At 56.1% G+C, this 57,671-nt stretch carries 48 protein-coding genes (2 of these 48 running past the window's edge); 21 read left to right on the top strand and 27 right to left on the bottom strand.

Going from position 1 to position 57,671, the window contains the following annotated elements; all coding sequences use genetic code 11:
* Positions 1-286, bottom strand: the 5' portion of a protein-coding gene (locus D7I37_RS09995) for an FAD-binding oxidoreductase (RefSeq protein WP_129543642.1). It extends 1,016 nt beyond the left edge of the window; only the first 286 of its 1,302 coding nucleotides appear in the window; its start codon is at positions 284-286; its stop codon lies off the left edge, out of view.
* A 101-nt stretch (positions 287-387) separates the two neighbouring features.
* On the bottom strand, positions 388-1,143 hold the full coding sequence (locus D7I37_RS09990) for a helix-turn-helix transcriptional regulator (RefSeq protein WP_095095644.1): 756 nt from the start codon (positions 1,141-1,143) through the stop codon (positions 388-390).
* Positions 1,144-1,405: 262 nt separating this feature from the next.
* On the opposite strand from D7I37_RS09990, the gene D7I37_RS09985 reads away from it, so the two are divergent.
* Positions 1,406-2,533, top strand: coding sequence for an iron-containing alcohol dehydrogenase (locus D7I37_RS09985; RefSeq protein ID WP_095095642.1), 1,128 nt, complete (start codon positions 1,406-1,408; stop codon positions 2,531-2,533).
* A 140-nt stretch (positions 2,534-2,673) separates the two neighbouring features.
* Here D7I37_RS09985 and D7I37_RS09980 read toward each other — a convergent pair whose 3' ends face one another.
* Positions 2,674-3,423, bottom strand: a complete 750-nt coding sequence (locus D7I37_RS09980; RefSeq protein WP_129543641.1) for a metallophosphoesterase — start codon at positions 3,421-3,423, stop codon at positions 2,674-2,676.
* A 100-nt stretch (positions 3,424-3,523) separates the two neighbouring features.
* Between D7I37_RS09980 and D7I37_RS09975 the strand changes: the two genes are divergently transcribed.
* Both D7I37_RS09975 and D7I37_RS09970 read left to right on the top strand, forming a co-directional pair.
* The gene (locus tag D7I37_RS09975) at positions 3,524-4,543 is read left to right on the top strand and encodes a type IV toxin-antitoxin system AbiEi family antitoxin (protein WP_129543640.1); all 1,020 of its coding nucleotides are present in this window, start codon (positions 3,524-3,526) and stop codon (positions 4,541-4,543) included.
* Positions 4,497-5,321, top strand: coding sequence for a nucleotidyl transferase AbiEii/AbiGii toxin family protein (locus D7I37_RS09970; RefSeq protein WP_129543639.1), 825 nt, complete (start codon positions 4,497-4,499; stop codon positions 5,319-5,321). The genes D7I37_RS09975 and D7I37_RS09970 overlap by 47 nt, the downstream gene beginning before the upstream one ends.
* Before the next feature lie 4 nt (positions 5,322-5,325).
* Here D7I37_RS09970 and D7I37_RS09965 read toward each other — a convergent pair whose 3' ends face one another.
* On the bottom strand, positions 5,326-6,255 hold the full coding sequence (locus D7I37_RS09965) for a LysR family transcriptional regulator (RefSeq protein ID WP_129543638.1): 930 nt from the start codon (positions 6,253-6,255) through the stop codon (positions 5,326-5,328).
* A 135-nt stretch (positions 6,256-6,390) separates the two neighbouring features.
* On the opposite strand from D7I37_RS09965, the gene D7I37_RS09960 reads away from it, so the two are divergent.
* Together D7I37_RS09960 and D7I37_RS09955 are read left to right on the top strand one after the other, a co-directional pair.
* Complete coding sequence (locus tag D7I37_RS09960) at positions 6,391-7,731, top strand: aspartate aminotransferase family protein (RefSeq protein ID WP_129543637.1); 1,341 nt, start codon at positions 6,391-6,393, stop codon at positions 7,729-7,731.
* Positions 7,732-7,841: 110 nt separating this feature from the next.
* Entirely contained in the window at positions 7,842-8,111 is a 270-nt protein-coding gene (locus tag D7I37_RS09955; protein ID WP_242502905.1) for a P1 family peptidase, read from the top strand.
* Positions 8,112-8,148: 37 nt separating this feature from the next.
* Here the strand turns inward: D7I37_RS09955 and D7I37_RS09950 are convergent, their stop codons facing one another.
* The 10 genes from D7I37_RS09950 to D7I37_RS09905 form a co-directional block, all read right to left on the bottom strand.
* Positions 8,149-9,399: a phospholipase D-like domain-containing protein gene (locus D7I37_RS09950; protein WP_129543636.1), complete on the bottom strand. Its 1,251-nt coding sequence runs from the start codon at positions 9,397-9,399 to the stop codon at positions 8,149-8,151.
* A complete protein-coding gene (locus tag D7I37_RS09945; protein WP_061794821.1) occupies positions 9,392-10,042 on the bottom strand; it encodes a MotA/TolQ/ExbB proton channel family protein in 651 nt (216 codons plus the stop codon). Before D7I37_RS09945 ends, D7I37_RS09950 begins: the two co-directional genes overlap by 8 nt.
* Positions 10,043-10,089: 47 nt before the next feature.
* On the bottom strand, positions 10,090-12,333 hold the full coding sequence (locus D7I37_RS09940; RefSeq protein WP_061794820.1) for a TonB-dependent receptor: 2,244 nt from the start codon (positions 12,331-12,333) through the stop codon (positions 10,090-10,092).
* A gap of 39 nt (positions 12,334-12,372) precedes the next feature.
* Positions 12,373-13,107 (bottom strand): energy transducer TonB, encoded by a 735-nt coding sequence (locus D7I37_RS09935; protein ID WP_095095632.1) that lies wholly within the window; start codon positions 13,105-13,107, stop codon positions 12,373-12,375.
* 1 nt (position 13,108) lies between these two features.
* Positions 13,109-13,516, bottom strand: a complete 408-nt coding sequence (locus tag D7I37_RS09930) for a biopolymer transporter ExbD (protein WP_061794818.1) — start codon at positions 13,514-13,516, stop codon at positions 13,109-13,111.
* A gap of 244 nt (positions 13,517-13,760) precedes the next feature.
* The gene (locus D7I37_RS09925; RefSeq protein ID WP_061794817.1) at positions 13,761-14,084 is read right to left on the bottom strand and encodes a DNA-binding transcriptional regulator; all 324 of its coding nucleotides are present in this window, start codon (positions 14,082-14,084) and stop codon (positions 13,761-13,763) included.
* Positions 14,047-14,427, bottom strand: a complete 381-nt coding sequence (locus tag D7I37_RS09920) for a type II toxin-antitoxin system RelE/ParE family toxin (RefSeq protein ID WP_061794816.1) — start codon at positions 14,425-14,427, stop codon at positions 14,047-14,049. The genes D7I37_RS09925 and D7I37_RS09920 overlap by 38 nt, the downstream gene beginning before the upstream one ends.
* 253 nt (positions 14,428-14,680) lie before the next feature.
* Positions 14,681-15,601 carry a L,D-transpeptidase family protein gene (locus D7I37_RS09915; RefSeq protein WP_061794815.1) on the bottom strand — a complete coding sequence of 307 codons (921 nt, stop codon included), beginning with the start codon at positions 15,599-15,601 and terminating at the stop codon, positions 14,681-14,683.
* A 173-nt stretch (positions 15,602-15,774) separates the two neighbouring features.
* Positions 15,775-16,650 (bottom strand): helix-turn-helix domain-containing protein, encoded by an 876-nt coding sequence (locus D7I37_RS09910; RefSeq protein ID WP_061794814.1) that lies wholly within the window; start codon positions 16,648-16,650, stop codon positions 15,775-15,777.
* Between the two features lie 13 nt (positions 16,651-16,663).
* Positions 16,664-17,038 carry a hypothetical protein gene (locus D7I37_RS09905; protein WP_129543635.1) on the bottom strand — a complete coding sequence of 125 codons (375 nt, stop codon included), beginning with the start codon at positions 17,036-17,038 and terminating at the stop codon, positions 16,664-16,666.
* A 119-nt stretch (positions 17,039-17,157) separates the two neighbouring features.
* Between D7I37_RS09905 and D7I37_RS09900 the strand changes: the two genes are divergently transcribed.
* On the top strand, positions 17,158-17,979 hold the full coding sequence (locus tag D7I37_RS09900; protein WP_061794812.1) for a helix-turn-helix transcriptional regulator: 822 nt from the start codon (positions 17,158-17,160) through the stop codon (positions 17,977-17,979).
* A 33-nt stretch (positions 17,980-18,012) separates the two neighbouring features.
* Here the strand turns inward: D7I37_RS09900 and D7I37_RS09895 are convergent, their stop codons facing one another.
* Positions 18,013-19,149 (bottom strand): porin, encoded by a 1,137-nt coding sequence (locus tag D7I37_RS09895; RefSeq protein WP_129543634.1) that lies wholly within the window; start codon positions 19,147-19,149, stop codon positions 18,013-18,015.
* A gap of 337 nt (positions 19,150-19,486) precedes the next feature.
* Between D7I37_RS09895 and D7I37_RS09890 the strand changes: the two genes are divergently transcribed.
* Entirely contained in the window at positions 19,487-19,672 is a 186-nt protein-coding gene (locus tag D7I37_RS09890) for a hypothetical protein (RefSeq protein ID WP_237648766.1), read from the top strand.
* Between the two features lie 28 nt (positions 19,673-19,700).
* On the opposite strand, the gene D7I37_RS09885 is transcribed toward D7I37_RS09890, so the two are convergent.
* Positions 19,701-20,000 (bottom strand): helix-turn-helix domain-containing protein, encoded by a 300-nt coding sequence (locus D7I37_RS09885; protein WP_129543633.1) that lies wholly within the window; start codon positions 19,998-20,000, stop codon positions 19,701-19,703.
* Between the two features lie 159 nt (positions 20,001-20,159).
* Between D7I37_RS09885 and D7I37_RS09880 the strand changes: the two genes are divergently transcribed.
* The 3 genes from D7I37_RS09880 to D7I37_RS09870 all read left to right on the top strand — a co-directional run bounded on the left by D7I37_RS09880 (position 20,160) and on the right by D7I37_RS09870 (position 22,408).
* Positions 20,160-20,903, top strand: a complete 744-nt coding sequence (locus tag D7I37_RS09880; protein ID WP_129543632.1) for a metallophosphoesterase — start codon at positions 20,160-20,162, stop codon at positions 20,901-20,903.
* A gap of 105 nt (positions 20,904-21,008) precedes the next feature.
* On the top strand, positions 21,009-22,013 hold the full coding sequence (locus D7I37_RS09875) for a hypothetical protein (protein WP_129543631.1): 1,005 nt from the start codon (positions 21,009-21,011) through the stop codon (positions 22,011-22,013).
* Positions 22,010-22,408, top strand: coding sequence for a hypothetical protein (locus D7I37_RS09870; protein ID WP_371415254.1), 399 nt, complete (start codon positions 22,010-22,012; stop codon positions 22,406-22,408). Before D7I37_RS09875 ends, D7I37_RS09870 begins: the two co-directional genes overlap by 4 nt.
* 428 nt (positions 22,409-22,836) lie before the next feature.
* On the opposite strand, the gene D7I37_RS09860 is transcribed toward D7I37_RS09870, so the two are convergent.
* Positions 22,837-23,136 carry a hypothetical protein gene (locus D7I37_RS09860; RefSeq protein WP_061794800.1) on the bottom strand — a complete coding sequence of 100 codons (300 nt, stop codon included), beginning with the start codon at positions 23,134-23,136 and terminating at the stop codon, positions 22,837-22,839.
* A gap of 237 nt (positions 23,137-23,373) precedes the next feature.
* Here D7I37_RS09860 and D7I37_RS09855 point away from each other — a divergent pair, with 237 nt between their 5' ends.
* The 3 genes from D7I37_RS09855 to D7I37_RS09845 all read left to right on the top strand — a co-directional run bounded on the left by D7I37_RS09855 (position 23,374) and on the right by D7I37_RS09845 (position 25,938).
* Positions 23,374-24,744 (top strand): glutamine synthetase family protein, encoded by a 1,371-nt coding sequence (locus D7I37_RS09855; protein WP_129543630.1) that lies wholly within the window; start codon positions 23,374-23,376, stop codon positions 24,742-24,744.
* Positions 24,745-24,812: 68 nt separating this feature from the next.
* Entirely contained in the window at positions 24,813-25,223 is a 411-nt protein-coding gene (locus tag D7I37_RS09850; protein WP_061794798.1) for a GNAT family N-acetyltransferase, read from the top strand.
* A 13-nt stretch (positions 25,224-25,236) separates the two neighbouring features.
* Positions 25,237-25,938 carry a trehalose-6-phosphate synthase gene (locus tag D7I37_RS09845; protein ID WP_129543629.1) on the top strand — a complete coding sequence of 234 codons (702 nt, stop codon included), beginning with the start codon at positions 25,237-25,239 and terminating at the stop codon, positions 25,936-25,938.
* 2 nt (positions 25,939-25,940) lie between these two features.
* Here the strand turns inward: D7I37_RS09845 and sfnG are convergent, their stop codons facing one another.
* Positions 25,941-27,035 carry a dimethylsulfone monooxygenase SfnG gene (sfnG, locus tag D7I37_RS09840; RefSeq protein WP_061794796.1) on the bottom strand — a complete coding sequence of 365 codons (1,095 nt, stop codon included), beginning with the start codon at positions 27,033-27,035 and terminating at the stop codon, positions 25,941-25,943.
* Between the two features lie 426 nt (positions 27,036-27,461).
* On the opposite strand from sfnG, the gene D7I37_RS09835 reads away from it, so the two are divergent.
* The 4 genes from D7I37_RS09835 (at position 27,462) to D7I37_RS09820 (ending at position 32,004) form a co-directional block, all read left to right on the top strand.
* Complete coding sequence (locus tag D7I37_RS09835; RefSeq protein WP_129543628.1) at positions 27,462-29,642, top strand: carbon starvation CstA family protein; 2,181 nt, start codon at positions 27,462-27,464, stop codon at positions 29,640-29,642.
* Between the two features lie 198 nt (positions 29,643-29,840).
* Positions 29,841-30,044 (top strand): YbdD/YjiX family protein, encoded by a 204-nt coding sequence (locus D7I37_RS09830; protein ID WP_004953088.1) that lies wholly within the window; start codon positions 29,841-29,843, stop codon positions 30,042-30,044.
* A gap of 23 nt (positions 30,045-30,067) precedes the next feature.
* The gene (gene yjiA, locus D7I37_RS09825) at positions 30,068-31,030 is read left to right on the top strand and encodes a GTPase (RefSeq protein ID WP_061794793.1); all 963 of its coding nucleotides are present in this window, start codon (positions 30,068-30,070) and stop codon (positions 31,028-31,030) included.
* Between the two features lie 224 nt (positions 31,031-31,254).
* Positions 31,255-32,004, top strand: a complete 750-nt coding sequence (locus D7I37_RS09820) for a hypothetical protein (protein ID WP_129543627.1) — start codon at positions 31,255-31,257, stop codon at positions 32,002-32,004.
* A gap of 158 nt (positions 32,005-32,162) precedes the next feature.
* On the opposite strand, the gene D7I37_RS09815 is transcribed toward D7I37_RS09820, so the two are convergent.
* On the bottom strand, positions 32,163-33,185 hold the full coding sequence (locus D7I37_RS09815) for a LacI family DNA-binding transcriptional regulator (protein WP_129543626.1): 1,023 nt from the start codon (positions 33,183-33,185) through the stop codon (positions 32,163-32,165).
* 283 nt (positions 33,186-33,468) lie between these two features.
* On the opposite strand from D7I37_RS09815, the gene ascF reads away from it, so the two are divergent.
* Together ascF and D7I37_RS09805 are read left to right on the top strand one after the other, a co-directional pair.
* The gene (gene ascF / locus D7I37_RS09810) at positions 33,469-34,914 is read left to right on the top strand and encodes a PTS cellobiose/arbutin/salicin transporter subunit IIBC (RefSeq protein ID WP_129543625.1); all 1,446 of its coding nucleotides are present in this window, start codon (positions 33,469-33,471) and stop codon (positions 34,912-34,914) included.
* 150 nt (positions 34,915-35,064) lie between these two features.
* Positions 35,065-36,495, top strand: coding sequence for a 6-phospho-beta-glucosidase (locus D7I37_RS09805; protein ID WP_129543624.1), 1,431 nt, complete (start codon positions 35,065-35,067; stop codon positions 36,493-36,495).
* Positions 36,496-36,577: 82 nt separating this feature from the next.
* Here the strand turns inward: D7I37_RS09805 and D7I37_RS09800 are convergent, their stop codons facing one another.
* From D7I37_RS09800 to D7I37_RS09790, 3 genes are read right to left on the bottom strand one after another with little or no spacing between them, the layout of a single operon-like run.
* Positions 36,578-36,895, bottom strand: coding sequence for a contact-dependent growth inhibition system immunity protein (locus tag D7I37_RS09800; RefSeq protein ID WP_129543623.1), 318 nt, complete (start codon positions 36,893-36,895; stop codon positions 36,578-36,580).
* The gene (locus D7I37_RS09795; protein ID WP_061794786.1) at positions 36,892-37,179 is read right to left on the bottom strand and encodes a contact-dependent growth inhibition system immunity protein; all 288 of its coding nucleotides are present in this window, start codon (positions 37,177-37,179) and stop codon (positions 36,892-36,894) included. Before D7I37_RS09795 ends, D7I37_RS09800 begins: the two co-directional genes overlap by 4 nt.
* Positions 37,180-37,183: 4 nt before the next feature.
* On the bottom strand, positions 37,184-38,011 hold the full coding sequence (locus D7I37_RS09790) for an RNase A-like domain-containing protein (RefSeq protein ID WP_129543622.1): 828 nt from the start codon (positions 38,009-38,011) through the stop codon (positions 37,184-37,186).
* Positions 38,012-38,526: 515 nt separating this feature from the next.
* Between D7I37_RS09790 and D7I37_RS09785 the strand changes: the two genes are divergently transcribed.
* Both D7I37_RS09785 and D7I37_RS09780 read left to right on the top strand, forming a co-directional pair.
* Positions 38,527-38,844, top strand: a complete 318-nt coding sequence (locus D7I37_RS09785; protein WP_129543621.1) for a hypothetical protein — start codon at positions 38,527-38,529, stop codon at positions 38,842-38,844.
* A 229-nt stretch (positions 38,845-39,073) separates the two neighbouring features.
* Positions 39,074-40,192, top strand: coding sequence for an HNH endonuclease signature motif containing protein (locus D7I37_RS09780; RefSeq protein WP_129543620.1), 1,119 nt, complete (start codon positions 39,074-39,076; stop codon positions 40,190-40,192).
* 141 nt (positions 40,193-40,333) lie between these two features.
* Here the strand turns inward: D7I37_RS09780 and D7I37_RS09775 are convergent, their stop codons facing one another.
* The 5 genes in view from D7I37_RS09775 to D7I37_RS09755 are tightly spaced (at most 44 nt apart) and all read right to left on the bottom strand, a layout consistent with a single transcriptional unit that may run on beyond the window.
* Positions 40,334-42,448, bottom strand: coding sequence for an ATP-dependent helicase (locus tag D7I37_RS09775; RefSeq protein WP_129543619.1), 2,115 nt, complete (start codon positions 42,446-42,448; stop codon positions 40,334-40,336).
* Entirely contained in the window at positions 42,445-48,786 is a 6,342-nt protein-coding gene (locus tag D7I37_RS09770) for a DEAD/DEAH box helicase (RefSeq protein WP_129543618.1), read from the bottom strand. The genes D7I37_RS09775 and D7I37_RS09770 overlap by 4 nt, the downstream gene beginning before the upstream one ends.
* Complete coding sequence (locus D7I37_RS09765; protein WP_129543617.1) at positions 48,786-51,746, bottom strand: hypothetical protein; 2,961 nt, start codon at positions 51,744-51,746, stop codon at positions 48,786-48,788. Before D7I37_RS09765 ends, D7I37_RS09770 begins: the two co-directional genes overlap by 1 nt.
* 44 nt (positions 51,747-51,790) lie before the next feature.
* Positions 51,791-56,719 carry a class I SAM-dependent DNA methyltransferase gene (locus tag D7I37_RS09760; RefSeq protein WP_129543616.1) on the bottom strand — a complete coding sequence of 1,643 codons (4,929 nt, stop codon included), beginning with the start codon at positions 56,717-56,719 and terminating at the stop codon, positions 51,791-51,793.
* Positions 56,720-56,721: 2 nt separating this feature from the next.
* On the bottom strand, positions 56,722-57,671 hold the 3' end of the coding sequence (locus tag D7I37_RS09755) for a DEAD/DEAH box helicase (protein ID WP_129543615.1). It continues 1,909 nt past the right edge of the window; only the last 950 of its 2,859 coding nucleotides appear in the window; the start codon falls outside the window, past its right edge; it ends in the stop codon at positions 56,722-56,724.

Raw genomic sequence — 57,671 nt, 5'->3', positions numbered from 1 at the left:
GCCCGGCCGGGCCGACGTGGCGCTTGATCTTCTCCAGATCGTGGCCGATGCCGGCCATCACCTGCCCGCCGTTGCGGCCGGTGCCGCCGTAGCCCAGATAGCGGCCCTCCAGGATGGCGATGTTGGTGATGCCCTTCTCCGCCAGCTCCAGCGCGGTGTTGATGCCGGAGAAGCCGCCGCCGATGATCACCACGTCGACGTCCAGATCCTCTTCCAGCGTCGGGAAGCGCAGATCGTATTTTTTGGTCGCCGCGTAGTAGGTTAAGGACTCGATTTCGTTGTTCATTGCCGCACTCCCGATTGCCTATGCCATGACATCGGATTATCGGGAGCGGGAGGCGGGGTTGCCATGTCCCCTTAGGGACATTTGATACAAAAAATTAACATTCAGGCGCTGCGGCGATTGGGCGCGGCCAGCAGCAGGCTGAACAGTTCGGCCTGCGAGCCGATATTCAGCTTGCCGTAGATGTTCTTGCGGTGATTTTTTACCGTGCCCAGGCTGATGAACAGCCGTTCGGCAATGTGCTGCGAACCGCAGCCGGCGAGGATCAGATCGACGATTTCCCGCTCGCGCGGCGTCAGCGAATAGCGCGCCTGCACCCCGTCGTCGCTCACCCGCTCTGCGCGCGCCGGCGCGGCCACCACTTCCCCGTGCAGCCGCGCCACGCTTTTCACCAGCGTCAGCGCGCCGCTCAGCGTGGCCGGCTGCGGGTAGCGCACCGCCACCGCCCGGCGCGCCGAACCGAAGAACACCCCCAGCCCGCGCTGCGGCGTCAGCGGCAGCAACACCCCGGCCTCGTCATGCCAGCCGGTCTTGCGGTAAAAGTTGCGGTAATAATCGCTGTGGTAAAAGCCGCAGGGCGCCAGCTGGCGCAGCGTGAACACATCGCCCGCGCCGCCGTTCAGCGCCTGATAAAACGGATCCTGCAGGTAAGCGCCCTGCTGGTAGAGCTGATTGACCGCGTCGCTGTTTTCCCGCTCGGTTTTCATCAGGCAGCGCGGCGCCTGCCCGCGTTCGAAGGCGTAGACGATGGCGTTATCAAAGGCGAAATAGCCTTCCAGCCAGTTCAGCAGGTTGGGATAGAAACGCGGGCTGGCCACCGCGTCGATCACCGCAGACAAGCGTTCCACCTGAATATCCATACCCGCCTCGCCATTATTAATACATTAACAATCAACCGACGCCGGGCAGCCCCGGCCGCACGGCGGCCCTGGAGGTTATAAAAAGCACCCGCCGGGCTAAAATGCAAGGTTTTGATTGTTTACATGTTAAACAAATCACAGCTTTATCCGCCGCTCCCCCGACACAGGGTTAACATGTTAACGACGTGCGGAAAGCAGTGGTTCCCCCGCCAGAGCTGGCTTATGCTGTGCGTTCCGTCCGTTTCGCCGCCAAGGAGCCCTCATGACCCTCAACCAGATCATCGCCAATCGCCACACCTGGTTCGGCCAAGGCAGCATCAATCAGCTGCTTCCGTTATTGCTCGCCGATCCGCAACCGACGTTGCTGTTCAGCTGCCGCTCGTTCCTCAGCGGCCCGGTGCACGCGGCGCTGAGCGATGAATTGTCGCCGCTGCTGATCGGCACGGAAATCGTCAGCCACGAAGCGTCGCCGCAGGAGCTCGACGCCTGGGTGGCGCGCTGGCGCGGCCAGCCGCGACGGGTGGTGGCCATCGGCGGCGGCAGCGTGATCGACGCCGCCAAGGCGTTCGCCGCGCTGGTGGAGCACCCGCTGCCGACGCTGCGCTATATGGAAAAGGTCGGCGACAGCAAAATCAGCGGCGCCACCCTGCCGCTGATCGCCGTGCCGACCACCGCCGGCACCGGCAGCGAGGTGACGCAGAACGCGGTGATCACCGACACCCGGGTCAGCAAGGTGAAGGCCTCGCTGCGCCATAACGACTTCGTGCCGCACACCGCCATTCTCGACCCGCAGCTGCTGGCGGGCGCGCCGGACAAGGTGCTGGCTTACTGCGCCATCGACGCCTTCACCCACCTGTTCGAGGCCTATTTGTCGAAAACCGCCGGCGCCATGACGCGCGAAATGTCGCTGACCGGCATCCGCCACTTCCTCGACGCCTGGCCGGCGCTCAACCGCAGCGACGCGGCGCGCGAAGCGATCATGCAGGCTTCTTATCTGGGCGGGCTGACGCTGAGCGCCGCCGGGTTGGGGGTGATCCACGGCATCGCCGGCGAGATCGGCGCATTGCGCGATTATCACCACGGCCAGGTGTGCGGCCGCCTGCTGCTGCCGTTCCTCGAGCTGCTGGCCGACAGCGAGCAACCGCAGCAACGCACGCTGATGGCCGAGCTGGCCGCGCGCCTGTTCCCGGAGCAGCGCGACAGCCCGGAACGCTATCTGATCGACTTCATCACCCGCAACGCCATCGCGCCGTTCTGGCAGGATGACCTGCCGATCGGCGCCGACGAGCTGGCGATCGCCCTGGAGAAATCCAACAGCAAGAATTCGCTGATCGCCTATTCGCCGCTGCAGCGGCGGCAGATGATCGAAGGGGCTTTCCGCGTCGAATGATTATATAATCAGATCAACGCAGTAGCAGGAGGGAGCAAATGGGTATCATCAGCTGGATTTTCGCCGGCATCGCAATCGGCATTCTGATTGGCGTGCTGCTAAAAATCTTCGGCAAGAAGAAAGACCGGTAAAACGGATTTTCAGCGACAAACAGCGCCGAAATTCTGTTCGAATAGACCGTCTTTACGCAGCAGGTAACGGCGGTTTATTCCCAGTTCGAACAGGCACAGCGCGCCATGTTCGGCAATAGTAAAAGCACCATAATCCAGATTGCACATATTGCCCAATTCGCGATTGCGTTCCCCCGGCGTATGACCGCAAAGCACATAACTTATGCCTGCTATCGGTACGCAGTATTTTGCCCGATACCTTCTGCGCCCGGAAAGACAGCTTTTCTGCATCAACGGGTCTGCGGCCTGCAAACCGGCCAGGAAATCCTCAAGACGGTTCATTTCAGGCGGCAATTCCGCATGGATGACACAATAGTGATAGTGCCCTGTTCCGATCAGGATCGCCCATGGAAGCGCTACTGCATTGCGATAACATTGATGCCGTAACGAGTTATCCAGCGCGAAAAACCACTCTCCCCCTACCGCACACCATTTCCGAGCCATCTCATCTTGTTGTTCTCCTTCGCCTGCGCACATATAGTCAATCAATAGCTTTTCGTGATTCCCCAGCACCGAAAAAAACCACGGTTTTTCAATCAATCTCAGGCACTCCAAACTGTGAGTGCCGCGATCAATTAAATCTCCGACAGCAATCAAACGATCCTTCTGGCAATCGAAACGGATATGTTCAAGTAACTGATGGAGTTCGTTCAGGCAGCCATGGAGATCCCCTACGACAAAATCTCGGCCCAGAGTATTCGTGGTTAACTCGGTAATCATTACGCCTCTGGAGAGTTATCAGCCGAACGTTGCATTACCTGTGGTTTGTTCATAAACTACTTTCGTTCATGGTGCATGAACAAACAAAGGGCGTGAACAAATGTCTATACTTGATGCAGAAGAAGAACTGTTGGCATCGGTAAGAGCAAACTTACCCGCTGGCATGGACCTGACGACAACGTTGCAGCCAGACCACGGCGATGATGGCCATGTTTGTTTGTCCGTCAGCAACAATAGAACATTTACCTTTAAGATGGAGATAAAGATTATCCGTCGAAAGGAAAATCTCCTTTTGCTGCGAAAATCATGGGATGACAGAACAACGCAGGAACGCCTGCTCATTTGCTCCCCATTAACGCCAACTCAAATCAAAATCTGCGAAGCGCTGAAACTGAACTTTATCGATGCGGCCGGTAACGCGAGTATCAATACCGAGGGCCTTTTTTTACGAGTATCAGGCAGAAAAGCGCCCAAAAACACCAAAAACTTTGAGCATGGTCGCGTAAGGATAAGTGAAGGAACGCTGAAGCTGCTGTTTGTGCTGCTTACCGATACTGACGCTATTAATGCAACCTATCGCGAGCTTGCCAACATGGCTGGCATCTCCTTGGGAATGGTCAGCAAAGCCCTCGATTACCTCGAAACGCAGCGCTATTACCGCAAATCGCAAACGGGACGCCGACTGTTGGCGCCGGAGGCACTCACGGCGTTATGGCTACGTGAGTATGCGGTTATGCTACGCCCAAAACAACAAAGCATCAGCCTGACCGCCCCCACTGACTGGCAACACATTTCTCTGCACGCCAATGAGGTTTGGGGAGGTGAAGCCGCAGCAGCACTGATGACCAATGGATTCCTTAATCCTGAAAAACTCATATTATTTACGCATGAACCGCTGCAACAACGCAGAAAAGAACTCGGCCTGCGCCCTGAGCGGGAGGGGAAAATGCAACTGGCCACCGCCTTCTGGGGCCATGATTGGCGAGTAACTACCTTGGCTAAAGCCATGCTAAGCATCGGCGAATTACTTGCCAGCCAAGATGATCGTAACCTTGAAGTCGCGAGGATCGTTAATGACCAATATCTTGGACTTACAGATAGCGCTCTCTTCAGAGACTGAAAGGCTGCTCGCAAAAATCAATGACATCTGCGCAAAGCAGTCCATCGCTTTCTTCGTTGCTGGCGCTACGGCAAGAGAAGTACTGCTGCATCATGTGCACGGCCGCCCAACGGGGCGAAAAACACGGGATATCGACATCGCTATTTTTGTCGATGACTGGCAGCAATTCGATGCGCTGAAAAAAGCACTGATAGAACAGGGGGCGCAAGCTGTCACCGGCAATGCGCATCGCCTGCTGTGGCAAGACAACGAACTCGATATCATTCCTTTTGGAAAAATTGCGGTAGGAAATACCGTTGCCTGGCCACCCGATCGCGCCATCATCATGGCAGTTGACGGGTTCCAGGAAGCGTTTCAACAGGCGGTGGCGGTGCGGTTAACTCATGGCTGCGTATTACTTTTCTGTTCTTTACCGGGTCTGGCGTTACTAAAGCTATTTGCCTGGCGGGATCGGGGCAATCAAAACGGGAAAGACGCCGTCGACCTTTTCACCCTCATCAGTGCATACGGCCATATCGAAGAGGATCGAATTTACGATATTCCCCTCGACATAGAACATTTCGATTCGGATCCAGACAGACTGGGCGCCTTCCTGTTAGGCACCGACATTACCTCTCTTTTACAGCAAAGCACGGTAAGGGGTACTTCCACACCGTTGCTGCAACTCAAAACCCCAAAACTTGTCGATGCCGTTGCCCGGCAAATACCCCGGGAAACCGCAGAACGCATCGAACAATTGATAGACGATTTTTGGCAAGGCGTCGAATACCGGACATGACCGTTCAAACACCGCCATGGGCCGCCAGCAGGCACTCGTGGAACAGTTTCACCACCCGTTGCGGGATCGGCGAACGGCGCAGCACGCTGGAATACTCGCAGTGGTAGCGGAACAGCTCAGGCTTGATTGCCCGCATCATGTTCTGCGCGACAAAAAACGCCGCATAGTGGTCAGGCAAAAAGCCGACGTACTTGCCGGAAAGAATTAAGGTGGCGATAGATTCCTGGGCGAAACCCGTCGCCTTGCGGTGCAAATGCTGCTGCAGGCTCAATTCCATATTCGGCGAATGGTAGCCCAATCCGGCAAAGGCGTAATTGTGCAACAGCGCCCAATTTAATGCATCGTGATTGGCGGAAAATAATTCATGCTGCGCGCCGCAATATAAGAACATCCTCTCACTGAATAAAGAACGATAAGCTAAACTTTCCGCGCTGCGGTGCATGGGAATAATGCCGATTTGAAATTGGCCGTCAATGACTCCGCGCTCGATGGTATTAATCGGTTCGACGTACATTTGCAAAGAAACTTCCGGCGCACGCTCGCTGAATAAGGCAATCGCCCGGCCTATTTGCGCCTGCGGGTTGCTGACCGTATGGTCGAATATCGCCACGTGCAGCTGGCCGCCCATGCGCTGGTGCACCTCATCCACCCCGCGGCGGAAGGCCTCGGTGGCCGCCAGCAGGTTGACGGTTTCCTGGTAGACAAGCAACCCCTCATCGGTCACCGCAAAACCCTCGCGCCCGCGCTGGCACAGCGTCAGCCCCAGCCGTTGCTCCAGGTCCTTGATGTGCTTGCTGATGGTCGACAGGCTGATATTCAGCTCCAGCTCGGCGGCGCTCATGCCGCCGCAGTCGACCACCGCTTTGAATACCCGCAGCAAACGCAGATCCATATCCGACAATTGCCCGAGCAGCGCGCGCTTTTTTACTTGCATAAAACCTTAAGTAAGTTTCGACATATGATTATTCACATTAGAGAAGAAGCGGAACATAGTCAATTTCGCACAACATTTCATTAACACTACAGGTTATTGAATATATCGACATTATTTTCCTGCCCGGAGGAAAACATGGCTGCTGAAAAACACCCGATTAATAGACTCGATGCCGAATGGTTAGAGGCGCACTGGATGCCCTTTACCGGAAATAGAAACTTTAAAGCCAACCCGCGCATCATCAGCCGGGCTGAGGGGGTTTATTACACCAGCCAGGACGGCCGCAAAATTTTTGACGGTCTGTCCGGGCTGTGGTGCTGCGGATTGGGGCATGGCCGCCAGGAAATTACCGACGCCGCCCGGCGCCAGCTGGCGCAGCTGGATTACTCGCCGGCATTTCAGTTCGGCCACCCGCTGTCGTTCGAGTTGGCTAACCGAATCAAAGAGATGACGCCGGCCGGCCTCGACTACGTGTTTTTTACCGGCTCCGGCTCGGAGGCGGCGGACACCTCGCTGAAAATGGCGCGCGCCTACTGGCGGGCCAGGGGCCAGGCGGGCAAAACCTGCTTTATCGGCCGGGAAAAAGGCTACCACGGGGTTAACTTCGGCGGCATTTCGGTCGGCGGCATCGCCGGCAACCGCAAAGCGTTCGGCGCCGGCGCCGAAGCGGATCACCTGCCGCACACCCTGCTGGCGGGCAATGCCTTTTCGCGCGGCATGCCGCAGCAGGGCGCCGAGCTGGCCGAGGAGCTGAACCGCATTATCGCGCTGCGCGACGCCTCGACCATCGCCGCGGTGATCGTCGAACCCTTCTCCGGCTCCGCCGGGGTGATAGTGCCGCCGGTCGGCTACCTGCAGCGCATTCGCGAGATCTGCAGCCAGCACAACATCCTGCTGATTTTCGACGAGGTGATCACCGCCTTCGGCCGCTGCGGCGCACTGACCGGCGCCGCAGCGTTCGGCGTGACGCCGGACATCATGAATATCGCCAAGCAGGTGACCAACGGCGCGCAGCCGATGGGCGCGGTGGTGGCGCGGCCGGAGATTTACCAGACCTTTATGGCCACCGACGAACCCGAGTACCAGCTCGAATTCCCGCACGGTTACACCTATTCCGCCCACCCGGTCGGCTGCGCCGTCGGGCTGGCGACGCTGGAACTCATTCAGCGTGAACATATGGTGGAGCGCGTGCAGGCGCTGGCGCCCTATTTTGAACGGGCGGTGCATAGCCTGCAGGGCTGCCGGCACGTCAGCGACATCCGCAACTTCGGCCTGGCGGCGGGCATCACGCTGGCGGCGCGGCCGGGCGAACCGGCGCGCCGGCCTTATGAAGCGGCGATGCGTTGCTGGGATAAGGGGTTCTACGTGCGCTACGGCGGCGACACCCTGCAGCTGGCGCCGCCGTTTATCAGCAGCGAGGCGCAGATCGACGCGCTGATCAACGCCCTCGGCGACACCCTCAACGCCACGGAATAAGGAGAAAACGCCATGACTATCGTCCATTGGATCAACGGAGAAGCCGCCAGCGGCGGCGCCCGCAGCCAGCCGGCGTCCTTAGCTGAACTCACACCAGAAGGAGAATGACCATGGCGCAACGCGCGCAGGATCTGGGCAGCACCATTGGCCAGGGCACGCCCGCCGACTACGCCAATAAAGGCGCCTTCACCACGCCGCTGCGCATGGTGAACAACGACCATATTTCGGCGCTGTTCGCCGCGGCGGCCGAGGCGGTGGAAGAGGCGATCGTGAATGCGCTGCTGGCGGCCGACACCGTCAGCGGCAACGGCCATCGGGCGGAAGGCTTGAGCGCCGAACAGCTGGTGACGGCGCTGAAAGCGGCCGGCTGGCGCCGCTGAAAAACCCAGGGCGCGGCGGCCGACCGCGCCCTGACGATCAGGACTCGCCGCCCGGCTTCGGCGCCGGGTAGTCATAGTCCAGCCGCAGCGGTTCGGCGTAGACGCTGCCCCACAGCTGGCTATACAGCGCATCCAGCCGCCGGCTCATCGCCGCGCTGTGCAGCACCAGCTCCAGGTTGCGCGAGTTGTCCAGATAACCGCCGGTCCAGTTGCTGGTGCCGATCCAGGCAATCTCATCGTCGATGGTCATCAGCTTGCTGTGGATCACCCGAGCGAACGGAATAAAACCGCTGCTGGCCGGCGGAATGGTCACCACTTTGATCTGCACGTTCGGCACCAGCGCCAGGCTCTTCAGCCAGGCGATGTCCGGCTTTTTGGTGTTCCAGTTGGCCACCATCAGCTCGATCTGCACGCCGCGCGCCGCCGCCGCGCGCAGGGCGTTGTCGATGGTCGCATAATAAGGCCGGCTGCGCGCCGGGCCGAACGACAGCGGCGCGTAGTCCATCACCTGCACCCGCACCCGCCGCTTGGCGCCGGCCAGCAGGCGCGGCAGCTCCACCTGCGAATCAGTCACCCCGGCCGGGTTATAGGCGCGCGGGCTGGCGGCCAGATAGTTGCCCTGCGGCGTTTCCGCGGCGGGCCGATACGGCAGCGCCGGCACCGGTCGATCCTGCGCCAACAGCGCCTGCGCCCGCCAGTCCTGTTCGAAGATCGCCTGGATCTGCCCCACCACCTTGGCGTCGCTGATGCGCAGCCCGGTTTCGTGAATGTGTTCCAGCGCGCGCCAGTCGAAATTCTGGCTGCCGACAAACGCCTGTTCGCCGTCCACCAGCAGATATTTGGCGTGCAGGATGCCGCCGCTCAGCTTCTGGTAAGGAATGATGCGCAGCTCCAGATTGGGGATCGCCTTCAGCTGTTCCAGCGTCTCGGCGGTGGAAATGCGAACGCCCTTCTCTTCCATCAGGAAGCGGATTTTCACCCCGCGTTCGCCGGCCGCCTTCAGGTGCCGCAGCACGCCGTCCAGCAGTGAACCGCTCTGGTTCGCCACGTAAAACTGCCCCAGATCGATGCGGGTTTTCGCCGCATCGAACATCTGCCCCCACACCTCGGCGGTGTTGCGCAGATCGTCGGCCTGCAGCGCGGTTTCCGCCGGTGCGGTATAGACCAGCTCGTAGCCGGGAATGTCAAAACGCGCCGCGGCGCTCTGGCTCAACATCAACAAACAACTGCCCCACAATGCCTTATAAAGGCGGCCCAACGGCCACCGTGATGGATGGCCATTAGGCATAGCGCGGCGCTCCGCTGTCAACCCATTGCTCGCGGCCGTCGTTTTCCGGGCGGCTGGCCGGCGCGCCGGCGCGGATCAGCAAAACTTTCAGCAGTTCGTTGATGCGTTCCATGCGGCTCTGCAGGAAATTGTTGCCCACCAGGCACAGCAGCGCGATGGCGATGCCCAGCCCGGTGGCGTACAGCGCGGTGCCCATGCCGGCCGACACCAGGCTCGGCTCGGAAACGCCGGAAGCGGCCAGCGCCTTGAAGGTCTCGATAATCCCCATCACCGTACCCAGCAGCCCCAGCAGCGGCGCGGCGGTGACCACGGTTTCCAGCAGCCACAGGCCGCGCGCCATCAGCGGTTTGCTCAGCAGATACTGGGCGTCGATCAGATCGCCGATCGCTTCGCGGTCGCCGGCGCGGTGTTTCTGCTCCAGCACCGGCATGATCACCGCCAGCGGCAGGCTGTTGCGCTGGGTCAGATCGTCCGGCAGCTCGGCGGCGCGGCGCACCTCCGGCGTCAGCGCCCGCTCCAGGCGGCGTGCCTGGCGCTGGGTGTAGGCGAAATACAGCGTGCGTTCGATAATGATCACCAGCGCAATCGCCAGCGCGGCGTACATCACGTAGAAAATAATGTCGTGCAACAGATTGGCGTCCATACAGGGTTCCTCTTCCCCGCCGTCGTGCAGGACGGCGGGGTATTCAGTTAAAAGGTGGCTTCCAGCGAGACGCTGAAGGTTCGTTCTTCCCCGACGTTGTAATACGGCGTGCTGGCCTTCACGTCGCCGTAAGGCGCGGCGTTGAAAGTGGTGGTGCGCACCGAGGTCAGGTATTCCTTGTCAAACAGGTTGCTGACGCCGAAACGCAGCGCCGCGCTTTTGACGATCTTTTTGTCTACCGGCAGATGCACCCCCGCCGCCAGATCAAACACCGTGCGGCCGCCGATCTTCTCGTCGTTGGTCAGATCGCCGTAGAACGCGCTGACGTATTTGCCGCTGACGCTGCCGTAATACAGGCCGTCGTCATAACCCAGCGTCATGTTCAGCAGGTTTTTCGGTACGTTCGGCACTTCCTTGCCGGAGGTCGGCAGCGGCAGGCCGCCGTTGCTGACGATGTCGTTCTTTTGCTTCGACTGGGTGTAGGTGTAAGCGGCGTAGTAGTTGAAGTTGTGCGGCAGTTGGCCGCTCCACTCCAGCTCCAGCCCCTTGTTCTCCACGTTGCCAATGTTCATCATCTCGTAGTCGCCGGACGCGTTGGTGGTGGAAATTTGGCGGTCGCTGTAGCGCATATAGAACAGCGTGGCGCTCAGCAGCATGTCCTCCTGCTGGAAACGCCAGCCCAGCTCGTGGTTCCAGCTCAGCTCCGGCTTGGTGCTGATCGAGTCGCCGACGTTGTACAGCACGTAGTTCGGCGGGGTGCGCATGTTGCGCGTCAGGTTATAGAACAGCTGGTTGTCCTGGTTCAGCTTGTAGCTGGCGCTGAAGTTCGGCAGGAACTCGTGATATTTGGCGTTGCGCTTTTCCGGCGCGTTGTACAGGCTGCCGCGGTTATCCCCCTTGCGCTCGACGTACTGATAGGCCAGGCCGCCGACGAAGGTCCAATCCGGCGTGGCGTACCAGGTATCCTGCAGCCACACCTTCTGCGCCGGGGTGATGGTGTACTGATTGCGCCCCTGCACGGTGTTGCCGTTGGCGTCCTTCACCTGATCGGAACCGCCCGGCTTGCCGGAGATCTGCGCCGGGTTGCCGTCGCCCTTGATGCTGATGAACGGCTGAGTCTGCAGCTGACGCGCGCGCTCGTACCAGTAGCCGATATCCAGGCTGTGCTGGTCGTTGATGTCCCACTTCAGCTTGGTGGTGATGCCCGGCCGCCAGGTTTGGGTCCACGACGGGCGGTAATAGGTATTGGACTGCAGGTTGCCGAGATCGTACTGCCCGGCCTTATCCGAGGTGCTGGACAGCACCGAAGCGGTCTGCCCGTTGAAGCTGCCGCCGTTGCCCCAGTAGTAGTAGGGCTGCAGGGTCAGCGACAGGTCGTCACGCAGCTGCAGCTTCTGGCTGAACGACAAGGTGAAGGTTTCGAACGGGTTGCGATCGAGTTTATAGTACTTGTTCAACTGGCCCTTGCCGTTGTATTCCGGCGTGGTGGCGTAGTCGGTATAGCGGCCGTCGTTGTCGAACTGCGCCTTGCTCAGGGTGTTGTAGTTCATGTTGTTCTGACGGTTGTACTTCATGATCAGGTTGCTGCTGTTGCCGTTGCCGTCTTCGTACAGCGAATTCATCTCGAACTTGTCGGAATACTCGCGCCCCTCGCCGCGCCACTTTTTCGCTTCGGTGTGCGAGTAGGAGATCCAGTTGCTGAAGCCGTTGTACTCGCCGGTCTCCAGACGGGCGAAGGTTTTGCTCAGGTTGTTGCTGCCCAGCGTCTGCTTGACGAAGCCGCCGAAGTCTTTCGACGGGCGACGCGTCACCAGCCCGATGTTGCCGCCGCTGGAGCCGATGTGCGGGCCGTCGGCTTCGGAGGATCCTTGAGTGACGAAAACTTCTTCCAGGTTTTCCGCGTCGCCCAGCAGGTTCGGGTACACCGCGTAGTTGCCGGAGTCGTTGATCGGGATGCCGTCCATCGACAGGCCAATCTGATCCGAGTTCATGCCGCGCATGGTGTAGTCGACGCCGCTCAGGCCGCTGGCGTCGTTGCTGTTGACGTTAAGGCCCGGCGTGTACTTCAGCTTGTCGATGGCGTTGCCCGCCGCCGGCATTTTATCCATCGCCTCTTTGGTGACGGTGGAGCGCGCCTTGGCGCTGTCGTCCTGCACCATCATGCCGCCGCCCAGCGACTGCCCCTTGACGCTGATGGTGCCGACGTCGGCGCTGTCCGCCGCCAGCGCGGCGCCCGGCGCCATCGCCGACATCACCGCCAGATAAATCCCAGATCGATTAACAGATTTCATTGTGTGCATCCCATAAAAATCAAACGATTAACCCTGACGCTAAGGCGCCTGATAATTGAACGTGGCGGTAAATCTTTTGGTTGTTTGCCCGGCGAACGCCTCGCTGGGGAACGGCTTCACTGCACCGAGGCTTTGCAGGCTGCTCATCGCCGCACGGTTCAGCAGCATGCTGGCGGCCTTGTTGGCGATGCCGGAAGACAGCACCCGGCCGCTGCGATCGACCTCCAGCCACACCTCGACGTTGCCCTGCGGGCGCTCGAGCGAGGCCTGGCGCCCGCTGGGGTAGCGCTTGCGCTGTTCCAGCTCGCGACGCAGCGCCTGCAGGTAGCCGTTTTCAATCGCCTGGGCGTTGACCTTCGGCGCGGCCGGAGCGGGCGGTGCCGCCGGCTTGCTGACCAAGGCGCGCGGCGCGGGCCGCACCGGCGCCGGCTTGGCTTGCTCCACCGGTTTGGCCTTCTCTTTTATCGGTTTGGGCTTGGGTTTCGGCTTCGGCTGCGGTTTTGGCACCGGCCTGGCCTCGACGATCGGCTCCGGGGCCGGCACCGCCGGTTCCGGGATAAGTTCAGGCTCCGGCGGCGGTTCGGGCTGCGGCGGCGTTTCCGGTTGAGGCTCCGGCGCAGGCTCAGGCTCGACCAGCGCCAGCTCGATGGCGGTTTCGTCATAGTGCGGCTGGATCTTCAGCGCCGCCTGCCGGCTGGCGAACAGCAGGCAGCCGACGACGATCAGCGCCGGCAGCCAGCTGAAGAGGTGACGCGAACGATAGAGCAGATACATGTCACAGTTTCCGTGTGGCGATCGAGACGGAGAAGAATCCGCCCTGACGCAGGTTGTCCATCACCGCCACCAGCCGTTCTACCGCCACGCCCTTGTCGCTGTTGACGATAATGGTGGTGGTTTGATTTTCCTGCCGCTGCTGCTTCAGCGTGCCGACCAACGCATCGAGCGCGATCGGCTGCCCGTCCAGCTGCAGCTGATCATCGGCGCCCAGGGTGATGATGGCCTTCTTCTGCGGCTTGAGCTGCTGCGCGCTGCCGGCGGACGGCAGCTGGGTTTTCAGCCCGAGAGCCGGGATGACGTTCAGACTGATCAACACAAAAAACACCAGCAAAAACATCATCACGTCGATCATCGGGATCAGTTCGATGTGCGCTTTGTTCTTCTTCGGTTCGTTCCAGTTACGCATGACACTCCCTCCCAAAAGCGAAGCAGCCAATATAGGAGCGCTTTGTTTACCTTTTGTTACGTTTGTGTGATCTTATTTTCACAGCGCGGGGTTTTTGCGAGGATTTTTTCAATGGCAGGCGATAACGGAGGAGATATAATTTATTAATTAGCGATAGTTTTTATTGGAATAATTGCGATATTGGCATTTCAGAGAGCCAAAGCCAGAGAGGACAATGTGAGAATAGTGACAACCCAAAGGGTCACTACAACAAGACCTGAAGCCCGTGCTTGCGTACGATCGAAAGCAGCTTAAGCGACACGCCGCCCGGCCGTTTCACCCCCGTCTCCCATTTCTGTATGGTCGACACGCTGGTATTCAGATAACGGGCAAAAACCGGTTGGCTTAAACATAGCTGCTCGCGCAACGCTTTGATCTCCTGGGGCTGCAACATCTCGACCGGAGCAAGGCAAGACTCGTCGAAACTACGTAGAGTTTCCAGAGAAATGGCACCAGTACGATGCAATCCTTCAGCCGCGCTGTGAATCGCTTCAAAGGCCGGACTCCGAAACGTTTTTTCCTTCTTCATGGCAAATCTCCATCCATTCGTTCTTCACGACCAAGGGCTGGAGCATTTCGTCGCTCAACGCGCCAAAATGCACCGCCAACTTGCGAAAAGCTTGCAATTCCGCCCCAGTGATATTGGCCTGGACCTGCTTGGCAAACAAAAAAACATATACCCAATGCCGACCGTTTTTCGCTAATACCAACGCCCGATCCCGATTGTGATTAAGACGTTTTTTAAATACGCCACCGCCTAAATCCACAGCCAAACCCCGTTGCACATCGTGTACCGCCCGACATAATGCCTTGTCGGTAATGCCGTGCGCCTGAGCCTTCTTGCCAAACCAACGAGTTTTAAATGTACGCATTGGGATGGGTTTCCCGTAAAAACATAGCACTTAGTGAAACACTTTTCCAGAGCACTCCTTCCCGTCAGCATCACTTCAAACGTTGATGATGGCCACCATGAAAAACCCGATTTGCATGATGGCGCGCATCATGACTTCTTTATGTGCAACGCTGAGGGCATCATGGCGAACGCAAACGCAACAACATGTTTTACAGGCATAAAAAAGGCGCCCGCAGGCGCCTTCTTGGTATTCTCACTGAGGCCCGAGGCGATCAGTTCACCTTCACCGGCATGCCGGAGCGGGCTTTGATCGCCGCGTCCACTTCGCTCTGGTTAACCGCGGTGTCCATCAGCACTTTGCCGACCGGGGCGGAGATGGTCAGCGGCACCGGATCTTTGGACTGCAGTTGCTCTTCGTTAGCCGACAACGGGTTGTGCACTTCCAGGTAACGCGAACCGTCCGGCTCCACGGTGGCCTTCACCGGCTCGTTGATGAACTGCACGCGGGTGCCGACCGGCACGTTGTCGAACAGGTATTTGATGTCATCGGCGCGCAGGCGCACGCAGCCGTGGCTGACGCGCAGGCCGATGCCGAAGTTGGCGTTGGTGCCGTGGATGGCGTACAGGCGGCCGACGTACAGCGCATACAGCCCCATCGGGTTGTCCGGGCCGGCCGGGAATACCGCCGGCAGGATCTCGCCGTCGGCGGCGTATTCCTCGCGCATCTTGGCGGTTGGCGTCCAGGTCGGGCCGTCTTTCTTGCGCTGCACGCTGGTGGTCCAGTTCAGCGGGGTGTCTTTACCCAGCTGGCCGATGCCGATAGGCAGCACGATCACGGTGTTGGTGCCCTTCGGGTAGTAGTACAGACGCATCTCGGCGCTGTTGATGATGATGCCCTGACGCGGCGCGTCCGGCAGGATCAGCTGCTGGGGGATGGTCAGAGTGCTGCCGGCCTTCGGCAGGAAGGGATCCACGCCCGGGTTGGCTTCCAGCATGTTGCTGAGGCCCATCTGGTATTGAGCGGCGAAGCTCTCCAGCGGCAGCTTGCTGTCTTCCGGCACGGTGATCTGGATGTTCTCCCCCACCAGACGGCTGTCTTTTGGCGGCAGAGGGTATACAACGGCGAAGGCAGCCTGGCTGAATGCAACCAGTGCCGTAAACAGGGTTAGGAACGCGCGAATGCTCATTTTCATCTTCGTGTTGGTTGAGGCCACTGGCAGTTATTGATATCGGTTATTGTCGGCCATAGATGACCGGATGCGCATTATATGTGCACATCAGCCAAAGTGTGAAACATTACCGATGCAATATCGCAATTTTTTGTAACCTGGTGCGGCGCGAAGATGACCTGTTGTGAGTACCGCCGCTAACCGGCGGCGGCCAGCGGCGCCGCGCGGCGGATCGGGATCAGGTATTCGCAGCGGATCGCCGCGCCGCCAAACGGGCAGTTTCGCCCCTGCACCGGGTAGAAACGCTCGATATCCTGCCCCGGCCGGCGAATGGCGTTCATCTGCGGCATCGCGGTGTCGTACAGCCGGGCGATAAAGTGTTGTAACCCCTCCGCCCGCCCCTGATAGGCGAAGCTGGCGTAATCGCCCTGCTCGATGATCACTCGCTCGCCCTCCGCGCCTTCGTCCGGCAGCGCGACGGTATAGGCCATGCGCTGGCTGCCGCTGCGCTGGCGATCGGCCTCCAGGCTGGTGAGGCCGTAGACCACCGCCGGCGGCGTCTGCGGCCGCAGCATCTGGCGCCAGGCGTGGCGGCGCAGCTCGCATTTCGAATCCGGCAGCTGGCTCAGCGTGCAGCTGCGGCGCTGGGTATGGCCGACCAGCCGCATCGCCGGCAGCGTAATGATATCGGCCTGCGGCAGCGGCTCTTCCGTCAGCCGCAGCGGCGGCTGCAGGCCGTAGCTTGACCAGTCCTGGCTGCGGCGGTAAACCGCCGGCGGCAGGCCAAACTGCTTGCGAAAACCGCGGGTAAAGGTCTGCTGCGAATCGAACTGGTAAGTATCGGCGATGCAGGCCACGCTGGTGCTGGTCAGCCGCAGCTCGCGCGCGGCGGCGGTCAGCCTTCTGCGCCGGGCGTAGGTGCCGAGAATATGCCCGGTCTGCTGTTTGAACATGCGCTGCAGGTGCCATTTGGAATAACCGGATTTGGCGGCGATATCGTCCAGCGTCAACGGCTGATCCAGACTCTGCTCGATCCAGGCCAGCAGTTGCGCAATTACCTGTTGCTGATGCATCGGCATCTCCTCGTTAGCTCAGTAAAGTGACGGCCAGCAGCCGCGCCCGCGCCTCGTCGGCGGCGACCAGCACCGGGTAGCCCCAGAATTTGGCGGCGTATTCGGCGAAGGCTTCGGCCGCAGCGCATTGCGCGGCGTCCGGCTCGAGCATGATCATGCCCTTCACCCACAGCTTCAGCGCCTGGCGGTTATCGCGCTTCCACAGCGCCACCCGGGTGCGTTCGTCGCGGTTGGGTTCCTCCCCGGCGTCGCCCACCCGGCGATCGGACAAAATGACGAAGGGCTCGGCGCGCGCCAGCAGGGCGCCGAACGCGGCCAGCTCGGCCTGGGTATCGCGCCCGCTTTGGCGCATCCACACCAGCGGAAAGTGAGCGGTATCTAATGCCATTATTAGTCTCCTGAAAAAGCGCTTGCCGCAGGCGCTTACTTTATCGGCGACGGCGCTGGACCGCATTGCGTAATCAGGACATAATATTTTTCATTTACGCCAAAGTGAGAATAGTTCTCATGACAGTACAGATCACCCGCCCGCGCTTTGACATCGATCGGGTACCGCGCGCCATCTTTGCGGTGCAAAGCTCCACCATTGATCAAGACTGGGAAGTGGCCCCGCATCGCCACCAGAAGGCCCAGCTGATCTACACCGTGCGCGGCATGATCCGCTGCGAAGTGGAGAACGGCCTGTGGCTGGTGCCGCCGCAGTGTGCGCTGTGGATGCCGGGCAACGTGCTGCACAACGCCCAGGGGGCCGGCTCGACCGAAGCCTATTGCCTGTTCGTCGATCCCCGCGCCGCCGCGCATCTGCCGCAGAACTGCTGTACGCTGGCGGTCTCGCCGCTGCTGCGCGAACTGCTGCTGCAAACCAGCACCTTCGACCCATTCTATGATGAGCAGGGACCGGAGGGACGGCTGACGGCGGTGCTGCTGGATCAGCTGGCGGCCGCGCCGATAGAGAACCTGCACCTGCCGGTGTCCGACGATGCGCGCATCCGCCAGTTGACCGAAGGCATGCTGAGCTGCCCGGCGGACAAATCGACCCTCCGCCAGTGGGCGCAGCGCATCGGCATGAGCGAACGCTCGCTCAGCCGCACGCTGCAGCAACAGATGGGCATGAGTTTCGGCCACTGGCGGCGCCAGCTGCACGTGATGCTGGCGCTGCAGCGGCTGACCCGGGGGGAAAGCGTGCAAACGGTGGCGCTGGATCTGGGCTACGAAAGCGCCAGCGGCTTCGTCACCATGTTCAGAAAGGCGGTGGGGAAACCGCCGGCGCGTTATCTGGCCGAGAGAAGCGCCTCGGGCCAGGCGGCCGACGGCGCCATCACCATGTAAAAAAGCCGGCGTTTCGCCGGCTCGAGTGACGCCTCAGAAGTCGTAAAACACCGTGATCCAGGTGGAGTCCGGCTCTTGGTCGCTGCTGTTGGCCAGGGTGCGTTCGAGGTACACCGACAGCCCATAACCGATGGTGGTGCCCGCGCCGAGGTAAACGTGGTTGGCGTGGTATTCTTCGTCGCCCTTCAGCTGCAGCGAATCCGCCGCCACGTAAGGCTGAATGGACTTCAGGAACGGCTTGTCGATGTTGAAGGTATAGCCGACGAAGCCCTCCAGGCCATAGCCGTCGCCGGCGAAGAAGTGCGACAGCGTGCGTTCGCGGGTGCTCGGCACGTAGTCTTTGTAATAGCTGGCGGTGCCGACGATATACCAGTTGTTCGGCTGCCAGGTCAGCGCGGTGCCGGACAGCTGCTGGTGATAGTCTTTCTCGTTATACAGGTTGTCTTTAATCTTCGCGTCGGTGTAGCTGTAGGCCGCGCTGAAGGTCAATGCCTTCGTCACCTTATAATCTAAGCCCAACCCGCCGCCGCCCTTGCGCCGGTAGCTGAGATTATCGGCGGTGTGCAGATCGTCTTCCGGCAATAAATAGTTGGCGTATAAGGTGACCGGCCCGAAATCGTTGGTGTATTTGATGCTGTTCTTCGGCTTATTGCCGCCGTCGTAGTCGCCGGAAATACCGATGCCGGTGCCGCCCGCATGACCGTCGTTATCCCAGACGTCGCTTTTGATGCCGACCACGGAATAATAAATGCCGTATTGATGGCCATAGGTCAGGGTGCCGTAGCGATCGTCTTTAAAGCCGGCGTACAGCTGGCGCTGATAGTCGCGCTTGCCGTCTTCGTTGTAGTGGCCGTCCCAGCTCAGCGCGTGCGCCAGGTCGACGCCCCACTCGTAGTAGCCGATGATCGAGGTGTCCTGCGTCAGCGCATAGTCGCCGCCGAAGCGAAAACGCGTGCCGCCGTCGTGGCCGTTTTTGTAATAGCCCGGCTCCGGGCCGTTATTGAAGATCCATTCGGGGCGAATGCTGCCGCCCACTTTTAAACTGAGCGGCGCCAGCAACACATTGCTCTGCGGGTTTTTATCTAAAATGGTGATCTCGGCCTGCGCGCCGCCGGATAACGCCGACAGCACGACGCCGCCAATGAATATTGGCGCTGTTATATTTCTCATTATTACCCCTGCCCGAAAAAGTTATTTTTATAAATACGGTGGTCTAAAGCCACGCATAAACAATTACCCGATGTGTGCGAATGGCGCAAGAGTTAAAAATTCATTTCATAACCTATGGTTATTGGCAGGAAGAATTAATTTTAACCGTATAGGTATTCAACTGTAACCGGAAGAAAGGGAATGTAATAAATCGAACGCGAAATAAACCAATCGGCATTTTTTGAACCGATAAAACCGGCGTTATTACCCGGGAATGGCTCTAACTAATAACAAATAAATATTATTACACCCGGTAAATCATCACGCATGGATATTATTACGGAGCGCGGCCCAGGCGGTGATACCGAAGGATTCGGCGCTGTGCGAACAACAGATGGGCGAGCTGGGGGCGGTGTGCGTGCCGCTGTTTGGCCCGCTCATCGAACGGCGGGTGGGCCTGATCCGCCTGGCGCAGCATCAGCTCTCTTCCGCCGCCCAGGCGCTGGCGACGGTGATCGAGCGGGAAATGGCGGTGGGGGCGTAATGCATCACGGCCTATTGGCGCGATTCGCTTATACCCTAAACCCCAGGTGTTTGCCGTCGGGCAGCTCAACATCCAAACGCAGCGTTCCGCCCATCGCCTCAACATAGCGCTTTAGCGTTGAGATCTTCAGCTCGTTGCCGCGTTGCTCTATTGCCGCCACTGAGGGCTGGGAAATGCCAAGATTGCCCGCCAATTCCCGCTGAGAAATATTCAGTGCTTCCCGCAGCTCGTACAGACGCGTTGCGAACAGCATTTCCTCGGCCATTTCCTGAATGCGTTGCCGGCTCTCCGGAGAGCGCGAAGCCAGCAATTCTTTTAAGGTGCTCATTACATCTCCTTGGTCCACGGTATCCGTAAGCATAAAATATAAACTACAGTCTATAAATACAATATCTTGAATTTACGTCTTTTGCTCGCTAGACGGCAAAACAACTACAGTAAAACTATCGACGGAGCTGCTTGCGCCCCCACTTACAGGAGCGTCCTTATGATACTCAATCTCCCCACCAACGCCGCCGGACGGGACTTTGCGGTCGGCGACCTGCACGGCTGCCTGCCAGCGCTGCAATCGCTGCTCGACCACGTCGGCTTCGACATCGGCAAAGATCGCCTGCTGGCGGTCGGCGATCTGATCGACCGCGGGCACGCCAGCCTGCAGTGCCTGGAGCTGCTTAGCCAACCCTGGTTTTATGCCGTGCGCGGCAACCACGAAGCGCGGGCGCTGGAGTGGTTCGCCCAGCCGGGCTCGGTCGATCTGGAGCTGATGTGGCATATCGACGGCGGCGCCTGGTTCTTCCAGCTCGACGCCCGGCAGCGCCAGCATTGCCGCACATTGATGCTGGCGATGCCTTGGGTGATGCGGGTCACCGCCGGGCAGCGGCGCTATGCCATTTTGCACGCCGAAGTGCCGCCGGAAATCGACGATCTGGCGACCTTTCTGCAGCGATTGCAAGCCGGCGACGACGCGGTGAAACAGGCCTGCATCTGGGGCCGGGAGCGCTATCTGAACAACTCGGCCGCCAGGGTGCGCGGCGTGGATTGGGTGATCGGCGGGCATACGCCCGGCGAGCCGAAAAACGCGCTGCACGGCAACTGTTTGGATATCGACTTTTGCGCCTTCGCCATGGAGAACGGCGGCGCGCTGGGGATGCTGGAGCTGGGCAGCGAGCGGTTGTACCTGCGCGATAAGCGACGGATTACGCAGCTGGCGCTGGGGAGTTTGGCGGGGTGACTCCGGACTTTCGGAGAATTCTTCCCCCGAGAGCGTGAGCCAGAACCTGTTCTCACTCTGCAGAAAATGTTAAGTTTCTGGAAAAAACAGGGGGATCAATTCGACATGGAACAGAAGTCCAGCAAGATAGCTCCGGGCTATTGCATCGCTCAGCAGGCAGGTCCCCTTTCCTATCATGCCAATTACCTGTTTGGCGGCAAACCGTCGGAAGCGGCCAACTTCTTCATGCAGCTCAATGCCGATACGCCAACGGTGCAACCCGGGCAGATGTTGATTGTCGCCGATCCGCGTAACCCCAATCAGTCCGTGCAGCTCGCCATGCTGATGCAGGCCAAGACTCGCACCAGCAAGGCGGTAAAAGCCGGAGACAGTAACTTCTCCGCATTCTTGCACCGCAACTACGCCGCCATCGCCGCTTTCACCAACTATGGCGATACCTTGGTCGGGCTGGCCTCTGATGCCGGTGATCGCTACTTCAGCCAGATCAAAAACATCCTGATCGACATTGAAAAAACCTACCAGAATCAGTTCCGCATGAGCGGCACGCTGATCGGCACGCAGTTCCAGGTAGAACGGGCGCGGCTGTTCGGTACATTAAAACCGTTACTGAATCGCCTTACCCGTGCCCAGCTCAATATGAAAGAATATGCGCAGATCAAACACGCGCTGGGGCTTTCCAGCAAATCGCTGGTGCATGAATGGAGCACCGCCGGGGTAGGCGCTATCAAGGGCTATTCCAACTATGTCGACAGCGCCAGCCGCGCAGCCAAGTTTATGAAAACCGGCGGCTGGGTTGGCATCGGGCTCAGCGGGTTGAACACCACCAATGACGTTTATAATGCCTGCACCAGCGGCCGTGAACAGGAATGCACCAAGATAGCGGTTAAGGGGTACAGTAATTTTGCTGCGAGTACAGCAGCGGGGATTTGGGCAGGGAATGCAGGTGCAGGTCTTGCTATTGCAGCCTGTTCAATTGTGTTGGGTGTAGCAACAGCGGGAACAGGTGTGATCGTTTGTGGTATCGCTGGAGCCGCTATAGGAGGCGCCGCAGGATCCACACTGGGTGGCATGGGTTCCGATTATTTGACGACGTTAGTAGTAGGTGAATGATGAAATTTATCGTCATATTGTGTTTGATACTGCTGGCTTTAAGCGCCTTCATCCAGTTCATTGGCTACCGTCGCCATAAAAAAGAGTTTGACGCTTTCTATCGACGTTACGCCGGCAGCGGACATTTTATTCCGCCCTACGTCGCCTTTGCCGATAGCCTCGGCATGCTCGGTACCTCATTGAAAGCACAGTGGTTTCTTTGGATCCTGAAGAGGAAAAAAATAAAAATAAGGGATCAAGTTTGGCTCGATGCGAAAACCTACGATTTCGTGCAAAAAATCGCCTCCCCTGAGCTACAGAAGTGGCTGGCGATGGACTTTATACTTTTGCTCGTAGAGGCCATTATTATCACCGTGGGTTGTACTTTTATTTATCTCATCAAAATCAATATATAAAAACCAATGATCAATTATGTTGAGCCTTACATAAAAGAGATAAAACTCTTGGTGGTATTACTATTCTTTCTATGCCTTCTTATCGCTATTATCCAATTTATTTACTATCGACTTCACAAAAAAGAGTTTGATCTCTTTTATCAACACTATGTGGTGAGTAAACACCCTGTTCCACTTTTTGTCGTGGTGGCGGACAACCTTAACTTCATCGGTATTTCACTAAAAGCCCAGTGGTTTCGTTGGATTTTGAACAACCGGAAATTAAAACTGACTCGCAACGTTTGGGTAAGCCCCAAAACCTACGATTTCGTTCGAGCTGCTTCATCACCCAGGTTACAAAATTGGATCCGTAATGATTTCAGACTATTAGTATTACAAGGAACACTCTTAATCATCATGTGTCTCCTGAACTATCTCCTGAAGTCGGTCTAATCCCCCTCCACCGCCTGCACCGCCGCCTTCTGCGTGGCGCGCTGATATAAACACAGCTCCCTGCCCGACTTATTCTTCATAAACGGCTGCGGGTAGCGGCCGCCGATAAACAGCGCCGAATAACCGACGTCGTCGCCGTAGTGAATAATCTCCCCTTCCACCCTGGCGTTTTTTAGCCCGCTGGCTTTCAGGCAGGCGGCGCGCATCGCCCGTTCGCTCTTGGCCCACGCCTGTGGGGAAGACGCAGTGGCGTTGAACGCGGCCAGCGCGGCGATAAGCAGCCCTATTCTCTTCATCGTTATCTCTCCTTCTACGGCCCGTCTCACCAGTATAGACCGTGCCGACCCGGTCAACCCGCCGCGCTCTTTACGGCATTTTTATTCCGCAGCCCGTTAACGTTACGGCGTTTTTACAGACAGTTATGCGCGCCGCAGATACCCTTTTCACATCGCCAATATGGCCTCACAAGAGTGGTTGTCTCATGCGTTTATCCCTGCCTCTGGCCGTTATTCGCCTTCGATTCGGAGGGCGCCATGCACGCTAATATCATCGGTTTCAACCCTATGCTGGCGGAGCTGCCCGCCCTGCACGGCCGTTCATTCCGCAAAGAGCTGGAGCAGTATCTGCAGCGCCATCCGGATACCGAACAGCTCGATATTTACCTCAACGATCTCAACGGCCAGCTGCGCGGCAAGCGGCTGCCGATCGCCGAGGCGTTCTCGCTGGAGAAAGGCTGCTATTTCCCGCTGTCGATTTACGCCATGGACCTGCACGGCAGGGTGATTGAAGAGAGCGGGCTGGGGCAGCTGGCGGGCGAACCGGATCGCCTGTGCCTGCCGGTGCCCGGCACGCTGCGCTCCTGCGCCCGCGATCCGCAGCGCCATGCGCAGCTGCTGCTGACGATGCAAAACGCCGACGGCGGCGCCTGCGAGCTGGAACCGAGGGTGGTGCTGCAGCAGGTGCTGAAACGCCTGCACGCCCGTAACTGCTTCCCGGTGGTGGCGGCCGAGCTGGAGTTTTATCTGCAGGATCCGCAGCAACCGGCGGACGCCGCCCCGTGCCCGACGCAAAGCTTCGCGGTGGATGCGCCCGAGCGCCACCACGCGCTGCTGCACGACATCGAACAACACGCCCGCCTGCAGGGGCTGCCGCTGAGCGGGGTGGTGGCCGAGGCCGCCTCCGGCCAGTACGAGCTGAATCTGCACCACAGCCCGCGGGTGCTGGAGGCCTGCGACCAGATCCTGGCGCTGAAAAGGCTGACGCGGCAGATGGCGGAACGGCACCGCCAGCACGCCTGCTTTATGGCCAAGCCCTGCGCGCACGCCGCCGGCAGCGGGCTGCATTTCCACATCAGCCTGCAGGGCGAGCACGGCGAAAACCTGCTGACCGGCGCGCCGGGCGAGCTGAGCGACAACATGCAGCAGGCGATGGCCGGCATGCTGGCGCTGATGCCGGCGTCGATGGCGATCCTGGCGCCCAACATCAACGCCTTCCGCCGTTTCCGCCCCGGCATGCACGTGCCGCTGCGCGCCTCCTGGGGCCACAACAACCGCACGGTGGCGCTGCGCCTGCCCTGCGCCGACGGCGCCAATCAGCGTATCGAATACCGGCTGGCGGGCGCCGACGCCAACCCCTATCTGGCGCTGGCGGCGATACTCGGCGGCCTGCTGCACGGGCTGGAACAGCCTTTGCCGCTGCCGCCGGCCACCAACGGCTACGAGAACGACGGCGCCGCGCCGCTGCCGCTCAGCCAGCAAGAGGCCCTGGCGCTGTTCCGCCACAGCCAGCCGCTGCGCGAGCTGCTCGGCCCGGCGTTCTGCAGCCTGTGGCACACCTGCAAAAGCGCCGAGCTGCACCGCTTTGAAGAGCAGGTGACCGCCGCGGAGCTCGGCTGGATGCTTTAACGCCCCCTTGTTGCGCCGCCCGTTTTCGCTGCGGGCGGCAGGATATGCTTGCCCGAAAAAGGATAACCATGAACATGCAGTCGCTACCGATCCTCACTGAACATCTACCGATCCTGTGCTGGCGCAAAGGCGCCTTTCATATCAGCACCGACCGGCGATTATTGGACGCCGATTTCGTGCGCCGCTGCCTGCGGCAGGACATCGATCCGGCCGCGCTGGATAGCCGCAACCTGTGCTTTGGCCTGTACCGCAAGCGCCACCAGCTCGGCTTCGCCCGGGTGGTGACCGACTACGCCACCCGGGCGTCGGTCAGCCTGCTGTTTATCAGCGCCGAATACCGCGGCGTGGGGCTGGGCAGCTGGCTGATGCGCTGCTGCCTGGCGCACCCGGCGATGCGCGGCCTGCGCGTGAGCTCGCCGGCCGGCCTGTCGCCGTGGCGGGCCTGCGGCGCGCAGCAAACCGCCCGATCCATTCACTGAGAAGGAGGCGACCATGTCCCGTTTGGTGTTGATCTCGAATAAGCCGTACGACAGCCAGGATTTGGCCTGCGCCAGCCAAAGCTTGTCGGCGGGCGGCCTGGTAGATGACGATCAGGGGCTGTGGCTGGGCTGGAACGGCGAGGTGCAGAACTTCGGCCGGCGGCCGGTCAGCTACCGGCACAGCGCCGGCTATGAACAGGTGACCTTCCCGCTGTCGATCGAGGAATTTTGCCGCCACTATCAGGGCTACTACCACGACGGCCTGTGGCCGGTGTTCCATAACCAGCCGGAGAAGGCGCACTTCACGCCGGAGAACTACCGCGCCTACCGCCAGCTCAACCGGCGCTTCGCCGATATCGCCAGCGAGTACCTGTGCCCGAACGACATCATCTGCATCGACGATTATCAGCTGCTGCCCTGCGGCCAGGCGCTGAAGGAGCAGGGGCTGCTGAACGCCTGCGCGTTCTTCTTCCACCTGCCGTTCCCGTCGGCGGCGCTGCTGAAGCGGATCCCGGAGCATCACGGGCTGGTCGCGTCGCTGTTCTATTACGATCTGCTCGGCTTCCCTTCGATCGACGATCGCAACAACTTCCTCAACTATCTGGCCGGGGAATATCCGCTGGAGATGCTGCCCGACGAGCATATCCAGGTGGACGGGCACATCTTCGCCACCGGCATTTTCCCCGCCGGCATCAACGCCAGGAAGATTTACTGATCTCAGGCCGCGGCCCGCCGGCGCTCCAGTTCGCGCACCAGCGGGATCACTTCGCGGCCGAAGAACTCCACCTCTTCCTGGAAGTGCAGGAACGCCAGCAGCATCAGGTCCACCCCGGCGTCTTTCAGCGCGATGATGCGCTCGGCGATCTGCTGCGGCGTGCCGATCAGGTTGGTTTTAAAGCCGTCGTTGTACTGCACCAGATCCTCGAACGAGGATTTGGCCCAGTTGCCCTCGCCCTCCGGTGAAGCCGCCCCGGCGTTTTTCACCTCGTGGCCGAATCCTTGCACCGCCTCCGGGTTGGCGTGGTCGATAATCTCCTGCAGCACCGCCTGCGCTTCCTGCTCGGTATCGCGGGCGATGACGAAGCCGTTCACCCCCACCTTGACCCGGTGCCGGTTGGCCCTGGCCTTGGTCTGCAGATCGTCCACCTGCCGGCGAATGCCCTCCACGCTGTTGCCGTTGGTGAAATACCAGTCCGACACCCGCGCCGCCATGTCGCGCGCCGCCCGCGAGCTGCCGCCCTGGAAGATCTCCGGCAGCGGATCCAGCGGCTTGGGCTTCAGCGAGTAATCGCGATAGCGGTAAAAGTCACCGGCGAAGGTGAAGCTGGGCTCGGTCCAGATGCCGCGCAGGCAGCGGATGAACTCCTCCGAGCGCAGATAGCGCTCTTCGTGGTCCAGCCAGGGTTCGCCGATGGCCTTGAACTCGCCGCGGAACCAGCCGCTGACGATGTTGACCGCGATGCGCGCATCCGACAGGTGGCTGATGGTGGCGATCTGCTTGGCCGCCAGCGTGGGGTTCCACGGCCCAGGCAGCAGCGCGGCGATCACCTTCAGCTTCTCGGTGGAATCCAGCAGCGCCTGCGAGAACGACACCGATTCGTGCTGGTTGTCGGCGCCGTAACCGGCGGTGAAGCGGATCTGGGTGAGCGCGTAGTCGAAACCGGCGCGCTCGGCGATCTGCGCCAGCTTGCGGTTGTAGCCGATATCCCAACCGGTGCGCTGCGGAATGTTGCTGATCACCAGCCCGCCGGACACGTTCGGCACCCAGTAGGCGAACCGTATGGGCTGCTGCGAGTTGTTTGCTGCTGACATGCTTCCTCTCCCTATGAACGTCGGCGCCGTTATGCGGCGTGCATATAACCATTGTTGATTTACAGATAATGCAATCAGTGTTTTGGTTATAAATCCTTTAGCAGGATGCGTGCCAACCGCCCGCCGGGGAGATGTGGTTGAAAAACCGCAGGTTGAGCAAGCACGGGATACATCGGCTGCTGCATTGGCAGCAGCGGCTGTCGGGCGGGTGTTGCCTATGCAGCAAACCGCTCACCGCGCGTTTCCAACCGTTCACCCGACGGATTGAACCGCTGACTGAAATTCGCATGTCTTCCCTTCACGCCGCCGGCGATGATGAGCTGTCGCTGAACCAAGCACGCGACCGATATCCGCACCAAATCCTGAAACATCTTATAAGCGGATGAACCCATTCATTTTTTGCAGACTGGAATTAAGGATACCTCAATGAAACGAGAGGGGATTTTAAAGCACCTGCCCTGGATGCTGCTGGGGATACTCGGCGCCGCCTGCCTGGGCGTGGTGGCGCTGCGCCGCGGTGAAAGCGTCAGCGCGCTGTGGATAGTCGTCGCTTCGGTGGCGGTGTATCTGGTGGCCTACCGTTACTACAGCCTGTACATCGCCAGCAAGGTGATGAAGCTGGACGCCGGCCGCGCCACCCCGGCGGTGGTCAACAACGACGGCCTGAACTACGTGCCGACCAACAAGAACGTGCTGTTCGGCCACCACTTCGCCGCCATCGCCGGCGCCGGGCCGCTGGTGGGCCCGGTGCTGGCCGCGCAGGTCGGTTACCTGCCCGGCACGCTGTGGCTGCTGGGCGGCGTGGTGCTGGCGGGAGCGGTGCAGGACTTTATGGTGCTGTTCATCTCCTCGCGCCGCAACGGCGCCTCGCTGGGCGAGATCATCAAAAAGGAAATGGGGCCGATACCGGGCACCATCGCGCTGTTCGGCTGCTTCCTGATCATGATCATCATCCTGGCGGTGCTGGCCCTTATCGTGGTGAAAGCGCTGGCGGAAAGCCCGTGGGGCGTGTTCACCGTTTGCTCCACCGTGCCGATCGCGCTGTTTATGGGCATCTACATGCGCTACCTGCGCCCTGGCCGGGTGGGCGAAGTGTCGGTTATCGGCATCGTGCTGCTGGTGGCTTCCATCTGGTTCGGCGGCGTGATCGCCCACGATCCGTTCTGGGGCCCGGCGCTGACCTTTAAAGACACCACCATTACCTACACGCTGATCGGCTACGCGTTCGTCTCCGCCCTGCTGCCGGTGTGGCTGATCCTGGCGCCGCGCGACTATCTGGCGACCTTCCTGAAAATCGGCGTGATCGTCGGGCTGGCGATCGGCATCGTGATCCTCAACCCCGAGCTGAAAATGCCGGCGGTGACGCAGTTCGTCGACGGCACCGGCCCGGTGTGGAAAGGCACGGTGTTCCCGTTCCTGTTTATCACCATCGCCTGCGGCGCGGTCTCCGGCTTCCACGCATTAATCGCTTCCGGCACCACGCCGAAGCTGCTGGCCAATGAAACCGACGCGCGCTTTATCGGCTACGGCGCGATGCTGATGGAATCCTTCGTCGCCATCATGGCGCTGGTGGCGGCCTCGATCATCGAGCCGGGCCTGTACTTCGCCATGAACACCCCGCCGGCGGCGCTGGGCATCACCATGCCGGACCTGCACCGCCTGGGCACCGAAGACGCGCCGATGATCATGGCCTCGCTGAAGGACGTGACCGCCCACGCGGCGGCGGCCGTCAGCTCCTGGGGCTTCGTGATCAGTCCGGAACAGATCCTGCAAACCGCCACCGACATCGGCGAACCTTCGGTGCTGAACCGCGCCGGCGGCGCGCCAACGCTGGCGGTGGGCATCGCCCACGTGTTCCACCAGATAATTCCGGGCGCCAACATGGGCTTCTGGTACCACTTCGGCATTCTGTTCGAGGCGCTGTTCATCCTGACCGCCCTGGACGCCGGCACCCGCTCCGGCCGCTTTATGCTGCAGGACCTGCTGGGCAACTTCGTGCCCTTCCTGAAGAAAACCGACTCGCTGGTGGCCGGCATCGTCGGCACCGCCGGCTGCGTGGGGCTGTGGGGTTACCTGCTGTATCAAGGGGTGGTGGATCCGCTCGGCGGCGTGAAGAGCCTGTGGCCGCTGTTCGGCATTTCCAACCAGATGCTGGCCGCCGTGGCGCTGGTATTGGGCACCGTGGTGCTGATTAAGATGAAGCGCGCCCAATACGTTTGGGTGACCCTGGTGCCGGCGGTGTGGCTGCTTATCTGCACCACCTACGCGCTGGGCCTGAAGCTGTTCAGCGACAACCCGCAGCTGGAAGGCTTCTTCTTCCTGGCCGGCGAGTATAAGCGCAAAATCGCCGAGGGCGGCGCCGAGCTGAGCGCGCAGCAGATAGCCAACATGAACCACATAGTGGTGAACAACTACACCAACGCCGGGCTGAGCATTCTGTTCCTGCTGGTGGTGTACAGCATCATCTTCTTCGGGGTGAAAACCGCCATGGCGGCGCACAAGAACCCTAAACGCACCGACCAGGAAACGCCATACGTGCCGGTACCTGAAGAAGCGCCCGCCGATGGCGTAACCGAGGGGGAAGTCAAAGTTTCACCACAACATTGATGTGATTTAGCGGATACCCTGCATATACCCTTCATCTTTCAAGTCGCAGGGGTGTTGGCTGCCTTCGCTCACCCCAGTCACTTGGTGGACCAAGCTCCTGGGGACTCGTTCAGTTGCCGCCTACCTGCAACTTGAAATCTATTGGGTATAATGAGATCTATTACGCAGGGTATTCTCTTCAATCAATAAGGACAGGCTATGTTCGGAAATCTCGGCCAGGCAGGTAAATATCTCGGGCAGGCGGCGCGCATGTTGGTGGGCGTGCCCGACTACGATACCTACGTCCAGCACATGAAAGACAACCACCCGGACAAGCCGGTGATGACCTATAAAGAATTTTTCCGCGAACGCCAGCAGGCGCGCTACGGCGGCGACGGCAAAGGCGGCATGCGCTGCTGTTGATTTGCAGTGAATAAGGACCCGTAATGAAACCCATCGCAGTCACCATTCTGACCGGCTTTTTGGGCGCCGGCAAAACCACCCTGCTGCGCCATATCCTGAACGCCGAGCACGGCTACCGGATTGCGGTCATCGAGAACGAATTCGGCGAGGTGCCGATCGACAACGCGCTGATCGGCGACCGCGCCAGCCGCATCACCACCCTGAGCAACGGCTGCATCTGCTGCAGCAAATCCAACGAGCTGGCGGACGCGCTGCTGGATCTGCTGGACGGCGCAGACAGCGGCCAGCTGGCGTTCGATCGGTTGATCATCGAATGCACCGGCATGGCCGATCCCGGCCCGATCGCCCAGACCTTTTTCTCGCACCCGATCCTCTGCGAGCGCTTCCTGCTGGACGGCATCATCACCCTGGTGGACGCGGCGCACGCCGAGCAGCAGTTGAACCAGTTCAGCATCGCGCAGGCGCAGGTAGGCTACGCCGACCGCATTCTGCTGAGCAAAACCGACGTGGCGCCGGACTGCGAAGCGCTGATCCAGCGCCTGCAACGGATGAACGCCCGCGCGCCGGTGCACAAGGTTACGCACGGCGATATCGAGCTGGGCCTGCTGTTCGACATCGAAGGCTTTACGCTCAACGACCGGCTGAACCTGGCGCCGCCCGCCCCGCTGTTCCGCCGCATTCCGCAGCCGCAGAACGACATTGGCTCGATCGTGGTGTATCACGACCAGCCGCTCGAGCTGATGCAGATTTCCGAGGTGATGGAAGGCCTGCTGCTGGAATACGCCGACAGCCTGCTGCGCTATAAGGGCATTTTGTCGATTAAGGACGAACCGCGCCGCCTGCTGTTCCAGGGCGTGCAGCGGCTGTATAACGCCGACTGGGACCGCGAGTGGCTGCCGGATGAGGAGCGCCGCAGTACGCTGGTGTTTATCGGCGTGGACTTGCCGGAGGAGGAGATCCGGGGAAGGATTGGCGGGTTGGGTTAATCAGTACTGTCATTGAACGAAGCAAAGGATGAGTTCTCGCTCATCCGCTTTAACAAATTAATTTATAAAGAAATCACTATATTCGGCTTAGTTTTAAATCAAGGGTGAAATATAAAACCCCAATGGAAAACCTGTAAAAATCGACACTCAAAGTTGTTAAAAAAATTGTCCGTGCTACTATCAGAGGTCAAATAAACGATTACTGACAAACATAAGGAAATGCGATGTTTAGAACCAATCAACTGATATCCATAATTAAATCATTTTCTCCTTACAAACCCCTCCCAGCACAGAATAAAGTAAGTAGGGTTGTTAACGGAATAAGCCGCTGGCTATTTATCACAAGTTTCACTTCATTTACGCTGACAATGTTAATTTGGTTTTTCAACTCATTTTTAAATAATAAAAATCGTATAAAAACAGAAGAATTTGGTACATTGGAAAGCATAGCATTATTATTATCTATTCTGTGCTTGATAACAGGACATCTAGCAATAATAATACCAGCCGCCAATGAATTATTTAATTTAAAGAACTGGAAAAAAGAAGAAATAAATAATTTAATTGCAGAGATAGATCATGACCAAGAATATGCAAAAAATTTGATGCCATATGAAATAGAAGAGTTAAACCACCTCTCCTTTTGGTTGAATAAAAAAATATCACGAATTTCAAAAAGAATAAGTGGTTTTTTTGGAGAGAAAACGGCCATTATATCCATGGTAGGACTTATTTATACACATATAAAAGAAACAGGAGTTATTGACAAATTACTCGAAACGAATTCAATAACAAATCGCAACTACAACTATTTAGATGACATAACAATTTATGTGCTAGCATTCTTACTTGGTTTATCACTTGGTGCAATTTTCTTAAAGAAAATCATAGGCCACTACACTTACTTATTAGAAATAGTAGAGCTTGCAGTCAGGTTAAAATCTCATAAAGACGCTCCGATAGGTAAAAACTAGATTTAATAAACTCAGCTTAATCAGCATGTTAAAAAAACAACTTTGGAAATACGCATTTTGATAGTACGGGCTGGCCAAAGTATGATCCAAAAAACATTAACATTCCGATGAAAAATTATTTCCATATGATATTAAGCGCTCGATTATGACCAAACTCATTATACAACCTCTAAATACGGCCCCGCCGCCACCGACTCGCGCTCGATCAGGCAGGCCGGGAAGGTCGGGCGCTTGCTCAGCTCGCCGCCGTCCAGCATCGACACCAGGCGGTTGATGGTTTCCTTGATCATCTCGGTGACCGGCATTTTCATGCTGGACAGCGAGGGGACGGTATAAGGCGCCAGCGGGATGTCGTCGAAGCCGATGACCGACACCGCGGACGGCACCGGGATCCGGCATTCGGTCAGGCGCTTGATCGCGCCGATGGCCATTTCGTCGTTGCCGGCGACGATGGCGCTGAACGCCTGGCCGCCGGCCAGCAGCGCATCGACCGCCGCCATGCCGCTTTGCGCGTTCCACTTGCCTTCGACAATCAACCCGTTGTTGAGCGCGATGCCCTGCTGCGCCAGCGCGGATTTATAGCCGGAAAGGCGCTCCAGCGCGGTGGGCGAATCCAGCGAGCCGGTGATGAAGGCGATATCGCGGTGGCCGCGCGCAATCAGGTGCGCCACCGCCGCCGCGCTGGCGGCGTGCTGATCGCTGAAGATGCAGTAGCTGTCGTTCAGCCGCAGGCGGCGGTTGATGACCAGTATCGGCTGCCGGTGCCGGGAAACGATCTCGTCCATTTCCGCGATCGACAAAAAGCGCGGGTAGATGATCACGCCGTCGCAGCGCAGATCCAGCAGAAACTGAATGGCGGCCCGCTCTTCTTCGGCGGTGTGTTTGCCGTCCGCCAGGATCAGCTGGCGGCCGTTTTCTTCCATGATGCGCGCCGACTGCGCCATCAGCTCGCTGAAGTAGTTGCCGCTGTAGAGGGTGTTGGTGACCACCAGGCCGATGGTCTGGGTGGTTTTGGTCGCCAGGTTGCGCGCCAGCAGGTTGGGCCGGTAGCCGGTCTCTGCGATGGCCCGATCCACCAGCGCACGCTTCGCCTGGCTGACATAGCCGCTGCCGGACAAAACGCGCGACACCGTCGCCTTTGAAACGCCGGCCTTTTTCGCCACCTCAAGTATTGTTGCCATCTGTGCGCCGTTAAAATCCATGGTTCACCGCAGTCTACCCAAGACGCCCCGGGTTTGAAACGTTTTCACTCTCGCTCGCTCCCTGGCCCTGCCTCCTGCGGCGATCCAGATCACGAAAATGAAAACCCAAAAATCATAATTCTTGCCAGATAAATAATACCACTTCATGATTTTGTGAAACCGGTTTCTTATGGGCGTTTCATTCAGATGGAACGGCGGATCGCCCAGGCAGTAAAAATTCGCCTTTAGGCAATCCGAATTCCTGAAAAGAGACGACAACTTTATGCCGAAAAACTACGCAGAGATCTCGCGCCGCATCGTGCAAGCGCTGGGCGGCCTCGGCAATATCGACGCCGTGACGCACTGCATGACCCGCCTGAGATTCGTTGTTAAGGACCGGGCGCTGATCGACACGCCCGCGCTGAAAGCCATCGACGGCGTGCTGGGCGTGGTGCACAGCGGCGAGCAGTGCCAGGTGATCATCGGCAACGAGGTGGCCAGGGCTTACCAGGCGGTGCAGGCGCTCGGCATGCCGGGTGCGGCGGCCCCCGCCGCCCCGGTAAAACGCCAGCTCACCCTGAAAGGCATCGGCGCCGGCATTCTCGACGCGCTGGTGGGCACCATGTCGCCGCTCATCCCCGCCATCATCGGCGGATCCATGGTGAAGCTGCTGGCGATGATCCTGGATATGGCCGGGGCATTCGAAAAAGGCTCCTCGACCCTGATCATCCTGAACGTGATCGGCGACGGCGCGTTCTTCTTCCTGCCGGTGATGGTCGCCGCCTCTGCGGCGCTGAAGTTCAAAACCAACATGTCGTTGGCGATCGCCATCGCCGGGGTGCTGGTGCACCCCAACTTTATCGATCTGATGGCCAAGGCGGCGCAGGGCCAGGCGGTGGAGTTCGCCTTCATCCCGGTGACGGCGGTGAAATACACCTACACGGTGATCCCGGCGCTGGTGATGACCTGGATCCTGTCGCACATCGAACGCGGGGTAGACCGCATCACCCCGGCGGTGACCAAGAACTTCCTCAAGCCGATGCTGATCGTGCTGATTGCCGCGCCGATCGCCATCCTGATTATCGGCCCGCTGGGCATCTGGATCGGCAGCGGCATCTCTGCGCTGGTGTATACCGTGCACGGCTATCTGGGCTGGCTCTCCGTCGCCATTATGGGGGCGATTTGGCCGCTGCTGGTGATCACCGGCATGCACCGGGTGTTCACCCCGACCATCATCCAGACCATCGCCGAAACCGGCAAAGAGGGCATGGTGATGCCTTCGGAGATTGGCGCCAACCTGTCGCTCGGCGGCTCTTCGCTGGCGGTGGCGTTCAAAACCAAGAACCGCGAGCTGCGCCAGACCGCATTGGCCGCCGCCGCCTCCGCCATTGTGGCGGGGATTTCCGAACCGGCGCTGTACGGCGTGGCGGTGCGGCTGAAACGCCCGCTGATCGCCAGCCTGATCAGCGGCTTTGTCTGCGGCGCGGTCGCCGGCATCGGCGGGCTGGCCAGCCATTCGATGGCCTCGCCCGGGTTGTTCACCAGCGTGCAGTTCTTCGACCCGGCCAACCCGATGAGCATGGTGTGGGTGGTGGCGGTGATGGCGCTTTCCGTGGTGCTGTCTTTCGTACTCACGCTGATTTTGGGCTTCGAAGACATTCCGGAAAGCGAAGCGGCCCCAACGGCGGCCACTGCGCCTGCGGCGAATACCGCTAACGCGACCCATTAACGCACTATTTTTTACCCTAAATAATTGGAGTTGCATCACGGCGGCAAGGCCGTATATCCCCAGGAGCTTAGTCAGCTAAGTGACTGAGGTGTGCGGGCGCAGCCAACACAGAGGCAGCTTCAAGTATGACGGGTAATTATTGAGGATTGCATGTCTGATTCAACATTCCCGCAAGGGTTCTTATGGGGCGGCGCCCTGGCCGCCAACCAGGCGGAAGGCGGCTATCGCGAGGGCGGGAAAGGGCTGACCACGGTCGATATGATCCCGCACGGCGCCAACCGCATGGCGGTCAAACTCGGCCTGGAGAAGCGCTTTAGCCTGCGCGACGACGAGTTTTACCCCAGCCACGACGCCATCGATTTCTACCACCGCTACCGCGACGACATCGCGCTGATGGCGGAGATGGGCTTTAGCGTGTTCCGCACCTCCATCGCCTGGAGCCGGATTTACCCCAACGGCGACGAGCTAACGCCCAACCCCGAGGGCATCGCCTTCTACCGCAGCCTGTTCGAAGAGTGCCGCAAATACGGCATCGAGCCGCTGGTGACCCTGTGCCACTTCGACGTGCCGATGCACCTGGTGACCGAATACGGCTCCTGGCGCAGCCGCAAGATGGTGGAGTTTTTCACCCGCTATGCCCGCACCTGCTTCGAAGCCTTCGACGGGTTGGTGAAATACTGGCTGACCTTCAACGAAATCAACATCCTGCTGCACAGCCCGTTTTCCGGCGCCGGGCTGGTGTTCGAAGCGGGCGAAAACCCCGAGCAGGTGAAATACCAGGCCGCGCACCACGAGCTGGTGGCCAGCGCGCTGGCGACGCGCATCGCCCATGAGGTGAACCCCGCCAACCAGGTGGGCTGCATGCTGGCCGGCGGCAATTTCTACCCCTGGTCCAGCAAGCCGGAAGACGTGTGGGCCGCGCTGGAGAAAGACCGCGAGAACCTGTTCTTTATCGACGTGCAGGCGCGCGGCGCTTACCCCTCCTACGCCGCCCGCGTATTCCGCGAGAAAGGCGTGAGCATCGCCATGGCGCCGGAAGACGCCGACATCCTGAAACACACCGTCGACTTCGTTTCCTTCAGCTATTACGCCTCGCGCTGCGCCTCCGCCGACATGAACGACAACAACAGCAGCGCCGCCAACGTGGTGAAATCGCTGGCGAACCCGCACGTACCGCGCAGCGACTGGGGCTGGGGCATCGATCCGCTGGGGCTGCGCATCACCATGAACATGATGTACGACCGCTACCAAAAGCCGCTGTTCCTGGTGGAAAACGGCCTGGGCGCGCACGATGAGTTCAATGCAGCAGGCGAGATAGAAGACGACTACCGCATCAGCTACCTGCGCGAACACATCCGCGCCATGGCCGACGCCATCGCCGACGGCGTGCCGGTGATCGGCTACACCACCTGGGGCTGCATCGACCTGGTGGCCGCCTCGACCGGCGAAATGAGCAAGCGCTACGGCTTTGTGTACGTCGACCGCGACGACCAGGGCAACGGCACCCTCGCCCGCACCCGCAAAAAATCCTTCTGGTGGTATAAGCAGGTGATTGCCAGCAATGGGGGGGATTTGGGGTAGGTTGGCTTTGCCCCAGGGGCCGGAGAAGTTCGGGCGCCTGGGGGGTTAGTGGGGGGCGGAGGAGTGCTTAAGTTCGTTTGAGCTATTCCAGCTTTTGCGCTGCTTTCCGTTGCAGTATGGCAAAGAGCTCTACCGCCGTAATATCCCAACTTTCCGGTACAAACTCATTTGGAAAATGCTCCGCCATTCCTTCGTCTATACGCCCTGCATAGGTAGCCTGAAACGCTTTCGCTTCCTCGAGGATATCGCGGATGATTTGACTGCCGTGTTGCTCAAGAAAGCCGTCTATCACTCCCTCTGTAGTTTCGGCGTCAGTAAACAGGTCATAATCCTGCCCGAAGTAAATGCAGAATAAGCTACTGAGCTCGCTGAAGTGATTGCGCATCACGATGGTGCTCAAAGCGCTTTCACAGCGGCGCTTCTGGCCTGCTGCAAGAATGCGGGAACCGTGGTTCCCCATAGCTCGGGGCTGAAGGTAAAGCCGAAACGTTGGTTGAATAATGACTCCACATTATCCTGCGCCAGTAACGCATCTATCTCATCGGCCAAAGCCTGGCGCTGCTGATGAGTCGCCAGACGAATGTACTCTGCGATCAGTGCGGCAATATCGCCGTCTTCGTTTATCAGGTCATAATCTTGACCGAAATAAACGACGATCAGGTTATCAAGTTCGCTGGTTTTCATCGGCTTATCTCGCAGGGAAAGCGCTAAGGATAAAGTAAGGTTTGCCATTATAGCGGGTAAATTCAATCACAACGCCAACCCGGTGACATTGATAGACGTCAGTACTGCCGCGTAATACCCCATAACCCACTGATTCTGTGAAATTGTGATACACACTCAAACGGCTGCCGGGAGACGCGTACTTTACCCAATTCATAATATCTGCACGGTTCGCCTTTACCGTAACAGAAACATACTTTTCGGCCTCCTTTACCGATCTGAATGTGCTTGCTGCGATCAGTTTCGGGCGCCTGGCTAGCCTGGCAATAAGCGCTTCCGGAGCTATGTTGATATGCCGAGCCAATGTGTGCCCGCCCGGATATTTACCGCTAACGGACTCATGCTCAACCAGCTTAACCCGCCCCATACGCACGGATGCGACTCTGGCAGCGCCAACCGCTCCGGCAAAGACAAAAGGTACGGCAATATCGACCGTTAAACCGACGTTATAGGCCGTTTCCCTATCGGCACCCAATGCTTGCGCCAACACAACGGCAGACTGATAAGTGTCAGTCGTCGTTGGCTGCCCGGTAATCATCTGATTGGAAGCGGCCTTGATGCTGTCCAGGCTATGCGTTCCCACCACCACACACCCGATTTTGGTGATAAACGTCGGATCCGGCGCATAGCACAATACTCCCGCCCCCATCAGCTCAACGACACCACCGGCAAGCCCCAAACCGCCTAGCAGACGATTACTGAGCGTTTCGCCTTCAGTGACACTTGCATCAGACAATACCGCCGCAAGCTGCACCGGCGATAGGGCAACGCGCAGCTCATCTTCATTCGCCATGTTCGTTCATCCATGAATTAGCAAAACCCTATGATTAACATAAGCCCGGAAAAGGATAAATACTGGAACGGGTAACACTTCGTAGCGCGAATAGAGGATTACTGAGCATAACATTCATTTAGAGAATGGAATGCCATGAATTATATTCACTATATATAGAAAACATTACAAATATAAAAGAGCACCATAAATAACTGCGATCTGTATTCCAATGCTGAAAGCAAACAAACTGTAATTCCATACAGCTTATTTTTTCCTTTTACTGATAACGCTATAGTTTTTCCGCTGCGGCAAAATCCGCAGCCGGAGTTAGCGTTCCGAATCCCCCAACCCTGTTCGAATATGGTATAAATTCAAGCATGCCGATGCGCACCCAAACAATGGTGGCTCGGACGGTGCTTTCTCCGGGAAGGCCGGTATCCGTTGGGGCCGGTACGCTAACGCCGTTCGAGCTACCACCCGAGTTTAGCGTCTCTTCTGGTAGCGGTATTTCTCTCCCAATGGAAATAGCCGATATGGAAAACACAAACTTACCCAACGCTTCTGAAACCATCCCCAACACCCTTACCCTCTATCGCCAACTGTTTAACCACCTCGAGCTTAGCGCTTTCAATCCCTCAGAACTTTTAGACTTAGCAGCACTCTCTGCCGAACAGGCTGAAGGGCTGTGCCACGGGCTGATGCTGTTCGGCCATTTACTGCAAAAGCACCCACAGTTGGATGCCGAAGGCTGGGAGCAGATGAATCGATATCTCAACGCTACGGCACATCTGGTTCCTGCGCTATGTAATCTTTACGGGCGGGCGTTGCGGGAGATGAAAGCCTGCGGCTAACGTAAATGGCAATCAGGGCGATGCTCATCGCCCTTCCCACCCACGATTTCCAATAGATCTGACTGACATATCACAACAAAAGCATTCATCAAGGTAGGCATTTCCGCCCCTACCTGGCATAGTTAACGCATTCGGTAAATCGATGAGTTAACTGCTGGGTATTGATGCATACTGCTCTCGTCAGCAAGCACATTGCCCAGAGCCGACTCGGTAATGTGAGGGAGTGATTTTGGCAACTGCAATAGAGGCGTTATCTTCAAAAGAATCCGTTTTAAAAGCCATCGAAGAATATAAAAAAATTGGCCGAGATGCGTTCTTAAAACAACATGAAATAAAACGATTTAAAAAATACACCCTTCATTATAATGGCGAGAAGTACGATATCCGAGGCATTGCCGCTAGAGCATACAGTGAGCAGCATGGCTATCCGTTTAAAGGAATCAATGCCGATAGTGGAACGGAAAAAGCCATCCAATTTCTCAAAGATCTCGGTTTTGAGATTGTCGAAACGCCGCACCCTTTTGACTATTTAACCGAAGGCAAACTGTACACACGCAAAGCGCTTATCGAGATCTACGGCGGGCAGCTGCAAGGCGGTATCTGGACCCCGCGGGAGTTCCCGGTGATCTTTATCTTCACTGGAGAAAGCGGCGAAACCTACGGCTATAAAGATGGATGGACAGCCGAAGGCAGCTTCTCTTATACGGGGGAAGGCCAAAAAGGCCCTATGGAATTTATTCGGGGTAATAAATCCATCCGCGACCATAAAAAAGACGGCAAAGACATCTTCCTGTTCGAAGACAACAAGAAAGAAAAGGGCGTTCGCTATCTTGGCATGTTTGAGTGCGATTCTTGGGATCACATTCAGTGCTTAGATTTCGAAAATAACATGCGGCAAGGCATTACCTTTAACCTGTTCAAAGTCTCGTCACTGCACGCGGTTGAAGAAGAAGCAGAAACCGATGAAGCCGATACGCAGACAGAAACGCTCGAACAGTTACGCAAGAAGGCATTGCAGTCCTCACAGCAATCTGGCCAGCGCCAACAGAGCGACAGCAAAAAATCCTGGTTCAAACGCAGCGAAGACGTAAAAAAATACGTGCTCAAGCGCGCCAATGGCATCTGCGAAGCCTGCGACCAACCTGCACCGTTCATGAAAAGGAACGGCGAGCCCTACCTCGAACCCCATCACACTAAACGCCTAGCCGACGAAGGCCCCGATCACCCGCAGTGGGTGGGCGCCATCTGCCCAACTTGCCATCGACGGATTCATAGCGGAGTGGATGGGAAAGAGGTGAACAAGGAGCTGATGGTGAAGTTGGAGGTCAAAGAGGCCACTATCGATTAAAAACGAATTACAGCGTTGCTGTTTAATTAAATCTAGATTCTTCTCGAGAATTACTTGCCCCAAAGTTGGGCGAGTAAGACGAGCATGATTAAATAGGCCGAGGAGAGGAAGCTCTCCCGGCCTTAGTAAGATGGCATATTATTATAAATTTAATAATGAACTAGGTACACCGTATGAAGAAACAAACAGCCCTTTTACCGCACGGGTTGCTGCAACATGGAGTAGAGCACGTTCATTAAATAAAGCATCACGTTGTTCAACAGGGTCATCAGATTCAATTGCTTTGACTTCCGGCACAACACCATCGTTGATGCCCGTAAGGAACACATACTGGAACTCCAACCCTTTAATGCGGTGCATAGTTGCCATACGCACACCAAGGCGTTGATCACTATCACCACTATCCTGACCTAAATTATAGGTCTCGATTCCAGCATCATTCAGAGCAGAAGCATAACGCTCGTAAGCATGCTTCGTACGAGCAGTAATGCAGATATCCTGGGAACGGACATCATTGGCTAACAACGCCTGAATTTGCTTGATAATCGTCTCAGCCTCTTCCTTAAAATCTGAAGCATGAGTAATCATGGGTTTTTCACCATGAAGCAATGATAAATAATCGTTGCTGGCATCAGTTTCACCATCCAGGTTGTCAACCTTAACTCCGGTTAACAACCCGACAGCAAACTGTCGCGTCTCTTCTGTAGTCCGGTAGTTAATTTTCAGTTTTTTACTACGGCGCCCTCGAACGTTAATCCCACACTGACCCAGAACGACTTTATTGCGGTAAATACGCTGATGTCCATCACCCACGATAAAGAGATCGTTAGGAGACTCTGGAACCAGGCTACGAATAAGGGTAAAGGCCGGTGCGCCTATATCCTGAGCTTCATCGACTACGATACTGCTATAAGGCAATTGCACCTGTTTTTCTTTAAACAGAATGATAGCCTCATGCATGGCATCACCCATCTCTCGCAGTTTGGCTCGCGCCATTTGTGCCCGGAACTCTTCGAACACAGGCCAGATTTTCGCACGCTGAATACGGGATAATGCCGTGCCACGACCAACACGGCTCACCTTCAGATATTCTTCACGGCTGTAAACCGCATTCGGCTGAACAACACGTTGCCACTCCTCAGAATAAAAGTTATCCGGTAATCCCAATTCAGCAGGGACTTGCTGCAAGGCATAGTTCCAGCATTTACGTCGCCCTTCATCGCTGTCATAGACCACGCGGAAATCATATCCATGGCGTTTAAGCTGCTCGCTCATCCAGGCATCAATGTTAACAACGTCAATACGCGCCATCTCCTCACGGCTACACAAACGCTGGAGGTTGGCACGAATATCCGCCGCAAGGTTACGGGTGAAGGTTGTGAACAGAACTTTTTTACCGGGTTTATCGGCCAGGCGTTGGGACAACCAACGTGCACGATGCATCGCAACAACTGTTTTACCCGTACCTGCACCACCTAATACTCGCACCGGACCATTTGCCGGAGACTCCACCAGTTTTCGCTGGCTCGGGTGCAGGAATACACGCCATTTTTCCAGTGGCGCATTGAGCATTTGCAGTAGCTCCTGTTCATTTTCAACGACATGGAAACGACGTTTACTTCTCTCAATTGCCTCAATAAAGTCGTTGGTATCAACAGGCTCATCACGGTGATCGTTAAACTCCTCCAGCACTTCCTGGTAATCCAGACCTTCTGCCAGCCAGTGTAGGGGTTCCCAGGCTTCCGCAGGCATCACGCTTTCCAGCTGATTCAGTCCTGTGGTATCCACAAGAGCCATCACCTGCTCAATAAACACAGGAGGAACACCCAGCGCGAGGATCTGCTCTGCCGTATAAGCAGCAAAGAGTTTGGGTTTATCAACAACAGTCGGCTCGGGGGTAGGTTTGATATAGCTGGTATCAATCACCTGAATCGCACCGGTTACCGGGTGAATCGCACATTCGTGCCGCCGCGCCCAGTCGTAGGCTTCGTCGTGCTTATCCACCCACATCAGCATATACAGAGCACCCTGCTCAGGTTTCAGGACGATCCCACGGTAGGTTTGGTCAATACGCACGGAATGCACGTTATTGCTGCGTGCATCGTGGAGCTTTTCGTAGTTCAGCCCATTACTCGTCGGATCCTGGCGGAACTTAGAGATGAATTCCTGGACCTTTTTTTGCTGCGCTTTAGGAATCCGCGCAAAAGCCCCCAGAAAACCATCAGAAAGTGCCACCTTTGGCGTTGGAATCGTCATTTGTCACCTCCGGACAGATGCTGCAATGTATTTTCGTCAATTGGCCCGAAAACAACGTGCCAACCCTTACTTTCGAATAAAGCAGTAAAGTCCTGATTATCAATAATCAAGGCTTGCTTTTGTAATGGCCAGGCGAGATCGGCTTCTGCAATAATTTCGCCATCGTCATCCTGCAATTCATATCCGACTGTCGGTGCCGATAGTGATAACGACTGAAGCAAAGCGATTTCTTCTGCGCTCAATAAACCAAACTCAAGTATCTCCGCCCAGCTCTCGTCAGGCTGAATATCCACTACCACCGAAGTCTGCATTTTTACCGCTTCAGGCTTCTGCGGTAAATGGACCGCTTTACGGCTGGTGAATGTCATATCTGGCAAGAACTGCAGTAAATTCACCATCCGCCAGAAACCGTTAAATCCGGCTTCATAGCCATCATCCTGGGAATAACGATCGTCAAAGCAAATATGCAGCCTCAACCAATTTCGCATTTGTTCAATGCTTGTCGTTGATTTAATGGCTTGTTGCGGTACAACAGCTGCAAGCTCAATGAACTGTTGTGATGAGCTACAGCTATCCAGTAAACCGCCAAATACAAATGGTTCATCAGGCAAAAGTGCATTCAACCGATAAGCGGGAGCATTCTCCTGCATTTCATAGGCGTACTTTTGTTTGAATCCGGTATCCTGCGACTTTTTAGGATCCAGCCACACCCAGGCATAAGCAGCGGCCATTTTCTGCCATAGCAGAGTTTTATTACCGGGATCAGAGAGATAATCAAGTAGCAGTGTGAAACTGTTTCTCTCCCTGAATGAACCTTCAAGCGTCGCAAAGTTTGTATCATGGAACGGGTTATAAAACTTAGGCTGTTTCATATCCGGGTTATGCCCAAGCCCCATGACATCCTGAACATGTTTCAGTCCTTGTTCTTGAAGGTCTGCCCAGGTCACTGTCCATACCCAAAAATTCCCGCTGTCTTTAATTGCCTGCCGTTTTTGGACATCATCCGACACGCTATCCTTATGGAATGCAAAACCATCCAGGAAAATTGCTACCGGTTTTATCTTCTCTGACAGCATTAGGGGGTAGAGCACATAATCTGGTCGGCAGAGGATACCTACCCCTTCTTTAACGCCTAAATCAACTTGTGCTTTGAGATGCCAGCTCATCGCTGGTTCTGTACGGGTATTAATAATCCAGCCTGCGTTCTGATGGGCATAACTCCGGCTCACGATAAGATTTTTGTTATCCTGCAGGCAGTGAATGAACCGTTTTTCCAGTTCACTCCCCATCATGGCATCAAGCGAAATGTTTTTGATGGAATCAATAACGCGTATAGAAGCACTGGCCTTCAGGATTTTCGCCAGTAAGAGACGCGCCTGATCTCTTGATACATACTTCATACGCCCGCGGTCACGATAAGCGTAAACACAGCGATAGCAGCCGTCTTTATGCGTATCATGGTTGCAGCTGCATTCCACTAGCGCCTTGTAGGACAGCTCAAGTAATTTCAGCAGGTTGTCAGGTGTACGCATCAATTCTTTGAGTGAGCCGGTCCCTCCTGGTACGGTGTCGTAAATCACCAGATACTGACGCCAGGATTCGCCCTCATTTTCCGGCTCGCGATACACCACGCCTTTCAGGTGATCCACGTTACCTTTGAAGTAATGTTTGAGCCCAAGCTGAATGGCTGCCCCCAAGGAGGCTTCCACCACGCGATCGTTGCTGTAGCTGGTCACTGGCAGCAGGATACGCAATGCCTCAGATTCCAGTTGCCGATAAAGGTAGAGATAATCTTCAAACTTCGCTTTTTCGGGTTCAACGCGATATTTACAGCTCAGGTCATGACGTGGTTCATGATCGCGAGGGCGCTGCACCATGCCGCAGCCGAGGCAAACTTTAAACCCGGTGCGTTTCTTTGCCTCTCCTGCGATCATCAGCTCATTGGCATCATCCGCCATTTTGCCAAAGTTGATATCTCGCAGAGTCACTTTGCTCAAAAACTCAAAGCCAAACGGGATTTCTCCTTCATCAATAGCATAAGCGGCCGATACATCCTCTTTTTCGAAGCTGACCAACAGCTGTCGCTGGAAGAATGCCGGTTCTCGGCTATCGCTCTCATCACTGATCTGGCTGTCACGGGCGCTTGAGCGGGCATAAACCTGGCGAAGCTTCAGTAACGTCGTTTTTTGCCCGGCATCAGCCCAACCTGGCGTGCCGCATTTTGGACAGTATTTATGCTGATCGCCGGTTTGATCGATATTCTCGCTGTAGTTACAGTGGCTGCAAATACGCCAGTTTTCAGGCTCAGACACTTTCAGATCAATCTGTTCGATTTCAACTTTATGCCCGCCCGCATAGAAGTTATTCAACGGGGCAAGTTCAGCCAGCGCCGTTGAAGCCGGACGTTCGTATTCGTAGGTCGTGTTCTGATACTCACGCGTTTCCCCACCGTCCTTGCGCCGCCACAGCACAGAACGCAGCGTAATACCGGCCTCCGGGAAGGCATAGTTGGGAAGTAATCCTTCATCGGTGAGGAAATTGAGCGTTTGCTTATTATTGATCTGGTTCACCAGCGTCATCAGCGCCTGACGTTCCGAAGTCAACTCGCGCATATCGCTGTCAAAGTTTTGATCGTGCGGATCGCTCTCAAGCTTATCGATACTGCGCTTGAGCTTATCAATCCGGGAACGCAACGATTTGCGGTCCTCCATCAGTAGTTTTAATGCTTGTTCGATACGTTGAACCAGAGAACGCTGCCCTGGTGCCCCCTGCAAATATGACAGGAGCTGTAGACGTGTGTCTTCCGTAAGATCAGGGAAGATGGACGAGAACTGCTGAGCAATATCCACATAATGCTGTTCGACGTAACTCAGGAAATTATAAGGGAACCCAGACTTGTGTCCAAACTCCAGCCCGTCCAGCATCTGTTTCACGTTTTTGCTGATAGCAGATGCCGGAACACCTGTTTTCACCCAGTTGTCCATGCAGAATGCGGCCAACTGACGCTCCAAAATAGCCGTTGCGTTCAGGAACACTCCAGGAGCCTGTACCTGCCCTTGCATCATCTCCAGAGGCTCTTCAAAGAAGAACTGATCGTGCGGGTTCCCCTCAGCCACCGTGATGTTAAGCGCATTGCCGTCTTTACGCCCGGCACGACCAATACGCTGTAAGTAATTAGCCTGCGCGGGTGGAACAGAACAGAGTAATACCGTAGAAAGATCACCCACATCGATCCCCATCTCCAGCGTCGGTGTTGCCGAAAGCAGGTTGACATTCCATGGCTGACTACCACGGTAGAACGATTGTTCCGTAGCCTCACGATCTTCGCGGCTCAGTAATCCGGTATGCTCTGCCCCCTGAACACGCGCGATGTCCATATTATCCCAGTGCCAGGTCACTGTATTTTCAACTTCCTGATAGTGCCCCTCACAGCGCAGAGAAAGACATGGTGCGTTTCGCCAGTGCCACCCCTGATCGGCCGGTGCACGAACAACCTCACGACAGCAAGAGCAGTTTAGCTGAACAACATCCCGGCTTACCACCAGCGCCGAAGGTACTAGCCCCCAAGCTTCTTTGCCTTTTGTGTCGAAGTCTTTTACCAACCCGGCCATTTTCAGTGTCGCAAACAGACGTCGTAAAACCGTCTCGGCCAGGCTGCTGATAAACAGATTATTGCCGTTGCTGAGCGTGCGGTTGATCCAATGCTGATACCAGCTGGGGTTAGACTTTGCGCCAATCAGACGATGGAAGCCATTTATTTTTTCAAATGATGCATAAGCAGGTTTACGCGTTTTCGGGCCAATAGACGGCATATAGCGCGAAGTTTGCCCCTTCTGCGTCATCATAAAGGTCTTACCCTCACGCCGATAACTTTCGAACGCCTGATGCAGAACAGCTCCCGCCTGCCGTTGATGCCAGAGGACACCAATCACCAAATGTGCCACCTGCTCAACGCTAACCCCAACCATTTCATCACTCAGCTCTTCGACAAGCTGTTGGTGAAGAGCCGTTATCGCTGCATTGAAACGCGCAATATCAATTCCTGCAGCAGCGTAACCAGTGGCCTCCAGCGTACGGCCAATTCGAGCGCGTAGAGTAAATTCGCTGTATACCTCCCAGTCGAGACGAAGAGAAACCAGCTCCGGTAAATCGGAACTCTCTGCCAGCTGGCCTTCGTTCTTCAGCGTCTGGTAATCATTCATCCACTGCATGTTGGGCGCGATGAAGCTCGCGGCAAAATGAGCATCATCCGGTGAACGTTCACGCGTCTGCTGGCAGACGCGTGCCGCAAAGGCATCCAACGGTAACGTTTCTTTTTCACCCAACACGCTGGCGATTTGTCCACGGACCATCAACGGCCAGGTTCGGGCGGTAAAGAAGCTGGCGCGGTGTGCGGCATCCTGCACTGAGTCAGAAAACGTAATCAGCTTTTTATGTTCGTTGAACTGGCTGCCATAAAGCTGATGGATCATCACCGCCGACAGGCTGGCTGCCTGTGACCCAAGAATCGAAATACCCTGTTTGCTGTTGCAGTACGGGCATTCGTTGGCAAATTCCAGCTCATCCTTACGCTCTTTGAGCATATCCGGGATAAGTACTTGTAGCAGACCAGTATGGCCACAATGCCCGCACTGCACGTTAGATTGCTTATTGAGCTTTAAACAGGAAGGGCACAGCTTCTGGTGAACACCGCTGACAGGTTTATCGTTGTTATCCGGGAAGGCCAGTACAATAGAACGGCCTTTTTCGAAGAACTGACGATAAATACCGTCCAGATCAGTTTCGAGTTGAACGCTCTGACCATGGCGCAGGCTCGCCCACCCGGTAGCATGGCAGTCACGACAGTGAATAACGGGAAGATAATGTTCGCGATCTTCCACCGCGACATCATCAGCAAAAACAAGCTCAGGTGTTTTTGACACGCTGGCAACCAGGCGGCGCATCTCGCGCAACCACAGCTGAGAACGTAGTTGCACAAAAGGCAGAACGGGACGCGCTTTGTTCGCCTGTAGGCGCTTTTCCCGATCTTCCTGTTTTTCTGGAACCTCCAGGCGTGCCTGGGCAATTAGTGCCAGAATGCTTTGCAGCACGCGGGTTGCATGCCCGGCGCTTTCCGCCAGCATCACCTGGAGATTTTCCAGGCACTGCTGTTCCGACAAAATTCCCCCCTGCAAATCCTCAAGGAGTACGTGCAGGATGCTGTGGCGACGTAACAATGAGCCCAACTCAATACGCTTTTCACGTCCGAGATCGCTGTCCAGATCGGCAGGTAATTGCAGTGAACTATCCGGGAACCACAGCGGAATTTGTCCGTTCAGATAGTCTACCGGGCTGGCGTACGCTTGCGGATCCAGCACAGCGCTGGTCTCCTGGCCCGGATACTGACTGTACTCAATGGTATAGCCCTGCAGATACTCTGCCGCCGTGTAGCGATCTTCGCGAATAACCGCGTCATCACCAAATGGCTGATCAAAGATCGTTTTCGCATAATCGAGTAGTTGTCCCAGTTCGTCACCTACGGTAGCCGACGTCCCCACGCAGGCAAAACGCTTGTCATCGACACCAATATGATGCTTTAAGCGGCGCACCAGACAGGCCAGATCCGACCCCTGCGCACCATCAAACGTATGCAGTTCATCCACCACCAGATAACGCAGTGACCCAGGCTGGTTATAGCGCCAGAGCTTCTGATCGCCGGGGCGCATCAGCAGGTAATCCAGCATCTTATAGTTGGTCAGCAGGATATCCGGCGGATTCTCACGCAGGGTATGTTTGCAGGTGATGACTTTATCCGCAGACATCTTTTTGCTGGGCTCGATTTCACTGTCGCCGACAAACAGGCCGACAGTCACTTTGCCATGTAGTTGCGGATCGCTGGCGATGGTTTTAGCGAAACGGCTGGCCTGATCGGTTGCCAGGGCGTTCATTGGATAAATGATGATCGCTTTAACACCGGCCCCTGGTGCCCCAGCACAATGGTCAAGCAGCGGGAACATAAAACATTCCGTTTTACCGGAACCCGTCCCGGTCGCCACCAGCGTCGGCTGAGGCGTCTCGATACCCAGGCGCTGGAACGCCTGCGCCTGATGCGCATGCGGTGGGAACGGCAGCGTCAAGTTGGGGAAGAAATTCAGCGATAAGTCACTTTTACGAAACGGCAGCTGAGCGGAAAGATACGGTCCTTTCAGCAACGTTTCCGGCTGGGCCAGAAATTGCTCCAGCATCGAGACTTTATTATTTTCTTCACCATTAAACAGCGGGCTGTTAAGCGGGAAGGCTGCCCGTAAAAAGGATGCAACGCTGTCGGCAACCTGCCGACTGACAACGGAAGGCAGCATCAGGCGCTCCTGCGTTCAGAATAAGTAAGTAAACATGTTGCGACAGTGTCGGGTAAATCATATTGATTACCAAACATAATCAGCCGCTTCCTTGGCCTTGATATCGTTACATATACTTTGTTGAGCTCTTGTGGATTAGCCCAGTCTATTTTCTCAAGCCCAACATAAATCATGGTATCAAACTCCAGGCCTTTGACATTCTCAGCACAGGAGAAATGAACCTGATACTTTTGGGCGAGATCGATATGTTCTGCAACGCGCGGAGTCCTTGAAGACTTCTGAATCAAATCATTGCGTACACGCACCTCCAGTTCCCGGGCTAGAGCCAGGTCTGGACAGATAACAGCAATAGTCCGCCCATGAGGTTGTTCACTAATGAGATCGACCAATTCAGCATCAATGTTATCGAAAGGCTGGTTGATGAACTTTTTACTAGTCCCGTTTTGCGCTTGTTCTCGCCAGAGAGTGAGCTGCTCTGCCAACTGCTGCAAGCGACTATCGTTCTGAACTAACGCGCGAAAGAGCATCGACGTCGCCGCCAGCTGTGGCTCTCGTTCCTGTCTTTTATTTTCTTTTAGCAGGAATTTTGTCAATGAATGGTAAGGGAAACAGGCATCAAGATCGTGAACATTCCCACGGCCTAGCTGCTGATGCATATCCCCCACTAGCGTTACCGCGTGATATTTCGGATCGGCCTGTTGAGCCATCAGGAAAACCTGCACTTCTGTAAAATCCTGAACTTCATCAATAAAAACAGAAGGATACCAAGGCTGTTCCTGCAAGCGTGGAGCAAGCCGACTGGATTGCGCACCGCGCGTTATGATTTGAGCAAGCGCTAACAGAATATCTTTGTCATGATCTGCCAGTAATTTCGCTTTCAGACGTTCTGACGCCTGACTCACATGCGGGTAGTCCTGCCAGTATTGCGGGAAGGAGAGCAACGCATCCCGATAGAGATCGGCAAACTGCCACGAGCTATAAATCCGTTGCATCTGAGAGCGAAGCCGTACTGCGAGAGAGGTTTGCGTTTTCTCTTCACCCACTTCAATTTTGCGTACAAAGGGGTTCGACTCCGACAACGAAAAAATGCGTTTCTGGTTAATACCACACAGCTTTTGGTTGATAAGATGGATGTTGACCGCGTCAAAATCTTTCGCCCACGTGATTTTGATGCTATTCACCACCGATGGAATATCACACACCAGTTTAAGATCGGTGCGACATTCCCAAATAATTTCTGCATTTTCAACGGAATAAACGCTCAGACCATCTTCGCTTCGCACGCTGCCGTTTTGCGCAAAAATGTTGAGCAAATCGGTGTATGTTTCAATCAATATCTCCGTCGCCTTTGGGCGAATTCGGTCGTTCTCATCACGGACCCGCTCGACAACGACTAACACCACGCTCATTTCACGCAGGGTTGTTACTGCCGCTTTAGCCTCTTTTACAATCAGCCATTTTTCCTCAGACGGATGCATCCAGAGCGTATTCTTATCAAACAAATCACGTTCGATCCTCTCATGTGCATTGACCAACCGGCTCAGAAGGTTATCCAGTGCAAAAGCGTCGCCAGAATGCCCGGAGAGCTGATTGAAAAGAGAAGCATAATCTGATGCCAGGCTCCGTTTCACGAGTTCCAGTAAGGCATTTCCGGCGTTAGTTTCCGCCAGGAAACGCGCTTTGAGTAGCTCAGCGGGGATGTTTAGTGAGGCCAGTTGTTTTTGCAGTTCAAGCTGAAGGAGAGCGCCGATCGCTTGCGCTGACGCATAAAGCCAGTTCATGGTTGTTTCAGCAGAGAAATCATAGGAAAGATTTTCTGAGACATTCGTAAACTTAGCGCGAGTCACTTTCTGCCCTTCCACGCTGGTCGACGTGGAGCGCTGCTCAAGCTGGCGAACATTGTTAAGCCGATAAACCAATGAACGGTACTCTTCTATTGGTAGTTTATCGATGCTCAGCGACTGGCAGGAAGCCTTCAGATAGTTTACCAGCTCTCCCGTTCGTACAAATCCCACACTGCTTTCATCTAAAAAGTCAGCATTAAACCGTTCTTCATCAGGGGTACGGGCTAAGTCGCATAGCGTTTTCGCACGCCCAAGCGCGACACAGGTTTTACCTGATCCTGCCACCCCTTCAACTAGCATGGGGCCCGTGGTAGTCGCGCCAGTCATAACGCTGAGTTGTTCTTCTGTCGGGTTAAGAAAGAAATAGTTGCTCAGCCCAATATAATCGTCACGGTCATCATCGCTGCGACCATAAATATCGTAGTGATTTAATTGCTCTTCGGCATCATCCTGGAACAACTCATAATCTTGTCCAGTAGCAAAATCCAACCAGTTTTCCGACTCCTGCTCGATACCGCCAGCTGGAATTTTTTCGAAGAGCGGTGACAATGCCACATCTGTCACAACGGCTTGCTGATGTTTAGGTCGATACCAGCGCTGTAAAGAGAGTTTCAGATTATTAATTACAGTCTGAAGACCTTGCTTACCTTTATCCGCAATTGACGTTGATTCCATGACCTGAAAATTCTTGATGTTCTGTGCCGCTTCAATACCGCTAAAACGAGCGAAATTACGGATTTCGACAATGGTATATCGCCCCCATTGTTCGCTTTCAAATTCCTGTCCAAGCCGGGCAACTCGACATAAATGTCCCTTTGGCGAGCCGGGTGTCGCATATCCTAACGTAGTGCTGGCGTAATCACAGGTCGCCAGGGAGGTACGCAGCACCTGTCGGCCCGAATATTCAGTGTCAATGACGACTGTTTTCCCGAAGCCATGCCGATAAAGCTCTTCGTAGCCTCTTCGCTGAAAAGCACTCGCGGAACGCCGACGCTCTTCCGCGAAACTGATCACTTCATTGAGTGCTTCCAGTTCCGATTTTGCAACGCTATGTCGTTCGGAAGATTGTTCGTCAGAGAGTTGATCCAACTGCTCAGGTAACCGGTATATCGCCATGTAAACGTCCTGAAAAGGGCGTAGCCCGGGCTACGCCTGATACGTTAATTGATATGTTCAGAAAAGAATGACCAGGCGACTTTATAGTCGTCTTCACGGTCAGGTTTGATAAAAGGTGCCTGCCAGACGACGGTTCGGCGCTCGCCTTCGTCGCTGCGGGTATAGTCATCAAAAGTGACGCTGACAGTGCCGGTTTGCAGATGCTTGACATCATCCCAGCCGATGGCTTGATCAGTGCAATCGCCGTCGGTCCATTCAGGGCTGTCGACATCAAAGACAAAACCGTTTTTCAGGTCCGCTTTACGCGCAGTACGCGGCAGGCCAACGCCCACCAGGCCTTTGCTTGGGGTAAAGATAATGCGGCCGTTTTGATCGTACCAGGTATCGGCTTCGTACTGGCGCATCACCGGGAACTGAACGCGATATATAGTCAGCAGTTCTTCGAGGGTTAAACCCAGTGCCTGTGCCACCAGCACGTCGATTTCCACCAGCGCCTGACGGCGACTGTAGTCGGAGCGTAAAGCGCAGTTACGCTGCCACTCTGGGGTCAGATTAGCGAAGAAATCTTGTGGAAGTTGCAGGAGATTGCGGCTCCAGCGCAGGGTGTTGAAGTTCGGGTTGTAGCAGGATTGCCAGAGATCGGTATAACTGCTCACAAGCGATACGAGACACAGTGCTCGACTATGCAGTGCCGTACGATAAGCATCATTTGTAAGTACTGGCAGTTGGTTAATAAGAGAGGTATTGGCATGCCCCATACCAGTACTTTTAACCCGATAATCCAACGGTACAGAAAGCGTCATTGAAAAATAATCGAGCAATGTTTGAGTATTGTTAAATGCTGAGCCCAGGCAAGTATTAATGTGACTTACACCCGGTGGAACAATTGTTGAAATCAACGTTCTCTCCGAAGATGGCCCTATCATTTCACGATTCACAAAACGATAATAATCCGTCACCTTTCTCGGTTCATCTTCACCCGGTTCAGTCCATGTAACGCGTGGAGTACGTTTGGCATACTCCTGCGCATCACATGCCGGAATATAGTTAGTGCGCGGCAGGTAATCGTCGGGCAAAGTTAGCAGGTCCAGGCAGTCATAATCGCTGTTTAACGTACAATTTTCGCGTGGAGTCTTGTAGAACGGCGTCCCAACAAAGAAGTGCGGGCCAGACAATACCCATTGTGATGCATCCTCAGGGAACTGCGTCTTACGTTCAATAGTGCCGTCTTTCTGCTGGTTTGTTTCATGCCACATTTCCAGGGATAAATATTGCCCCTGTAAATCACCCAATCTCTTCGGCTGATTAGCAAACTTTTCCAGTACAGCAACAAGTTGTTCTGCGTGCAAAGCAGGCAGACGCGCCTGCCATGCTGGCGTTCCTTCGCTGTCATACAGACGAGCAAATAAAGAGAGTTCCTTCAAACCAATATGAATTAGCCGTGAATGGTGGCCTGAGGTATTCCAGGAAACTTTGATTTTTCCTTCAATTTCCTGCTCATCTTTGATACCAGGAACAGGACCTGCGTTGTTGTGTTCAAACGAGGCATCGATAGCGCTTACTGCGTAAACATTTGACATGTTAATAAAGGACGGCGTCGTATTCTGCGGTCCATAGACATTGATACTGAACATAGTTGCATGGTGAACTTCAGCAAAAAGGCTCAATTCATTATGAAACTGAAAATGCGCCCTCAACCTAGGATACACCGACGCACGCAGCTGCCCACCTTTAGGATCGTCATAAATACCCTCCGGGTGCAGGAAACCTGCCACGCCTTTCTGCGCCCCTAAGCGCCATGCCTGCGGCAGGAAGCATTTATACAGGTTAGTCTGCACACCGCGTAGTACAGGGTAATTCTGCTGCGCATTCAGGAAGTTTTGCATCCCTTCGCAACCCTCATACTCGTTGCGCCAGGCATTTTCGAGCAACGGAATTCGATTGAAGGTTTCATGACGCAATGTCGCCAGCTTCGAAGCACTCAATCGACCTAGAACAAATTCCGGCTCATAGTCGCCCAGTACGCCAGCTTCCTGCCATTCGACCTTCAGCCACGGCGGGTTTCCGAGCATCAGGTCAAAGCCGCCGCGCTCGGCAAACAGATCGCTGAATTCCAGATCCCAATGGAAGAAACGGTGCTGCTTCTTCAGCGCATCAACAATCGCCAGACGCGGCAAATGACGGAACAACACCTCGGTTTTCAGACGGCCAGCGCCGGAAAACAGCGAAGACTCTTCACGCACCATGCCCTCGTCGGCAAACAGATCGCCGGTAGCCTGTTCTGTACTTTCTATCACTCTTTCCGTGACGACAATACCGTCGAGCAGAGTCTCCATCTCCATCAGCCACATACCGCGATCCGGCAGTTCATCCGCTTTGTCGATCGGCCAGAACCACAGCGCGCACCAGTAGTCCATCACCCAGCGCAGTTTCAGATAGGTACTGTTATCTTCGAGGCGGCTGCTGAAGGTTTCATCTTTGCTGCTTAAAGAAGAGCGAACATGAGCCGTATTTTCCGCAGGCCATACCGGGTAATTGTCGGCGGTTTTCTGGCGCTCGGCTTTCAGTTGCTGACGAAACGTGTTCCAGAGCGCTTCCACTTTGCCGCTGATGCGCTGCACATCGACAATCTCATTCGGTGCAAAGCTTTTGGTAAACTCTTTGCGCCAGCTGTCCAGTGCTCTGAAATCATCCGGATAGCGCTGCTTAACGGTTTTGTCGCTGTAGTTGGCCATACCGCTATCCGGCAGCAGGAAGTGGAAAATCTGCTTCTCTTCGCGTGGAATATTCATCGCCAGCTCGGCCGGTTCGCTGTTAAGCCAGCTCGGATCTTTCGCTTTTTTGTAGGTCAGCTCGCTCTTGTTGAACACCTGACGGCGTGCGCCCACCAACGAGTTGCCACAGTGCAGCTGGTAGCCAAACCACGGTACAAATGCATCGCCGCTGATGGCGTTCAGCCACAGCGACACTTCCGCCAGCTCCACCGCCACCGGGTTTAAGTCCACGCCGAATACGTTGTTGTCAGCAATGTACATCTTCACCCGTTGCAGTTCCTGGGTGTAACGATCCTGAGGAATGCGGCGCCCTTCCGCCTGCTGTTTGTGGAACAGGTAAGCTTCCGCCAGCTGGTTGATGGCTTCGTTAAGGAACGCCGCGCTGCCCATCGCCGGTTCGCACACGGTAAGGGTTAAGATGGCATCGGCTTTGGCGTGCGGATCGGTAACCGGATCAATCTGCTCTTTAAACAGCTCTTTCAGGGCATACTTGACTAACGAGCGGGTCAGCACTTCCGGGGTGTAGTAAGAGGCAGATTTTTCGCGGTCACGCCCGGCCATCCGATAGATAAAGCTGCCTTTACGGTGAATACGCAGGCTGCCGTCTTTTTCGTAAACCTTCTCGTCGTCGTGGTATTTGCCGATCTCGCCTTTGCTGACGAAGTAGCCCGTTTCCAGTTCGTTAAACTCTTCTCCGGCTTTTTTCACCTCGTAGAGGTCATCACTGGCAAAGAATCCTCGGTAAGAGAGCAGCGCTTCATACACTGCACCTAACTGGTTGATACCCAATTGGCGATAGGAGATACGCCCCCGGCGATTAAAACGTCCTTTACCCGGGCGGCTTAACGACATCGCCTGAATAATTTGTTGCAGGGTTTCGTTGCGGAACACCATACGGTTAAGAATACGGGTGTTATTCGCTTCAAAAAGATGGCTTTCCAGACGCGGCACGCTGAACTGATGGCTGTGAATAGTGATCCGGTCGCCGCTCTCCATGTCGCTCTGCATTTTCACGCCGCCGCTGTAGCCGTCACGCACCAGTTTGAACAGCATATTCAGGCTATCGTGGAAGTAGCGCCCATTGCGATCTTCTTCGCTGGTCAGCGGGATCATCTCCAGATCGCGCAGCGTTTCCAGGCTGTAGCCCTGTAGATAGGTTTTGGCGGTCATCGGCGCATAGCCCAGTTCCGGGCGCGCTTCGATATAGAACAGGAACAACAGACGATACATATACCGCAGGCATTCGCGGCTCAACTCATCCGGGTTAATAGCACGTTTCCCGGTATAATAAACCAGCTCGTTGTCGATGAGATAACGCATCGCTTCATTACCCAACAGCTCAATGCTCTCACGCAGGGCATATTTCAGATCTTCCGACACGCCAAACGCATGCTTGTGCGAATTGTCATCCAGCGAATCGAGGTACGGCGCACCGCTGCCTGGCAACAGCGAATCTTTGTGTAGCAACACCGACGTCGCTTTCAGGGTATCTATCTCGCGACGACTTAAAATTTCTTCAAAATCAAAACGCAGCAGACGGTTTTGCGCCCACTTAGTACGATCCAGCAATAACAGCTGGCGGTTGCCAAGCAGCAGCACAAAACGCGGCGGTTCATTTTGTGTGAAGACAACCGTGGAGAGCAGATCCTGCCAGCTGCGATATTCACCGTTGGCTTTTTTACGCAGGCTGTCGCGCTTATGTTTATCGGTATCTGCCGGGAACTGCGCGGTCAGCAGCGACAGCGCCAGCGGATCCAGCGTTCCTTCTTCCTGGTCATGTGCTTCAACAATCCACAGCCACGGACTACCGTCGGTGCTGTTGTAACGAGCCAGTACCGGCAAAAGCGTATCGTCATCCAGCAACTGAATGTGCGGATTGAGTTCATAACCCAATGCCTTTAACAGCGGCTGCCAGCGACTGCGCTGATCGGCAAGACGCTGTGGGATCCGGCGCTGTTTTTCATGTTCAGTGAGTCTACGGAAAAACTCTGTCGCCAGGCTGTTAAGCTGGTTCCACGGCGCGCGGTAGCCCGCCTCAACCTCTTTGCCCTGTTCACGGGCAGCGCGTTCAGCTGCACGAGCGGCATTTTCCTGGTTAATCCAGGGTTCCAGTACATCGCGGATGTCGCTGGTAAAGACTTCGCCCAGATAGTGGTTGGAGTAAAATTCGTTTTCGTTATTAATACCGACCAGCGCCATGATTAACCCTCCGCTCCGGTGATTACAGCAATAACCTGAATGTAGGGCTCTTTTTCGGTGGTCATGGTGTCCTCAATCCATTGGATATAGCTGTCAAAATTGTGTTCGATTTCGCGCTGACGTTGTTCTTTGCGGCTCTGTTTCACTGAAAGCTGCTGTTTATTATCGGCAAAATCCAGTTCCAGTTGACTCAACTGACGCCCACGCAGAACGTCCAGCTTTTGCAGATGTTCACTGAGCTGCTGATTGATATGCCCCTCAAAAGCATTTCGATCGTGAACAAAGACATCCCGTGCATGGACGATCGCCGCTTCCAGTAGATCCTGCTGGCGTTGGTGGTTACGATCCTTCCCGCCGCTGTTCGTCAGCTTGCTACTCAGTTGCGGATATCGTTTCAGGAACTCAGCAAAAGGCAGGCTACCGCTTAACGCTTCGCGGTTAAAGCTCACCACCAGCCACGGGTTCACCATCGGGTGCGACTTACGGTTCGGGAACAGCCCGGAAAGGATGAAGTGATCTTCATCAGGCTCAAACAGGTGCGACAGGCGCATCACCGAAGCCTGGTGGCGACCAAAGGCGGACTGAATTTTGTCGTCTAGCCACTGCACGACCGGGTTAATTTGCCAGAGATACTGCACATCGGGCCAGGCATGTTGCTCACCGCGCGCACGCGAAATGGCTTCCGTAATAACGGTTTTGTCCTGGCTTAGATAAAGCTGCCAGTTTTCCGGCGCGATTTCCGGCGGTAATTGGTTAAAGCGACGGCGTAACTCCTCCGGTGCGACCAGCGATAAGGTGTTATCAGGTAAGGTATCGTATTGTACCGTCTGGCCGCTGGCCTTCAGATAGCCCAACGCTTTTTCGCAGTATGCCTGCTCATTATCAAACAGGCTAATGTCGCTTTCGGTCACGGCTGAGGCATCGTTAGACACTGCGCTGCAGATTTCGCCAA

This window comes from Serratia sp. 1D1416, from assembly GCF_003641105.1.
GTDB lineage: Bacteria > Pseudomonadota > Gammaproteobacteria > Enterobacterales > Enterobacteriaceae > Serratia > Serratia ficaria.
The sequence above is the reverse complement of the archived record's forward strand: the minus strand, read 5'-3'. Positions and strand labels throughout refer to the sequence as shown.

What these genes read in the sequence shown, in the direction of transcription:
- D7I37_RS09855 (WP_129543630.1), top strand. Translation starts at nt 23,374, where the DNA reads ATGCACGCTAATATCATCGGTTTCAACCCTATGCTGGCGGAGCTGCCC.
- sfnG (WP_061794796.1), bottom strand. Translation starts at nt 27,035, where the DNA reads ATGTCAGCAGCAAACAACTCGCAGCAGCCCATACGGTTCGCCTACTGG.
- D7I37_RS09775 (WP_129543619.1), bottom strand. Translation starts at nt 42,448, where the DNA reads ATGACGATTCCAACGCCAAAGGTGGCACTTTCTGATGGTTTTCTGGGG.
- D7I37_RS09960 (WP_129543637.1), top strand. Translation starts at nt 6,391, where the DNA reads ATGGCTGCTGAAAAACACCCGATTAATAGACTCGATGCCGAATGGTTA.
- D7I37_RS09905 (WP_129543635.1), bottom strand. Translation starts at nt 17,038, where the DNA reads ATGGCATTAGATACCGCTCACTTTCCGCTGGTGTGGATGCGCCAAAGC.
- D7I37_RS09965 (WP_129543638.1), bottom strand. Translation starts at nt 6,255, where the DNA reads ATGCAAGTAAAAAAGCGCGCGCTGCTCGGGCAATTGTCGGATATGGAT.
- D7I37_RS09850 (WP_061794798.1), top strand. Translation starts at nt 24,813, where the DNA reads ATGAACATGCAGTCGCTACCGATCCTCACTGAACATCTACCGATCCTG.
- D7I37_RS09870 (WP_371415254.1), top strand. Translation starts at nt 22,010, where the DNA reads ATGATGAAATTTATCGTCATATTGTGTTTGATACTGCTGGCTTTAAGC.
- D7I37_RS09910 (WP_061794814.1), bottom strand. Translation starts at nt 16,650, where the DNA reads ATGCATCAGCAACAGGTAATTGCGCAACTGCTGGCCTGGATCGAGCAG.
- D7I37_RS09875 (WP_129543631.1), top strand. Translation starts at nt 21,009, where the DNA reads ATGGAACAGAAGTCCAGCAAGATAGCTCCGGGCTATTGCATCGCTCAG.
- D7I37_RS09975 (WP_129543640.1), top strand. Translation starts at nt 3,524, where the DNA reads ATGTCTATACTTGATGCAGAAGAAGAACTGTTGGCATCGGTAAGAGCA.
- D7I37_RS09895 (WP_129543634.1), bottom strand. Translation starts at nt 19,149, where the DNA reads ATGAGAAATATAACAGCGCCAATATTCATTGGCGGCGTCGTGCTGTCG.
- D7I37_RS09885 (WP_129543633.1), bottom strand. Translation starts at nt 20,000, where the DNA reads ATGAGCACCTTAAAAGAATTGCTGGCTTCGCGCTCTCCGGAGAGCCGG.
- D7I37_RS09785 (WP_129543621.1), top strand. Translation starts at nt 38,527, where the DNA reads ATGGAAAACACAAACTTACCCAACGCTTCTGAAACCATCCCCAACACC.
- D7I37_RS09795 (WP_061794786.1), bottom strand. Translation starts at nt 37,179, where the DNA reads ATGAAAACCAGCGAACTTGATAACCTGATCGTCGTTTATTTCGGTCAA.
- D7I37_RS09830 (WP_004953088.1), top strand. Translation starts at nt 29,841, where the DNA reads ATGTTCGGAAATCTCGGCCAGGCAGGTAAATATCTCGGGCAGGCGGCG.
- D7I37_RS09945 (WP_061794821.1), bottom strand. Translation starts at nt 10,042, where the DNA reads ATGGACGCCAATCTGTTGCACGACATTATTTTCTACGTGATGTACGCC.
- D7I37_RS09915 (WP_061794815.1), bottom strand. Translation starts at nt 15,601, where the DNA reads ATGAAAATGAGCATTCGCGCGTTCCTAACCCTGTTTACGGCACTGGTT.
- D7I37_RS09970 (WP_129543639.1), top strand. Translation starts at nt 4,497, where the DNA reads ATGACCAATATCTTGGACTTACAGATAGCGCTCTCTTCAGAGACTGAA.
- D7I37_RS09805 (WP_129543624.1), top strand. Translation starts at nt 35,065, where the DNA reads ATGTCTGATTCAACATTCCCGCAAGGGTTCTTATGGGGCGGCGCCCTG.
- D7I37_RS09770 (WP_129543618.1), bottom strand. Translation starts at nt 48,786, where the DNA reads ATGCTGCCTTCCGTTGTCAGTCGGCAGGTTGCCGACAGCGTTGCATCC.
- D7I37_RS09920 (WP_061794816.1), bottom strand. Translation starts at nt 14,427, where the DNA reads ATGCGTACATTTAAAACTCGTTGGTTTGGCAAGAAGGCTCAGGCGCAC.
- D7I37_RS09880 (WP_129543632.1), top strand. Translation starts at nt 20,160, where the DNA reads ATGATACTCAATCTCCCCACCAACGCCGCCGGACGGGACTTTGCGGTC.
- D7I37_RS09930 (WP_061794818.1), bottom strand. Translation starts at nt 13,516, where the DNA reads ATGCGTAACTGGAACGAACCGAAGAAGAACAAAGCGCACATCGAACTG.
- D7I37_RS09860 (WP_061794800.1), bottom strand. Translation starts at nt 23,136, where the DNA reads ATGAAGAGAATAGGGCTGCTTATCGCCGCGCTGGCCGCGTTCAACGCC.
- D7I37_RS09955 (WP_242502905.1), top strand. Translation starts at nt 7,842, where the DNA reads ATGGCGCAACGCGCGCAGGATCTGGGCAGCACCATTGGCCAGGGCACG.
- D7I37_RS09815 (WP_129543626.1), bottom strand. Translation starts at nt 33,185, where the DNA reads ATGGCAACAATACTTGAGGTGGCGAAAAAGGCCGGCGTTTCAAAGGCG.
- D7I37_RS09990 (WP_095095644.1), bottom strand. Translation starts at nt 1,143, where the DNA reads ATGGATATTCAGGTGGAACGCTTGTCTGCGGTGATCGACGCGGTGGCC.
- D7I37_RS09760 (WP_129543616.1), bottom strand. Translation starts at nt 56,719, where the DNA reads ATGGCGCTGGTCGGTATTAATAACGAAAACGAATTTTACTCCAACCAC.
- D7I37_RS09820 (WP_129543627.1), top strand. Translation starts at nt 31,255, where the DNA reads ATGTTTAGAACCAATCAACTGATATCCATAATTAAATCATTTTCTCCT.
- D7I37_RS09935 (WP_095095632.1), bottom strand. Translation starts at nt 13,107, where the DNA reads ATGTATCTGCTCTATCGTTCGCGTCACCTCTTCAGCTGGCTGCCGGCG.
- D7I37_RS09835 (WP_129543628.1), top strand. Translation starts at nt 27,462, where the DNA reads ATGAAACGAGAGGGGATTTTAAAGCACCTGCCCTGGATGCTGCTGGGG.
- D7I37_RS09950 (WP_129543636.1), bottom strand. Translation starts at nt 9,399, where the DNA reads ATGCCTAATGGCCATCCATCACGGTGGCCGTTGGGCCGCCTTTATAAG.
- D7I37_RS09985 (WP_095095642.1), top strand. Translation starts at nt 1,406, where the DNA reads ATGACCCTCAACCAGATCATCGCCAATCGCCACACCTGGTTCGGCCAA.
- D7I37_RS09940 (WP_061794820.1), bottom strand. Translation starts at nt 12,333, where the DNA reads ATGAAATCTGTTAATCGATCTGGGATTTATCTGGCGGTGATGTCGGCG.
- yjiA (WP_061794793.1), top strand. Translation starts at nt 30,068, where the DNA reads ATGAAACCCATCGCAGTCACCATTCTGACCGGCTTTTTGGGCGCCGGC.
- ascF (WP_129543625.1), top strand. Translation starts at nt 33,469, where the DNA reads ATGCCGAAAAACTACGCAGAGATCTCGCGCCGCATCGTGCAAGCGCTG.
- D7I37_RS09980 (WP_129543641.1), bottom strand. Translation starts at nt 3,423, where the DNA reads ATGATTACCGAGTTAACCACGAATACTCTGGGCCGAGATTTTGTCGTA.
- D7I37_RS09790 (WP_129543622.1), bottom strand. Translation starts at nt 38,011, where the DNA reads ATGGCGAATGAAGATGAGCTGCGCGTTGCCCTATCGCCGGTGCAGCTT.
- D7I37_RS09845 (WP_129543629.1), top strand. Translation starts at nt 25,237, where the DNA reads ATGTCCCGTTTGGTGTTGATCTCGAATAAGCCGTACGACAGCCAGGAT.
- D7I37_RS09925 (WP_061794817.1), bottom strand. Translation starts at nt 14,084, where the DNA reads ATGAAGAAGGAAAAAACGTTTCGGAGTCCGGCCTTTGAAGCGATTCAC.
- D7I37_RS09900 (WP_061794812.1), top strand. Translation starts at nt 17,158, where the DNA reads ATGACAGTACAGATCACCCGCCCGCGCTTTGACATCGATCGGGTACCG.
- D7I37_RS09765 (WP_129543617.1), bottom strand. Translation starts at nt 51,746, where the DNA reads ATGGCGATATACCGGTTACCTGAGCAGTTGGATCAACTCTCTGACGAA.